The sequence below is a fragment of the Fictibacillus arsenicus genome (genome assembly GCF_001999465.1).
Taxonomy (GTDB): domain Bacteria; phylum Bacillota; class Bacilli; order Bacillales; family Fictibacillaceae; genus Fictibacillus; species Fictibacillus arsenicus.
In genome coordinates this window covers 573,248-628,415 of record NZ_MQMF01000002.1, presented here as the reverse complement: position 1 = coordinate 628,415, position 55,168 = coordinate 573,248, and the positions used below count along the sequence as shown (strand labels likewise).

Here is a 55,168-nt window from a genome sequence, read left to right as displayed (position 1 = left end):
TTAAAAGAGATGGTAAAAGACGCAGACGTGATCATCGAGAACTTCCGTCCGGGAACGATGGAGAAGTGGAACCTTTCCTATGAAGAATTATCTAAGATCAATCCAAAGCTCATCATGGTCCGAACTTCCGGATACGGACAGACGGGACCTTACAAACATCGCGCTGGATTCGGAAGTGTTGGTGAAGCAATGGGAGGACTCCGGAATGTAACGGGTTTTCCAGACCGTCCGCCATCACGTATCGGAGTCTCAATTGGAGATACGCTCGCAGCACTCTTTTCAACGGTCGGCTGTTTAGTCGCACTGCATGAAAGAGAGCGTTCAGGAGTAGGGCAGGTCGTAGATACGGCTCTCTATGAATCGGTCTTCTCGGTCATGGAAAGTCTCATTCCGGATTATATGTTTGCCGGGTATATCAGGGAACGTATGGGGAACATCCTGCCGGGTGTCGCACCATCCAACATCTATTTTACGAAGGACAAGACCTATATCGTAATCGGAGCCAACGCGGACGGTGTGTTCAGGCGGTTATGTGAAGCGATGGGGCAACCGTATCTTGCCGAAGACCCAAGATTCTCCACACATCACGCTAGAGGCGAGAACATGAAAGTGCTCGATATGCTGATCGAGGATTGGACGAAATCGCTCGACGCGAAAGATGCACTAGAGATTTTAGATGAAAAAGGTGTACCGTCCGGACTCATCTATACCGCAAAAGAAATCCTAGAAGATCCTCATTATCAAGAACGCGAGATGATTGTGAACGTGGAGCATCCTGAACTCGGTGAGTTTCCGATGCCAGGTATCGTACCGAAGCTGAGCCGCACACCAGGGAAAGTGAATCACGTTGGTCCTGAAGTGATGGGCAAGCATAACGACGAAGTGTATAGAAACTGGCTTGGATACAGTGAAGAGGAAGTAGAGAGGTTAAAAGAAACGAGCGTTATCTAAATCGGAGGTGAGAAGAACGTGGGGAAGACACTTTACGATAAAGTTTACGACAGGCATGTGGTCTACCAAGGAGAAGATCAGCCATCCATTCTGTATATCGATCTTCACCTCATTCATGAAGTAACGTCACCACAGGCATTTGAAGGGTTGCGGATGAACAATAGAGTTGTGAGTAGACCTGACCGAACAGTAGCGACGATGGACCATAGCATTCCGACAACAGACCGTTCACTGCCGTTTCGGGATGAAGTAGCGAAGAAACAGGTGAAGACATTAGAAGAAAACTGCAGGGAGTTTGGAATCCAGCTGTTTGATCTCGAGAGCGAAAATCAAGGAATCGTTCATGTGATCGCACCAGAACTTGGTATCACGCAGCCAGGTCAGACGATCGTATGCGGAGACAGCCATACGTCAACACATGGCGCGTTTGGAGCACTCGCTTTTGGAATCGGAACGAGTGAAGTGGAACACGTTTTAGCAACACAGACTCTAAAACAAGATAAGGCAAAGACACTCGCGATTAACATTATGGGTGAGTTGCCAAAAGGAACATCTGCTAAAGATTTGATTCTTTCTATCATCGGAAAGTACGGCCACGATTTTGCGACAGGGCACGTGATCGAGTACCGAGGTGAAGTCATCCAAAACTTAACGATGGAAGAGAGGATGACGGTCTGCAACATGTCGATCGAGATGGGTGGACGCGCCGGGTTGATCCAGCCGGATGAGGTTACTTTTAACTATTTAAAGGATAAACAGTACGCGCCTAAAGGAGAGCAGTGGGAAGAAGCTTTATCCGAATGGCGGTTGCTGTACACAGACGACGATGCAGTTTTTGACCAAATCGTTGAATTTGATGCGAGTGAAGTGGTGCCGCAAGTGACGTGGGGAACTAATCCTGGTCAAGGTGCCGGAATCACAGATGTCGTGCCATCACCAGAAGATTTGCCGATCAGCCAAAGAAAAGCCGCAGAAAAAGCTCTTCAGTATATGGGACTTCAATCAGGAACGCCTTTTGACTCAATTAAACTAGATAAAGTGTTCATCGGCTCGTGTACGAACAGCCGCATCGAAGACCTTCGTAAAGCGGCAAAAATCGTAAGCGGTTACAAAGTGACGGATTCCTTACATGCACTCGTTGTTCCAGGTTCTCAAACGGTAAAACGTCAGGCTGAGGAAGAAGGTCTGGATCAAGTTTTTATAAAAGCAGGTTTTGATTGGCGTGAATCCGGCTGCAGCATGTGCCTTGGGATGAACGAGGATATCGTGCTTGAAGGGGAGCGTTGTGCTTCTACTTCGAACCGAAACTTTGAAGGCAGGCAAGGAAAAGGAGCACGCACACACTTAGTGAGTCCAGAGATGGCAGCTGCTGCAGCGATCAAGGGTCATTTTGTGGATGTGAGAAACTGGGTGACAAAAGAACGCGAGGAGGTGGGCTCATGATCGAACCTTTTACTTCATTTACCGGAACCGCTGTACCGCTCGATGTGGATAACGTCGATACGGATGCGATCATTCCAAAGCAGTTTCTAAAACGAACCGAGCGAACAGGCTACGGGCAGTTTCTGTTCTTTGACTGGCGATTTGAGAACGGTAAAGAAAGACAAGATTTTATTCTGAATCAAGACCGTTACCAAGGAGCGTCTGTCCTGCTCGCAAGAAAGAACTTCGGTTGCGGCTCTTCCCGTGAACATGCACCATGGGCTCTATCTGACTATGGGTTTCGGGTGATCATCGCCCCATCATTCGCAGACATCTTTTATAACAACTGCTTTAAGAATGGGATCCTGCCCATTGTTCTATCAGAAGCTGATGTGGATATGCTGTTTCAGCGGACGAATGAAAAACGAGGATATCAGTTATCCGTTGATCTAGAGAGTCAAAGAGTGATAGATTCACATGGTTTTGAAGCGTATTTCGAGGTTACGCCTTACCGAAAGCGGCTGCTTCAAAAGGGTCTCGATGAGATCGGATCAACACTGGAATTTAAGGATAAGATTAAAAGTTTTGAAGAAAAGCATCGTATTTATTATCGAATTGATAGAAATGAAAAGGCTTCCATCTAAGGCTATACTGCATCATAGATTATCAGCTCCATAGAACTTATTTTCTTTTAAGGAGGATATGATATGAAAACCAAGTCAGTGAAAGAACCGATCCGTAAAAAGTGGATCTGGATTGTGTTATTTATTAACGTTGTGTTGATCGTGCCCTGGTATTTTCCGAAGGGAGCGGTTGAGCCGTTTGTCTTTGGATTCCCGCTCTGGGCATTTATCTCTACCTTTTTCACACTCATTATGGGAGCTTATCTAAGCTGGCTCTGTATCTCGCAATGGAACATCGTTGAGGAGGAAGAGGAAAACGCCAAGAGAAAGGAGGATGTGAAGCATGGATAATTTAACCTTCGCGGGCATGGATGGCATTATTATCTTAAGTGTATTTGCAATTGTTATGCTCGTAATCGGGTATTTCTCTGGTAAAGGAGATACGAATCTTCATCATAGTTTATCAGGCTATTATTTGGCTGGAAGAAATCTCGGCTTTATCGCGTTGTTTTTCACACTATACGCGACACAGTACAGCGGGAACACGATCGTAGGTTATGCACCGACTGGCTACCGGACAGGGTTCTCATGGCTGCAGTCGATCTCCTTTATGACAATCATCATCGGGATCTATCTGTTGTTCGCGCCAAGACTTTACGTGGTGTCGAAACGCAGAAACTTTGTAACTCCTACTGATTGGCTGGAGTTCCGGTTTAAATCAAAGGCGGTTACGTTGCTCAGTATCTTCTTGATGCTTTGGGGTCTAGGAAACTATCTTTTGGAGCAGCTGGTCGCAATCGGACAAGCTGTAGCGGGTATGACTGGCGGAACGATTCCTTATGAGATTGCGGTTGTTGTTTTTGTATTAGTCATGCTTGCCTACGAGTGGATGGGTGGTATGAAAGCCGTTGCGTTCACGGATGTTATGCAAGGTATTGTCCTAATGATTGGGATCTTCGTATTCTTGGCAGGTGCTCTGTACTTAGTTGGAGGGAACTTTGCTGAAGTGACACGGTTCATCGCAGACAATGAACCTGCAAAACTAGGTGTTCCTGAGATGGAAGTGTCAGTGAACTGGTTCAGTATGCTCGTCCTTGTCGGGTTAGGTGCTTCCATCTATCCGCATGCCGTTCAGCGTATCTATTCGGCACAAAGTGAGAAGACGTTGAAGAAGTCGTTTGCGCGCATGGCGTGGATGCCGCCGATCACAACAGGTCTTGTGTTTGTTGTCGGGATCATCGGAATCATGCTTTTCCCTGGATTGGATACAGCTGGATCTGAACAGCTAGTAGGTTTGATGGCGAATAAAATCGCTGCGATCAATGGGTTTTATTATTGGATGATGATTATCTTCTTCGGTGGAATCGTTGCGGCGATCATCTCTACGGCAGACTCTGTGTTACTGAGCTTTTCATCCATGTTATCAAACGATGTATATGGGAAGTTTGTTAATCCTGGAGCTACTGAACACAAGAAAGTCATGGTAGGGAAAATCGGGGGGATCATCGCGATTTTCTTCCTGTTGATGATTGCTTGGAATCCACCAGGCACTCTTTATCAAATCTTTGTCTTGAAGTTTGAACTCTTAGTGCAAGTATTCCCGGCGTTTGTTCTCGGTCTTTACTGGAAACGTCTTGCCGCAAAGCCTGTTTTCTGGGGAATGCTTATAGGTGCTATAGTAGCAGGGTTGTTGACGTTAACGGGACATAAGACGGTATTCGGCATCCATGGCGGCGTGATCGGGCTTACGATAAACTTTGTCGTTTGTATCATTGGTTCGATGCTAGTTACGGTCTCTGCTGAAAAATCATTGAAGAAGGATGAACTTGCAGTGCTGGAGCTTGAAGCATAATATAATAGATAAAAAAGAGTTGAAGTTGACATGGCAAATTTGAGTTTGAGCGTCAAGCGTAGTCGTCTAGAGCCGCATTGGCAGATGCTGATCTGGCTCTTGATTGTTCAAATATTGGTTGCCTTCGTAGGACGGGGACTTGTCCCGCTTGGTGTTTTGATTGGAGCAGATCTGTCGCTCTCTAAAGCTCAAATCGGCATGCTTCCGGCGGGGCTCTTTTTAGGACAGGCATTGGCTTCCATCCCAGCCGGTTTCTTAGTGGACCGGCTCGGATCCCGGAAACTACTTCTTGCTCTGTCCATGTGTTTAGGGGTCGGGTTCATGTTCTCGACCTTTTTTACACATTTCTGGTCGATGCTCCTATTCGTGGTCATCGGCGGGGTTGGATACGGAGCCATGCACCCGGTATCGAACAGAGGAATCATCTATTGGTTCACACAAACACAGCGCGGTACTGCGATGGGCATTAAACAGATGGGCGTCACGCTCGGATCTGCATTATCGGCCGTAATCCTGCTGCCGATCGCAGCATCTTATGGCTGGCGGACATCCGTAATTGGTGCAGCATTACTTTTGATTCTGATCGGGATTCTGTCCTTTTTTCAGTACCGCGATTCACCAACCGCACCACAAGGGAAAAGTGATCAGCGGCTGTCTGTTTTTTATAAAGCCATGTGGAAAATGATTCAGAACAAGCCTCTCTTGCTTGTAAGTTTAAGTGCACTCGGACTGAATGGCGCACAGATGTGCCTGAACACGTATCTCGTGCTCTTTGCTTATGAGAAGATGGGAATCTCGTTGTTTTTGTCGGGTTTGTTGCTCGTCATATCTGAAGCATGCGGTTCGTTTGGAAGAGTTGCTTGGGGTGTGATCAGTGACCGGGTGTTTAACGGGGAACGTGTGATTATTGTCATCGTGATCGTCATTATTTCTGCACTGTCGAGCAGTACCTTGGCATTGTTGCCTGAACATACGCCGTTTGGATTGCTTGTTCCGATCATCGCAGTCTTTGGGTTTGCGGTTTCCGGGTTTAACGGCATCTGGATGAATTTGGCGAGTGAACTCGTTCCGCCTGAACAAGCCGGGATTTCGAGTGGGTTAAGCATTACGATCGGGTCACTGGGAGTCATCGCAGCACCGCCTGTCTTCGGTTTTATGGTGGATCTGAACGGAAGCTACACATCAGGGTGGTTTTTTATCACAGGGTTGTTATGTATTGTTTTTGCGATTCTGCTAGTTTTGTTAAACGTTAATAAAAAGAGAAAAGCGAGGGTGAGTGAACGTGCAATTTGATCCGAAAGAACTGACAGAAAAGGATGTATACAAACTATTGATTGGATCAGTCGTGCCTAGACCGATCGCCTGGGTATCGACCATTTCAACAGAAGGAGTGGTCAACCTGGCACCGTTTAGCTTTTTTAACGTAGCCTCCCGAAACCCTCCTATGCTTTGTATATCGATTGGACCTGGAGTGGGAGAAAGAGAAGGGACGGAAAAAGATACACTCGTAAACATACGAAACCAAAAAGAATTCGTCATCAATGTGGTCCCGTCATCATTGGGAAATGAAATGCAGAAGACATCTGAGAACCTTCCGAGTGAAGTGGATGAATTTGAAGCAGCAGGACTCACAACGTTGGACAGCACGGTTGTAAAACCAAAGCGCGTTAAAGAAGCACCGATCCAGATGGAGTGTCAGCTGGAGCAGGTCATTCAGCTCGGCAGTGATCACTTGGTGATCGGAAGAATGGTTCGTTATCATATCAATGATGACTATTATCTTGGTAATTATAAAGTGGATCTAGAGAAACTGCAGCCTCTCGGAAGGTTAGCAGGGAATTATAGCGAGAGTACTGAATTCTTTTCATTGCCTAGATAAAAAGCAAGCTTAAAGGGGAAAAAACACTCTTTAAGCTTTTTTATGTTAAAATTATACAACACGAGAATCACCATGATTATTCCATTTTATAAAGGAGAGCGGGAAGATGGATGTATTCGTAAGTCAGTATGATTGGATTCAACGATCAAGAGAAACGTTATTTCGATATTGTGAAACGATGTCACCTGAGGATTATGTGAAAGAGCTTGATAGTTTTGGCGGAGATTCCATTCGCAGCCTTCATGTTCATGTAGTGAATTGTTACAGGGGATGGCTCGGGAATCGTGCACTTGGAAAACCACTTGCCGAAATAAAGCCCGAATCCGTCCCCATCGTGCGGGAGATGCGCGAGATTTTTATGGAAACGGATGCTCTCGTTCATGAGTTTCTGAATAAATTCAAAGGCAACTGGGATGAGTCCACCCTAGTAACGTTTAGAAGTGGGGCTAGCGCAGAGTTTACTGCCCTTTGGCTTTATACGCATACAACAACCCACGAATTCCATCATAAAGGGCAAATTGTAAAAATCGGCCGGATACTCGGTTATATCCCGCCAGAGACGGATCTGATAGAACCAGAAATCCAGGTTGTACAAAAGTAAAAAAGGCTCTTCGGAAAAAAATATAGCAATACAGCCATCTAATTCTATATGTATTAGATGGCTTATTTTTGTTGGTATATCAATGCTTGTTTTATACTTAATAGAAAACCACAATTTGCCTTTGCTTTTTAGAACCTATTATTAGATGAAAATACACTGACTTATTCAGTTTGATAGGTGAGTCAGGGTATTACACATCTTATTAAAAGATAAAAGGTAGTGATTTATTGATACCTCTACGAATTTTTTTACACTCTCTATGGATCGCAATACTGCTTCTTCTAACAATTATTGTCTTCCCTGACTTATTTAATCTTAGCGAAAAGGTCTCTAAATGGGTGTTTATTTTAATAGTATTTATAATTTTTACAATATATAAGGAAAAAGGGTTGATTAAGTTTTTTTTAACCATATTAGGTTTAGTCTTATTTTTCCTCATTATCATTTTATTTGTTTTATAAATTAATGGATACTTAGTAAAACGTAATCAAAGGGTACTAAATTTACAGGATTTTTTATTGATAAAAGGAGAATATACAATGACTATCATCAAAGATATTCAGCTATACGTCCCAAAGGATAAGGATCTCAACTGGAAGTTCATTCATGAAACGAGAGCAATTGTTTCTTTTTATAGTCGTCTTTTACCTAAATTACACGCTAAAGAAGATAAAGGCATTCAAATCTATTGTATTGAGAGTCTTGAACTGAAAAAGCAAATTGATACGTTTGAGCATAACATCTTTAATTATTTCTCTGTATACGTGGAGGCTGATATTGAAGCTTTCCTTTCTTTGACGTCTGAAAGTGAAAAGAAGAAGAGGACGCTAGAGATTGTCCATGAAGGTATGAAGAAAGCTGCTCAAGGGTTCAACTGTGAGCTGCATGTTTTAGAAAATATTTATAACAGAATTAAACAAGCAGATTATGAAAATACCTTTCTGCTGTTAAAGAAGAGCAGCCCGAACAAGAAGTATATTTGTAACATTAAGTGTCATCATGAGGTAAGTAGTATCGACGTATATGTGGAGATTAAAAAAAGAAACGGGACAGTGGTTAATAGTGAGAAACTCTTCTCGCTAGAAAACACGGACGAACAAGATCTTTTCAGTGATTATGGGATCCTCGAATGGAAATTAAATCACAAAGTAGAGTTTGCTGATAAGGACTACAAGATGGTTTACCGTTTAACATTTCTAGAAAAGGACAAACCTGAAAACTTAGTTTGGAAGATTGAGAGGAATTTGTTTTGAAGTCTGCTGCCGATAGTTTCCGGAGTTTTTTATGAAAAAGGAAGAAATCAGCAGCGTTGTTCGGAATATGTAAAAGATAGGAATAAAAGGATATAGTCTGAAAATCAGTATATCTCTATACTTAAGAATAAGGAGGAGAAGTAATGTCTGATAACTGGAACTTTTATTTGGATGTGGTAGATGATCACTTAGCATCAATCGTTGTAGATTTGGACGTAACAGAAGAAGTAAATATTAGAAAATATAAATGGTTGTTTTCTGTGAAGATTACGATCCAAAATCCAACAGAGATAGGTAACCCCGGCGAACAAGAAGATGAACGAATCTGTGAGTGGGAATATGACCTGATGGAACGGTTGAATAATGAAGATATTGTTCAGGTAGGAAGGGTAACAACCAACGGCACACGAGAATTTTTTTATTATGCTAAAAACGAGAAACATGTCAAAATCATTGATCAACATGCATTAGCTGTATTTGATAAAAAAGGATACGAAACAGAAATTTCTAGAATTGAAGAAGAGGAACCGTGGTCCTTTTATTCCGAATTCCTATATCCTGACGAGTATCAATTTCAGCAGATGTCCAATCGTGAATTAGTAGAACTGCTAGAAAACGAGAATGATGATTTAGAAGAGCCCCGTAAGATTGAACATTGGATAGAGTTTGAAACATTGGATGATTTAAAAGCATTTGAACAAGATATCCAAAATGAAGGCTTCACAACAGAAAATTTCGAACAGCAAAAGAATGAAGATGGGACATACAGCATTACGATCTCTCGCGAAGATGGTGTGGATTATCACTTGATTGATTCGGTAACCGATACAATCATTGCAGCGGCACAACAACATAACGGTCAATATGACGGTTGGGAATCGCCTGTTATTCAAAAAAATAATTAGTCACATTCTTTAGAAAACCACCCATGGTTAGAAACTTAGGGGTGAAATTCATATTTCAAGGTATGATGGAGGAGCAATAGGATGACAGATGTTATCGAAGGATACATATGCGGATGCTGTGGGAAATACCATGACGAACTTCCCTTAAACTATGGAAGTCCTGCACCTATATATTACGAAGAAGCTTCTAAAAGAGAACGTAAAAAGCGGTTTGAAATCAACGATGATCTATGTGTGATGGACGGTGAACATTTCTTTATAAGAGGTTGTATCGAGATACCAGTTAAAGGTTTGAACGAACCATTTGTTTGGGGAGTTTGGGTATCACTTAGTGAAGAGAATTTTGAACGCACTTTAGAGAATTGGGATAATCCTGATAGAGAAGAGTTAGAGCCTATGTTTGGATGGTTATCGACACATCTCCCGTTTTATCCGGACACTTTAAATATGAAAACCTATGTACATACCCGTTCCATAGATCTGCGTCCGTATATTGAACTTGAACCTACAGATCACCCACTTTCTGTTGAACAAAGAGAAGGAATAACAATTGATCGGGTAAAAGAAATAGCAGAGTATTTTTGTGAAATGTAACACTGATATGGTTCGCAACCAAAGCATTTCTTCAAGAAGGAGAAATGCTTTTTTTATGGAATAAATGATTTTAGAAATTTACATTCATGGTTAGGAGAGGTTTGCTTGAATCATCATATATTTTTAGATCTTCCTGTTTTAGAGAATAATCGAATAAAGCTGATGCCTATACAAATTGAACATGCTAAAGATTTATTTCATATTAATTCACCTGAAGTATGGGATTTTATGCTAAGAAAAGTTATAGAAGAGTCAGATATGGTTGAGAATGTAGCCAGTAAAGTAAAGCTGAGAGAACAAATGAAGGCATTGCCTTTTGTAGTCATTCTCAAGGATACCAATAAAGTTGTGGGCACCACTAGTCTATACGATATAGATTTTAATCATAATTCGTGTGAAATAGGTGCGACTTGGTATGCTCCTGAATTTCAACGGACATTTGTAAACTCTGATTGTAAGTATTTACTTCTGCAATATTGTTTTGAGGAATTAGGCTTTGTAAGGGTACAATTCAAAACAGATGAACGGAACATCCGCTCGCAAAAAGCTATAGAACGACTGGGTGCTGTAAGAGAGGGAGTTTTGAGGAACGAGAAAATTCTTGAAGATGGTTTTATAAGAAATACAGTTCTTTATTCCATTATTAAGGATGATTGGAGTACGATAAAACAAGGGTTTAAGGATAGAGAAGAATCATATATCCCTAGTTAATCCTGGAGTCAACAGCCGTATGGTTATTCACCCAAACCGTGAAATACGAGTTCCATCATGAAGTACAGTTTCTAAATAGGCAGACTGCAGTCCGTCAGATACTAATCTTATTGAACCTGAAGTTTCAGTAAAAACAGTACACTTAATAGCTAAAAAAGAGCAAAAAAATCTTTGCTCTTTTTAAGCTACTCACTTGCTTTAACCTGTAAAGGAGGGGGAACTAACCAACCTTTTTCTTTGTTCAACTTCAGCATCTTAGCACCAAATTGTGCTTTTGCTAAATGAAATTGTCCATACATAACCCCAATGTCCTCACGTATGCTTTGTCCGATCATGGAACTGCAAGCTACAAGTCCTGCTGCAACATCTTTTGATAAAGAAGCACTGATTTCAGGATCAAGGAATCGTGCGCCTGGCGGAATATCTTCTAATTTAGCTACCGGACGCTCTGGTGGAGCAGGTGGCAAACCGATTCCATTCGCCTTTAGTAATTCTTCAATTTGCTTATTCTCATTCTTAAGTCCCTCAATCGCTTCTTCAACCATCTTCTTTAGTTGGCTATCACCCGTGTGGTTAACATAAACTTGGTAACCAGCAATCATTCCGTGGTTTGTTAGCAGGTGTGTCCAAGCTCCATAAATCTCTCCATAATGCATTGGCTCATCCTTTGGATTTCCACTTAAGATTCCCATAACAACACTCCTTATATTTTGTTTGAGATTCATTTACTTTCTCCTTTTATAGAAAAAACGTAACAAAGGTAGTATGGGAGTTATTTTCTCTTTTATACTTAGTGAGAATTAGAAAAAAAACAACTGGGTGAATAATAAGAGTAGGGATGTACGTAGTTCACCGATTTACGGGGTGTTAAAGTACACCAATTAAAAAAAGAGACTGAATTAAAAATGCGGCAATCTTGCATTTTAATTCGTCTCTTTCTCTTATTTTTCGTCCTCAACCAGATGTTTCAGCATAGATAGCTTGTTTTCCCAGAACTTCTCATAATAAGAGAGCCACTGCTTCACTTCAGTCAGCGGTTCAGGATGCAGCTGGTAGATCTTTTCGCGACCTTCTTTGCGGCCAGAGATCAGTTCGGCTTCTGTTAAGATATTCAGATGCTTCGTTACCGCGGTCCGGCTCATATCAAAATGATCGGCAATCTCTGAGATCGGCCGTTCACTTTCTGCGAGCAGACGAAGTACTTCACGTCTCGTCGGATCAGCGATCGCTTTAAACACATCATGTTTTTCAGCAGGTGCTGTCACTTAGCTCTCAACTACCTTTTTAAGTCTTTCATGAACAATGCCAACCCAGCCGCCGTTCATGCGGTCACGTATAACAGAACTCTTTTCGCCGGCCTTGCCGACAATCGCATCTTCATCTTTCCAGCCGCTGTGAATAAGAGTGAACTCCGTCTGGTCACCTTGTTTTTTTAATAAGAAGGTAACCACCCAGCCATCCGTATCCCAGCTAAAAGAAAGCTTATGAGGTTCATCGATCACGAGCACTTTGCATGGTGACGGCCCAAAAGGGGACTGGATATGAAATTCGTGACCTTCTTCCGCTTTAAAATCGTTCGGCATGAACCAAGAAGACATGCCTTCTGCAGTTGAAACTGAATTCCATACTTTTTGAATCGGTGCATCAAAAACAACAGTTTGCTTAATATCTTGTAATGCTGCCATTAAGTTCAACTCCTCAAAAATATAACCAATTGGTTTCATGTTTAGGATATAACACCTTTAGGTTATATGTCAATATAAAGGGATATATTACCTTTTTAGAGAAGTAGACTTTATTGAACGTTTATAGGAGGAAGTTTATGAAGCATGTTGCAACAATCCTATTATTGATAACGATATTATCTTTGTTATCCTCTTGTCGAAGTACATTTAGAGATTGTTCACCGGTGGAAGCTAAATGGGCGGATACGTTGATGATTAATGATAACCACTATCAGCATGATTTCCCAGATCCTGATAATCATGAAGAGGTACAAGTGGAAAAAGGGAAGCTTCTTGGTGAAGTGAAATATAAGATGGCGGATAACGCGTGTGAGGGTTATGAGATGAAAAATAACGACGCGACGCTGCTTGAAGAAGGCACAAAGATATACGCCATCAAGGATATTCCACCGTCACTTGCTGTAGTCGCTTATAACAAAGATGTCTTATCGGCGAGCAGAGTTTTTGTTGTGGATCAAAATGAAAAAGCCGAAACAATTGGAGAGCTTTATCCGATACAAGGCTTAGTAAAAGGCATTCATATTGAAAGTACGTTAGACGGCAGGAGAATTCATACGTTTTCGCCTGCATCCAAAGAAGCATTCCTTAAAGAGTGGCTGCCTCTTCAGCTGCATGATCCCAAAAAGTTAAATGACACTTGGGATGAGAATAAAACGATTTTCTTGGAATTTGAGCTAATGAACGGCATCACCTTTAGGCAAAGGTATAATCTGGATTCCAAAGTTTTTCATGCGGGTGCTGTTGGGAATGAAGCAGTCGCTGACATTATTGAGAAGGAATTTGCTTCTATAGATTAAACACATGAAATGTCATAACCGAGTGCAACAAACTTAATAAATAGAAAAACCACCATTCCTCAACGCAGGACTGGTGGTGTGTTTTTGTTATCAATCAACTTTCCATAGCCTAAGGCAGATAAGGCTTGCTTTAGATTCCCATTGGTCTGGACATCGCGCATATTTATTCCGAACGAAGAAGCTGTTAACGCAATCTCTGGACGGATTCCGGTGACAATGACCCGTACACCGAGAAGGCGCAGCGAATCGATCAGTAAGAATATAATTTGGAGCACTTCAGGTGTTAAGGTGTGAACCCCTGACAAGTCGATTACTAGTGAGAATATTTTGTTTTCCACACAACGCTCCAGCGTTCTGATCTGGAGAATCTGTGCCCGTTCATGGTCAATTTCACCGATTAATGGAAGGACACCTATTCCATCAAATAGAGGAACGATCGGTGCCGATAACTCATGAAGTGCCTGATTTTTTTCATTGACGATCTTCTGATGACTTTTCACATACGTCTGACTGAACGTATGTGAGGCGAAGTCCAGATTGATGTCAATATTTTTGATAACACACATAACGTCTTTGACAGAAAATGATTCTGTAAAGGCAAGGTCTTCAATAACATTTAGAATTTCTTTTCTAATAAAGGGCAGAGGTTGCATGGCGACATCCAGTGATTGTCCATAATCTACAGCATACATGGCGGTCTGTTCAGCCCAGTTCATTAATACATTTTCAGCCTGATTACCTTTGAGAGTTAAGGTTGATCCAAGCAGTTCGATAAATTCTTGAATATAAGCCAAAGATTGTTTAGAGTCATAAGGCAATGTGGATTTTTGGGGATGTCTGTCAAAACGCTGAGCTAAAATTTTATTAGATAAAAGGGGTGCTTGTTCTACTAATGCCAGTCCGATTTTTACAAACGATTCTTTTTTAAGTTCCATTTTCAATAGCCTCCAATGAGAATAAGGATGGTTACGTATGACATAGAGATGTACTTGTTATGAAATGGAACAAGGAAGATTATTTTTATATTAAAAATTCCATAAAAGAAACAGTTGTCCTTCTTTTGGTTGTGCGATTTTCTATAAAAAGATAAAAGGAAGTTTCATAGTTTATCATTCTTCATTTATGGGGGCTTCTTCATGTAAAAATGTATTTATGTAATCATTGAACAACCTTAACAGAACCTAAACACTTCCTCCAAATAGAGTTGGTATGCTATCAGTGTTAAACCAGTACATATCATGGAGGGGTTTGGAATGAGTTCAAAACAAGTAAATCGACGTGATTTTATTAAGATTGGCGGAGCGAGTACGCTTGCGTTAACAATTGGTTCGCTTGGTGACACGACTTCACTTTTTAATAAAACAGCACATGCTGATCATCATGAAGAAAAGGTTCTTCGATTCCATTCAAATGGTAAGTTCAAGGTCGTTCAGTTCAATGATACTCAAGATGACGAACGCATTGACCGACGTACGCTAGAGCTTATGGGAAAAGTGCTGGATGCAGAGAAACCTGACTTTGTTGTATTGAATGGTGACAATATTACTGGAGGATGCGATACACCTCTTGAGATGAAGCAGGCAATGAACAATATTGCCCAACCTATGGAAAAGCGCGGAATCAAGTGGGCCGTAACGTTTGGCAACCATGATGAGGATTCTACGCAAAAAAGCGGTATTGATGAAAGTGAAATGCTGAAGTTTTACCGATCGTACAAACATAATATGAACGATAAAGGAGCAAATATTACAGGAACAGGCAACATGAACCTGCTCATTTGGGATGCTCAGGCAAAGAAAGCAGTGTTCAACTTATGGTTATTGGACGCAGGAAGATATGCACCTAAAACGATCGCAGGGCAAGACTTTGAAGGTTATCCCACATGGGACTGGCTGCGATTTGACCAAGTAAACTGGTATAATGAAACTTCCCAAAGAATTGAGAACAGGTTTGGCTATAAAGTGCCTTCCCTCATGTTCATACACATTCCTTTATGGGAACACCGTTATATGTGGTATGCGAGTGTTGACAGCCGGACGGAAGCAGATCATTCCCGTGCAGCGGAAAAACATCAAATCACGGGTGAAAGAAACGAAGATGAATGTCCGGGACCCTTCAACAGCGGTTTGTTTTCCGCTATGCAGTATAGAGGAGACGTAAAAGGAGTATTTTGCGGACATGACCATATCAATACGTATGCTGGAAACTATTACGGCATCATGCTTGGTTATAGCGGAAGCACAGGATTCGGTGCGTACGGACTTCCAGGAGCTGAGAAGAATAGACTTCGCGGGGCAAGAGTGTTCCATCTCGATTTGAGTAAAGAGAACGTTCTATCTGATACACATATGGTGTTCGCCAAGGATCATGGAATCGACCTGACAGCTAATGATCAGAGTGTAGATCCAGCACCGATTGAAGAAAAAGAAAAGGTAAAAATATAGTCGAAGTTTAATAGACGAAAAGCCCGGGATTTTTAATCTCAGGCTTTTTTTGTTGAAAATGAATGAATTTCTAAATATTTTGAAAATTTATGACGAAAAAGGTAGACTTACAGAAAATTCCATGGTAATATCTTACTATATAGTACAATTTAGAGGGTATTTTGTACTATAAAACTTAACTAGGAGGTTAAACGGGGTAGTTGATAGTTTGGTTGATGAATTAAAAAACAAAAAACTGAAACGCAGGAGGAAATTAATGAGATTAACAATGACGCATGAGAAGGTTAAGGATTACGAGATCAACGGTGACACAATGGCGATCGTTCCATTTATTAATGAGAAAGGTGCTGTTTGTTCGGAAGTGTATGAACGTGAAGCAGTAATCCTGGTCGAAAAGAAACCTTTTCGGATCATCAAAGATAACTGCTTATACTATGGCGGTTCTTATGATGGAAAGAAGGAAGCAGCACGCATCAATATGGGCAAGATGTGCTTTGCTCCCATCATGATCGACTCAAAACTTGACCTGTATTTTTTTCCAATCCAATCACCACGAAATGATACCTGCATATGGCTTGCACAGCCGCACATCCGAAGAATTGATAGAACTGGTCATAAGCGTGCCAGCGTTATTTTTTCAAACGGCATGGATTTACCCATCGCTAACACCCGCGCTTCCTTAGTAGGAAAACTCCATCGAGCAGCTCAATATAGAAGTGTTCTTGTTAATCGAACAAGTGAAAGAGAACGCGAAAGAGAACGAGAAAGAGATCGTGACCCGGTCCTTACATAGAACTTGAACTATTGAAAAACGCCTGATGCGATGTGTATCAGGCGTTTGTTTGTTTCCATTCTTCTTTTAAAATCGCGTAATAATACTCATCCCACCATTCGTCTCCATGGGGAATGCACTTCTTAAAATAACCTTCTCTTCTCATGCCTATCTTCTCCATTACGCGGTAGGATGGAGGATTCTCGGGCTGGCAGGTTGCGATAATCCGATGTAAGTTCAATTCTTCAAATCCATATTTCAATACTGCTTGGGCTGCTTCTGATGCATACCCTTTATTGTAGTATTTCGGATTAAACACCCAGCCGATCTCGTACGTATGATCACCAAAATATTTATGAAAAGAAATGTGTCCAATCAGAATGTTTTCATCGAGCAGTACCACCGGGAACTGCTCTGGCTCTGCATGCCTATTTTTATTTATAAATTCCTTTGTGTTTTCTTCGGAAAGAACTCCTTCAGGAATGTATTTCATGACATTGTGATCAGATGTATACTCATGAACAGCTTTCCAATCATTTTCTTCAAAGTTTCTGATTAATAGCCTTTCTGACTTTAGATACACTGGCTTTCCTCCCACTCTTCTCGAAGCAGTCCCATCCTAATAGAATCATAGTATTCTCCGTTATAATAACGGCACTTTCGGAGTCTCGCTTCCATCGTCATTCCAAATTTTTCTCCGACCTTTATCATTCTTTCGTTTCCAGACCACGTCGTATAACCAACTCGAACAAGTGGCATAGTTGTAAATAAATGTGCGATCCAAAGCTTGAGGGCTCTAGTTCCGTAGCCTCCGCTCCAGAACGCAGGATCATAAATCCCTATGCCCATCTCAAGCCAGTTAGAAGGTTTGTGTTCCCAATAGTAACTGACCGTTCCGATCACTTCTTCATTTACCGAGATCACCCAGCGGCTTTCTGACCCGATGAACTTGTCTTTTTGTTTCATGAACTCTTCAAAAGGAAGAGCCTTATGCTCGTAGTAAGGAGCATCCCACTTTTTCCACTCAGGTGATTCTTCTTTATAAATCAGTTCCCATAGTTTCGGTAAGTCCTCATCCGTTATGGGTCTAATCGTTAATTCTTTATCGCTATAAGACATATCTTCCTCCAGATTCTTTTTTCAAAGAAGCCGCTTTGACGATGTTTTTCCAATAATCCCAAGCAATAAGATATTCCTTAAGATCTTCTGGATGATGCCGGACACAGGTTGCCATTCTGAAATATAGACCAATTAAAACTGCCTCGTACAAAAATCTATCATTCTTGTTTTCATAATCTTTTAATAGACTCACCGCTGATTGGATCGTTTCATTTGTTAAATCATCTGGTGAAGAACAAAATGCATAGATAAGATCGTACAGCGGTTCACCGTAAACAGGAGTCGGATCGATCACGCTAGTCAGTTTCTCTTCGGTAAAAATAAAGTTATGTACACCGCAATCCCCGTGCAGCAAGAATGGTTGTGTGAACTCACGATTTCTGTTTGGGCTTTTTACTAGATCCAGAACGAAGTCATGATCTTCTTTTTCAAGATAAGTGTTCAAAATGGTTGATGACTCGTTCGCTCTACTCAATAAGAAGTTTTCCCACGAATCGGTGAGTTCATCTGCCCAGCCCCAGCTGGCAGGTTCTTCAACAGATCTATATTGATTAATTAATTGCTGGACCAATGTCTGCAGCATCTCTTTTTTATTTTTACGAGGATAGTCAACAGCACCTGCAACGAATGAATAAACAATGTAACGGTAGTCAGGTTCTGTATATAAAAGGTCGGGCAGGAAATCCACATCCTTATAAAAAGCTAGATAATGAGACTCTGCCTTTAACACGTGTGGTTCATTAAACTTCACAACGTATTTGTTATTTTGACTGTCACGGAGCAGATAGAGTTTGCTCGTTGTGCCGCCGCTTAACTGCTTCGTTTCTACGATTGTTTTTGAGATACCAAAATTCGTTATTTCGTCGATAATCGTCTTGATGTCCATACAAACACCTCCACTATCAATTTAACATAATTCTCCAATGTGTATATAAGCGAAAAAGGAGATACAACAAAGTTAACGAAATAATAAACTTCTGGAAAAAGTAATTGAAGGAGTGACGAGATGATTGTGTCTCATTCAGATATAAGGATTGTTATTGGTGCGGGAGAATTTATGAATAACCCCGGCTGGATACATACACAAGAAAGTGAGCTGGATTTACTGAATCCTGATACGTGGAAGGATAGATTTCAACCAAATTCCATAACGGCTCTATTGGCTGAACATGTTTGGGAGCACCTTTCGTTTGAAGAGGGGATAGCCGCTGCAAAACTTTGTTATGACTATTTGAAGCCGTCCGGTTATTTTCGTTGTGCCGTGCCAGATGGTTTTTTCAGAAATGATGAATACCAAAGGATTGTACAAATCGGCGGACCAGGACCGAAAGACCACCCAGCCGCAAGTCATAAAATTGTCTACAACTATCAAACACTATCAAATATGTTTGAAGCTGCTGGGTTTGAAGTGAGATTGCTTGAGTATTGTGATGAGGAAGGTAAATTCCATCATACAGATTGGAATGAACAGGATGGAGTGATTTTTCGTTCTAAGAAAATCGATTCGCGAAATCAAGAAAAACTCTCTTTTCCATCGCTTATTATAGATGCAATTAAAAAAGTATAAACGGAGGTAGTTGGATGATTTATGACAAATCTAAACAAAGAGGGAAGACTGCAAGGAAGAAACGGTTTGCCTTTAAATGATTTCGGGGTCCAGCAGGCGGAAGAGTTAAAAAACGAGATGAACAAGATCAAATTCGATCATGTTTTCTCTTCACCACAAGAAAGAGCAGTTCAAACGGCGGAGATCGCAACTGAAATAGCTCCTGTCGTTGATTCAAGATTAGACGTATTCGATTTAGGAGAAGCGGACGGATTGAGAAAAGAAGAAGTGGTGTTGGATGGAGCGATTCCCGATCGAAATGTTTATCAGGGAGTTGAGGATAAACAGAATTTTGTTAAAAGGGTGTTTTATGCAGGAGTTGGAACTAAAATATGGAGACAGTGAAACAAACATCCTCATTTCTGGTCACAGATGCACCACTGGGGCAATCCGAGCCTATTTTCATGGAATCCCAGCAGATCAGAACATCTTAAGGTACTCATCAGATAACGGAAAATACCAAACCTATTCATTTGAGAAGAAGTCATTAGTTAAATAAAAAAAGAGAAATAGGCGTCTATTTCTCTTTACAGGTTACCCTCTAAACCTTGTTCATAAGCGATAACGACAACTTTTTTGTTCGCTTGCTGGCTGAGCTTTTCTTCAAGGGACTGAATTTCGTCGACCAGATTTTCTGATAGATTTGCTGCTTTAAAGTCTTTTGTGTTCATATATATCATCTCTCCTTTGTAAAAATAGTCTTGCCACGAATGAAAGCGTGTATTCAATTTCATCTGAAAGTTAAACCATAAAAAATCAGGAGAATGATCAAGTTTCTCCTGATTTTTTCTATTAGAGGACAACATTCTTAAGCTGTCACTTGTCGAAAATTCTATAAAATTTTTTATGTGTGCATATATTGAAGATTACCGCGCATTTATTTTAGATTACCGTGTATAAATGAGCGATTACCGTGCATAAAATGTGATTTCTCCCAGAAAAGTCACTAATCCATCATAAATCTACTATTAGGATTTAGTTAATTCCTTCCGAAAGTGCACGTCGGCAGCGTCCGGGGTAGGAACGCCTTCCCAACGAAAAATTTCTTTGTAGCCGTGTTGCTCGTAAAAGCCGGGTGCTTGAAAAGTGAATGAGGTTGTAAACACGTGGGTGCAGCCTCGCGCTAGCGCTTCAGCCTCAAATTCCTTCAACAGTCTGGAACCGAGACCATCTCCGCGTGTATCTTCACGCACCCAAGTCATTCCGATTCCTGCTGCAACACCCCAGCTCCATCCGCTCATGCCTGCTGCAAGTTCACCTGAATCGTCTATTATCTTTATGGTTAATTCCCTTGCCACATCGACCCCTGTCGTTGCTGCAGCATTTACCTTATCCAATTCATCGGAAAGTCGCTTGTCTAGTTCAGGATCTCCGTCTCCTATCGACGCGATATACAATTCGTGTTTTACATCTTTCACAACAATCCCCCCCAATTACATTAAAATGATTAGCTCTAATGTTATAAATATCCTATTAAAAAAGTATAATTGATAGTTATTATGAAAGATATAGAACAGAAAATGAGTAATGAGTAGGGATTGAATGCGCAGAATATTTTATAGCGAAATTCCAACAAAAGGATGATTGTCAGTTTCTTCATAATTGTGATAGTATTGAATGCGAATGTTTGTTCTGTTTAAAATATGTTAATCCTAGTACTGTGATTTTATAATTAACCTCATTTCAATGGTTGCGCGAGTTTGTGCACATCATCTGAATGAAAGGAGAAAAAGTGAAAAATCAAAATCAATCAACTGAAACAGGGGGAACGTTCGGCAGCAAAGCCAACTTTTTGTTAGTTATGATTATGATTCTCGGTGTATTCGTTGCCATTTTGAACGAAACACTGCTGAACGTTGCTCTGACAAAAATCATGGCCGATTTTGGAATCGAACCAAGTACGGCGCAATGGCTCTCGACAGGCTACCTTCTTGTTATTGGCGTTCTTATTCCGGTTACTGCTTATCTCATTCAGCGGTTTACAACAAGAAGCTTGTTTCTCGGAGCCATGTCTTTGTTTACACTCGGAACATTTATAGCAGCCATTTCACCAGGGATCGAATTTCTTATTCTCGGAAGGCTGCTTCAGGCGTCGGGGACGGGATTGCTGTTTCCTTTACTCACGAATGTCGTGTTTTCTGTTGTTCCTTTTGAAAAAAGGGGATCAGCTATGGGGACGATCGGTATTGTGATTACCTTTGCTCCTGCGATCGGACCTACCCTTTCAGGAATCATTGTCGAGCATTTCAGCTGGCGGGTACTCTTTTACGGCGTGCTGCCAATTGCACTCTTAGTTATAGTATTTGCATATGCAAAGCTTAAAAACGTTACAGAGACGACGAATCCAAAAGTGGATCTGATCTCGCTGCTGCTCTCAACGTTAGGGTTTGGGGGTATTGTCTATGGTTTCAGCAGTTCAGGTGAAGGACATGGAGGCTGGTCGAGCAATGACGTTTTGATTCCGATTGCAATCGGTGTTGTTTCATTAGTGTTGTTTACTTGGAGACAGTTGACCATCTCAGAACCACTGCTTAATCTTCGGACATTTAAGTACAGCATATTTAGGATGTCCACACTGATCATGATGATTGTTATGATGGCAATGTTTTCAGCCATGATGCTGCTGCCGATCTTTCTTCAGAACGCGTTGGGGTACAGTCCGTTGAAAGCAGGATTGATCATGCTGCCGGGCGGGATCGTCATGGGGATCATGTCTCCGATAACAGGCCGTTTATTTGATAAATTCGGTGCCAAGTGGCTAGCTCTGATCGGATTAGGTCTGATTGCCAACACGCTGTGGCAGTTTGCTCTTATCGACTTAACCACTCCATACATCACAATCATGATTTTCAATACACTGTTGATGTTAGGGATATCAATGGTCATGATGCCGATCATGACCAACGCTCTAAACGAACTGCCGCCACCTTTATATCCACATGGTACGGCAATTATCAGCACACTTCAGCAGGTAGCAGGTGCGGTTGGAACGGCATTGCTTGTTTCAATCATGACGAACAGGTCTGCTCGTTTTCTGGAGAGTGAGGGAATGAAGGAAGATGGAGTTACCATGCAGATTCTAGCCATGATTGCTGGAATGAAAAGCGCGTTCTTACTCGCGTTTGGGCTGGTTGCGATCGCCTGGATCGTTTCCTTATTTATTAAACGAGCAGTTCCGCAAGCTCATAGCATGCCAGTCAAGGAAAATGCAGTAAACTAAAAAAACAAGCCGGTCGTCTCACTACTGAGATAATCGGCTTTTTTTAATCATATCCGCGTATTGCAGATCTCCTAATCCGTATTCTTTGAAACTCATGAGAAGTTCAGCAACCAGTTCGTTTTCTGTAAGATGCTGATTTTGTTGAATGAATTTTATTATTTCGCTGTCTTCTTTTAGATAATGCAAATAGAGCTCAACTCCCTTTTTCAAAGGCGGGGGATTAATAGAATCAGGCATCGATCTGTGCATCAAAACGAGTTTGTAAAGCTCATAGTATCCTTGAGCTCTTAAGGAATAATGTTCGATAGGTTCAAACTGATCATCTACGATATGAAGCGTTATCGGATTTTGATGATTTGCTTGATCCAGCCAGGCTAGAATCGTTAAGTAATTGATCTGACAAAACATATCAACGTCAAACCAAAGTTCGATTCTTTCAAACTCATGATCTACTAATGGCTCAAGAGGTTGTAGCGTGACCTCTGAATACATATCACGTGTTACGTGATGAACCTTTGAACGAATCTCTGCAAATTCGTTTGAAAAAATGTCTGCTGACGTGTTTCCATAGCACATCGCCTCGTTAAAGGGGATTTTCAGTTCATATTCAAGGAATCGTGTTTCTGTAAAATGTCTGTACATTTCTTGTCCGTTTAAAATATGTAGTTTATGAGTTCGGATCATGCTAATCGCCTCCTGAAAGTCATTAAGAGTACACCCTAATCTTCCTCATTTGCCTGAAAATAATCCAGTGTTAAAGAGTAAACAAAAAACACTGCGTTTAACAGTGCTTTTTTCGATTCTTTAAGTTTTCATATTTCGGACTTTATCTCATTTGAATCCGAAAAGTCTTCATGTTGCTCATCATTACCGTAATGCTCATTAATTTCTTGGGCTAAGTCAGTTAATTCTTCATCGGAGAATAAGGGGTTTTTCTCTTTTGACATAGTAAACTCCTTGTACTAAAGGTCATTTTTAAATATTAGGGCAATTATCATCACTATGTACAATTTCTCTTATACTTATTCTACATAAAAATGTTATTTACTTTTTTAAAAAGCAGGAGTATTATTATCACAGTTTCAAATTTCTAAATCGCTGAGACCAATAGGTGCGGGGGAACCATTTACGGATTACATGTAATCCAGGGGTGAATCCTTCTTAGGTAGGGCTACTCAATGGCCCGAATCCGACAGCTAACTCCGTAAGCGTTTATGAGAAGGAAGGTGGAACTTGTGGATCCTGAAAATGAAGGTCTGCAAGTCATTTTTCGTGATGGCTTGCGGACTTTTTTTGTTTTTAAAAAAGTGTTCATAAGGAAAAGATGAAGAAGAAAAAGATTACTTCCGGACGGAGAGAAGATAGATGTTAACAAACATAAAAAGACTGCTTATCGGCCGGCCATTAAAATCAGCAGAATTAGGTGAGCAAAAAATCAACAAAACGAAGGCGTTAGCGATTCTTTCATCGGATGCCCTTTCATCAGTGGCCTATGGTCCAGAACAAATATTAATTGTCCTAATAACGGTGGGAGCAGCTGCATTTTGGTATTCGATTCCGATCGCGGTAGGTGTATTATTTCTTTTGACTGCATTGATCCTGTCATATCGCCAAATCATTTATGCTTATCCACATGGGGGCGGTGCCTATGTCGTTTCCAAGACTAACTTAGGCGTCAATCCAGGCTTGGTAGCAGGGGGATCGCTGCTCGTTGACTATATTTTAACGGTAGCGGTAAGTGTATCGGCAGGAACTGATGCGATAACATCCGCTTTTCCAACTTTACACGATTATAATGTTGAGATTGCGATCGTTTTCGTTATCTTCCTTACTGTCTTAAATTTAAGGGGAGTTACCGAATCAGCATCTGTTTTGGCTTATCCTGTATACCTGTTTGTTCTAGCGCTATTCATATTGATTGGAGTAGGTATCTATAACATCCTTACGGGTGACGTTCCACAAGATCTCCATGCTCCAATCGGAACACCGGTAGCAGGAATTTCGTTGTTTATTCTTTTAAGAGCATTCGCTTCAGGAAGTTCAGCTTTAACTGGGGTTGAAGCGATCTCGAATGCAATTCCTAACTTTAAAGATCCTGCTCCAGTGAATGCCGCACGCACGTTAATGATGATGGGAGCACTCTTAGCCATTCTTTTCTCAGGTATTGTAACGTTAGCGTATTTTTACGGCATTGTCCCAAAAGCTGAGGTTACGGTTGTTTCTCAAATCGCAGAAGAAACATTCGGACGGAATTTTATGTACTTCTTTATTCAGGGTACAACGGCTTTGATTTTAATATTGGCAGCCAATACCGGCTATTCTGCGTTTCCGCTGCTAGCTGTGAACCTGGCAAAAGATAAGTTTATTCCTCGGATGTTTTTAGTAAGAGGGGACAGACTTGGATATTCAAACGGAATAATCATTCTTGGGTTAGCTTCCATTTTGCTTATTGTAGCTTTTCATGCTGAAACCGAGCATCTCATCCCATTATATGCTGTAGGGGTATTCGTACCGTTCACCTTATCGCAAACGGGTATGATGGTAAAATGGCTTCGTGAAAAACCAGAAGGATGGGTGCCGAAGTTTATTGTTAACACAACTGGTGCACTTATCAGTTTCGTTGTAACTCTCATGTTCTTCATGACTAAGTTTTCACAGGTATGGTCCATCCTAGTGTTCCTTCCGATCATCGTGCTCATTTTCCACAGAATTAAGAAGCATTACGAGGCAGTAGGAGATCAGCTAAGACTCACTACCTGTGAACCAGGAATCGAGATCAAAGGAAATGTCATGATCGTACCGGTTGCCGGGATGACGCATGTGGTGGATAACTCGCTGAAATATGCAAAATCTCTAAATCCTGACCAAATTATTGCGGTGAATGTAGCCTTTGAAAGGGAAGGACAGAAGAAGTTTGAACAGAAATGGGAACAGTGGCAACCAGATGTCAGACTCGTCACCTTGCATTCTCACTACAGAAGTATATTAGGACCACTGACCAAATTTGTAGATACAGTTGCTCATAAAGCAAAAGAAAATGATTATCAAGTAACAGTTGTTATACCGCAATTTATACCGAAAAAAGGCTGGCACAATATCCTGCACAACCAATCGAGTCTATTGATTCGCTCGTACTTGTTATATAAAAGAGATATTGTAATTGCCACCGTCCCGTTTCATTTGAAGAAATAAGTTTCCCTTTTTTAAAAGCTCGAAGCATGGGATTCATTGACTTGTTTGGAAAGGGAGCACGATTGAGCGGAAATCAACTATTTCCAATAACATCGAGGTTTGCCAAAAGGAGAAAAAACCGTGTCAGCATGCATTGCCGACACGGTTTTTTTAGTATTAACTTACTTCTTTTTGGTATTCTTGAGCTTTTATAGGATTGAATTGGCCTTCCCATTTAGACATTACAACAGCAGCGAGAGAGTTACCCACTACGTTAACTGCTGTACGCGCCATATCGAGGATTCGGTCAATTCCTGCGATGAATGCTAAGCCTTCAAGGGGTATTCCTACAGACCCTAGTGTTGCTAATAGAACGACGAACGATACACCAGGAACGCCTGCGATGCCTTTAGACGTTACCATCAGAACGAGCAATAAGGAAATTTGTTCAGCGATTGAAAGTTCAATTCCATACATTTGAGCAATAAATAGTGCCGCAATGGCTTGATAAAGAGTAGACCCATCCAGATTGAACGAATAACCTGTAGGAATTACGAAAGAAGTGATGGCTTTTGGACAGCCGAACTTCTCCATTTTCTCCATCAGTTTTGGTAGTACCGTTTCTGAACTTGCAGTTGAATAAGCCAAGATAAGTTCATCTTTTAAGATTTTAATTATCGTAATAATGTTTACTTTAACCATAGCAGCCACTGCGCCTAATACGACGATGACAAAAAAGAACATCGCGCCGTATACAACTAGGACAAGCTTACTTAATGGTACTAATGATTCAACACCGAATTTGGATACTGTCACACCGATCAGTGCAAACACACCGAATGGAGCGAGCTTCATGATCTGGTTTGTGATATAAAACATGGCATCAGCTGTTCCTTGGAAGAACGCCAATACAGGTTTACCACGTTCACCGATCGCTGCAATTCCTAATCCAAATAATACGGAAAAGAAGATGATCGCCAGCATATCTCCTTGAGCTAAAGATTCAAAAAGATTGGTTGGCACGATATTTAAGAACGTATCCGCAAATCCGTGACTTTCAACAGATTCTGTTGTTTCAACGTAACTCGAGATATCCCCTTTTGATAACGATTTCATGTCCACGCCTGCTCCAGGCTGGAAGAGGTTAGCGATAAATAGACCGATCACGATTGCTAAAGTTGTAATGATCTCGAAATACAGAATGGTTTTTCCGCCAAGACGTCCTAATTGCTTAATGTTCCCAACACTTGCTACACCAACTATCAAGCTGGAAACAACGATAGGTACAACAATCATTTTAATTAAGCGGATAAAAATATCTCCAATAGGCTGCAGGTAGCCTTGAACGGTTTCGTTTCCAAAAAACAATGCACCGATCAGAATACCGAATGCAAGACCAATCAAAATTTGCCAAGCTAAACTAATTCTTACCTTCTTCAATTTGATTCACCTTCTTCATGTTGTTTGTTCTGGTTGTCCATATGAAGAATATTTTAGTCAGAATATTGAATGAATGTCAAACTCAAAAATTGCCAATTGTATGTGTTCTGATAGTTAAATCTAATTGTGAAAGCTTTTTTGCTTTACTTCATGAACGTGCATTTTTATGGTAAAATGAACAAAGAGAAAGGGGGGAGTAAGAATTGCGTAAATTTTTATTGTTGGCTTTGCTGTATGTGTTTATCGGCACATCATTATTTCCGAACTATAATATGAAAAACTTATCATCACCGCCTCAGAATGACGTGTTTGAATTATCCTCTGCCGCGTCATACGATGCTTCAACGATTATTGGAGAATATCCAACAAAAAGTAAGAAATTAAAAAAGGGACTAGTAGACATACAGTTAAATAGCAGCATACTAATGCTTAAACAGCCCGAATTTAATTTTGAGCCTTCTCGTGACCACATTCACAAGGAAGCAGTATTTCTTACCCCTTATCAATTCCAATCGAATTACCTCTGATGATCATACAATCCCATTTATTCTTAAAAATCCTTAAACAACAAGGGTTTATTTCGTAAAGAAAAAAATCCATGATTCATTGTTCGGAAAAAACAAACCTTCGAACGTGTATTTGTCATGCCTAAACATGAAAAAAGGAGATTGTTATGATCGTAAAAGAAATCGAATTACCCGGAATCGGCAGAAAGTTTGAAGTGGAAATTGCAAATGGAGATAAAGTGGTGGTGATCGTTCATGATGATGGTCGACGAGAAATCTACCATTTTGATAAAAATGATTATGAAGAGAGTTTGTCTTCTGTAACCTTGAGTGATACGGAAGCAAGACAGTTTGCAGCGATTATCGGCGGTATCATCTATCGGCCGAAAGCAATTGAAAACATTGAGATGGCCTTTGATGAACTGATGATCGAATGGTATAGAATTGAACCCACATCATTTGCAGTCAATAAAACAATCGGTGAGTTAGACATTCGCCAGCAATATGAAGTATCTGTTATTGCCATTGTGAAAGGAAATCAGAAGGTGCTGAACCCTGGACCTGAAACGATGATTCATGAAGGAGATATGCTAGTTATCTCAGGAGAAAGACATGGTGTGAAAAGAATCATAAAAGAGATGTTCTCTGCTGAGGTGAAGGGTGAATGACAAACCACCTCGTACTTGAAGTAGGGACTGCCTTAGTTATCATTTCAATTGCGGCCTTGCTCGCAAACAAATTAAACTTTTCCATCATTCCGTTCCTTATCATTTTCGGGATGATTGTTGGACCGCATGCCCCTGTGATCGGTGTATTGGACCTAACTTTTATCAACAGTAATGAAATCATAACCTTCTTTGGCAGAGTGGGTGTATTATTTCTTCTGTTCTATCTCGGCTTAGAATTTTCAGTAGGGAAATTAGTGCGGTCTGGAAAAAACATTGCTGTAGGTGGCAGTATTTATATTCTGATTAACTTTACATTAGGGTTGCTCTATGCCTTAATCATGGGCTTTCCCTTATTAGAAGTTCTTATCATCGCTGGAATCATAACGATCTCATCTAGTGCCATTGTTGCAAAGGTCATCGTTGATCTGAGACGAACAGCGAATCCTGAAACGGAACTGATTCTAGGAATAATCATGTTCGAAGATATTTTTTTAGCGGTTTACCTATCGATCATTTCAGGTTTGGTATTTGGTGATGCGACTTCTGTGTTTGGAGTAGTTAAGTCCATTTTAATCGCGTTTGGATATATGGCTTTGTTCTTTGTTATTGCCAGAACATGTACAAAACATTTGAACAAGATTCTTAATATCACGTCCAATGAGATTTTTATCATTGTGATCTTTGCTTGTTTGTTTTTTATCGCTGGATTCTCAGAGACCATTCATGTTGCGGAGGCGATCGGCGCCCTTCTATTAGGACTAGTGTTTTCTGAGACAGAGCACAGTGAACGGATTGAAAAAATGGTCATTCCGTTTAGGGATTTCTTCGGCGCAATCTTTTTCTTTAGCTTTGGTTTAAGTATTGATCCATTTACTTTAGGCGGCGCAGTATGGCTTGCTTTGGGAGCTGTAGTAATCACGATCATCGGGAATTTTGCAGCTGGAATGATCGCGGGGAGGAGAGCGGGGCTATCTCATAAAGCTTCATCAAACATCGGATTAACGATTGTTTCAAGAGGAGAGTTTTCCATAATCGTTGCCAACATCGGTATGGCCGGAGGATTAGCTTCGATTTTAAAACCGTTCTCTGCACTTTATGTATTGATCTTAGCCATCCTTGGCCCTTTGCTTACAAAAGAATCAAAGAGAATCTATACGTTCTTAAATGGGATTTTTAACTGGAAGACAGAAAATCCACAGATAAAAAAGAAAGCGAATTGAAGAAGGAGACTGTATAGATGAAAGAGGTAATTTGGTTTAGTGTTCTTGTTGTAGTTTTAGTATTGATCTGTACACATTTTTATAATCTTTCAATACCAGATCATGAGTACCCAAGTTTTCTTGAATTTTTGAAGCATGTATAATAAGGGTTGCTTTAGTACCGGTTAGCCTTCCTGGTTATACAATCAATAAAAGACCAAATCGCATGGTTGATTTGGTCTTTTTTTGTCACATAACAATAATAAATCCAGAGTGCTTCTAGAATTAAACAAATCAATCAAATAATAATTGATTTCAATTTCTATTTATAATAAATTGGAAGAATCATATATTCAGAAGGTCTTATCATAATTAGAAAAGGTGATACTAAATGGAAAACTTTTATCTGTTTGTCCTAATGTGTATTTTTTTAATTATTTTACCCGGTCCCGATACTGCGATTGCTACTAAAAATACGCTCACCCTTGGGAGAAGCGGGGGACTGAAAACAGCTTTAGGTACTTGTTGTGCACTTCTCATCCATACTTCAGCTGCTGTATTAGGGCTTTCAGCAATCATTGTTAAATCAGCGTTATTATTTTCTGTCTTCAAATACGTTGGTGCTGTTTACTTAATATATTTGGGTGTTAAAACATTATGGTCTCTGAAAAAAAGAGAAGAAGCAGCAAGTGTTGAGGTGAAAACAGATAAACAATTTGAAAACACATCTTGTTTTAAACAAGGTTTCCTTACCAATATCCTCAATCCCAAAGTTGCTGTATTTTTCTTAACCTTTTTGCCTCAATTCGTTGACCAAGGGAGCAATACCTTTGTCCCGTTTTTAATAATGGGTATCACTTATACTGTATTGACTTCTGTTTGGTTTTTACTTTATGTCTATTTAATTAACCAGATCAGTGCATTTATGAAAAGACCTAAAGCACAAACTATGATTGAAGGAATCACAGGTACAATATTGATAGGATTTGGAATCAAACTAGCATTAGAAAAGTCCCATACTTAAGTTGTATGTAAAAGACTGACCCTTGATCAATCGATCAAGGGTCTTTGTATACGTCTATTTTAATGTTTAATAAGCTCTCGGTTGATAAAAATAATTCGGTTTGACGATATCGTTCTTATAAGGCTTATGAAAGATATGTGTCGTGGCAGGTGACATCGGCGGAATGAGCCATGCCCAATTTCCGGTGACCGGTCTGCCGATCTCGCTCTCTTTTTCTTCAAACTTCTTAAACTGCTGTGCCGCAGTATGATGGTCCACGATGCTGACCCCGTCTTCGCGGAATGAATACAGCACCGCGATGTTAAGCTCAACCAGAGCTTTATCCTTCCATAATGAGATCGAACTTTTCGTATCGAGATCCATGAGTGATGCGATCTGCGGTAACATGTTGTACCGGCCTTCATCAGCAAGATTCCGCGCGCCGATCTCCGTACCCATGTACCATCCGTTAAAAGGAGCGGCCGTATAGCGGATCCCGCCAATCTCAAGAGCCATATCTGAAATGAAAGGCACACCATGCCATTTAAGCTGCAGGTCTTCAAACCATTCGTATTCAGGGTGGCGGATATCTACTTCAAGAGCAGTGTCTTCTGGAAGTTCAAACAGTTTAGGTTCATGATCGTTGATCTGAATAACAATCGGCAAAATATCAAACTTTCCGTACTTTGGCTTCCATCCGAGCTCTATGCACTTTTCTGTAAAAGAGATGGAAGCGGGGTCACCTATTATACCATCCGGTGTGGTGTAGCCGGCATAGCGAATGAGCTGATGGTTCCAGATGCGGATCCCGTGATTTTCTGTTTGCGGTGCAAAGACAGTGATCGAAGGACGGATTCTCCCGCCATTTGTCGCATACGACATGTGCTCTAAAATCGCCTCGAAAATCTCTTCTTCCGTCTTTAATTCTCTTTTATCAAAGGTGTGCATCTGATCCCAGAAAAGCCGACCGATGCAGCGGTTACTGTTGCGCCAAGCTACTTTTGCGCCATAATCAATTTCAAATGAAGTGTGCTCGTAGCTTCCTGTTGATTCAATCTGTTTTGTGATTGCGTCTATTCGTTCATTGATTTCATCCTGTGTTTTATTTAACTCCTTGTAGCAGGAAATGATAAAGTCTTTTGCTTCTTGTAAAAGAGTGGTATTCAAAATAAAGCCCCCAGCTAAAAATAAGTTATTATTATAATAGCCGAGTTTTACCATGTTTATCGTTTTAAACTGTTACAAAAAAAGCACATGGAGGAAAAGGTATGCAGGCTCCGTTCCAGGTTTTGGTTCTGCCTGGTAATCGAACAGCGCTTTGGGAATTAGATAAAAGACTGACAAGAATGAGAGAAAAAGGAGACATCGAACATGAACAACCAATTTCCTGTTATTGAGACCGAGCGATTGATTTTAAGAGAAGTAACCAAAGCTGATGCAGAAGACATGCTCCGCTATTTGTCTGATTCAGAGGTTGTAAAACACATGGGGTTAGAGCCCTTTCAATCTATTGAAGATGCGTACGATGAAATCGCCTGGTATGAATCTATCGTTATAAATGGCACAGGGATCAGATGGGGGATCACGCTAATAGATGATAATAGAGTGATAGGAAGCTGTGGATTTCTGAATAGAGTTTCTAAGCACTACCGCTCGGAAGTGGGCTTTGAGTTAAGTAAAGAGTATTGGGGAAAAGGAGTAGCAGGTGAAGCTTTGAAAGCGGTCGTAGAGTACGGATTTCAGCATCTGGAACTGGAGCGCATCGAGGCTTTAATTGAACCTGCTAATGTGCCATCGCAAAGATTGGTAGAGAAGACGGGCTTTCAAAGAGAAGGTTTGTTAAGACATTACGAATATACATGCGGTAAATTTGACGACTTATATATGTATTCACTTTTAAAAGCAGATCTCCAAGATTAAGCAGAGGACTTCATGAATACATTGATTCTAGCAGGAAGCATCATCTTAATCTTAGTCTCTTTATCTATGTTTTTGTATCAGTTTATGAAAGCAGAGTCTAACAAAAGGCCAATCATGATTGTAGCCTTTTTCACAGAACCGTTAGATATGTGGTCCAGCCTGTTTTATTTAGGATTGTTAGGGTTCATCAATGCACTTGTTTTTGTGTAAAAAACGAACATTATTTAAGTATTTTTAAAGATTATTCAGTTTTAGGTTGAGTAACTCCAGTTCGTTTGTTATATTAACAAAGTATTAGTATTGAAAAGCGAATTACTCGTATATGCTCGGTAATATGGTCTGAGTGTTTCTACCTGGTTCCCAATGAAAGAACTGGACTACGAGTTGAAGTGCTGGATTGGCTTTGTATTTATTTGTGCGTCGAATCCTATTCTTTTACTTTAACTCCAGTGGTCTAGAGGTAGATACATTCTATTACTCTAGGCTTTTTTGTTTGAGCAGATTTATGAGTGATTCATGACAACGGAGGAGAGACAACTATGATGAAACGGATGGGGAAGAAGTACACATTACTGGCTATTGCAGCTGTACTATTTGTAACGGCACTGGCAGGTCTTAACTTTTCAGAAAATGCTTCAGGTAAAGAAAAACCGAGACAGCCGATTATTATCCAAGGTCCGATGCCGATTGAAGCAGAGAACTTTGCAAAGCGTTTAGACAATGTGAAAGTCGAAAAATCTGGAAACTTTGTATTTTATAAAGGAAAACTGGACAACTATCCGGTAATCGTAGCGAAAACAGGAAAAGGTATGGAGAATACGGCAGCAGCTACAGCTATTGCTATTGAAAAATATAATCCAGCAGCGATCATCAATCAAGGAACATCTGGCGGCCACGATCCGAGTCTGAATGTTTTTGATATCGTCCTAGGAAAAAGAACAGTAAATCTTGGTTCATTAAAAACGCCTCATCTAGAAGAGAACGAGGGGATCGAACCAACTTCTTGGATTCCGATGGACTTGATGGCTTCAGAAGGAAGTGCTGGAGAAGATCCAAACGCTGAGAAAGCTCGTTATTTTGAAGGTGACGAAGAGTTGCTTGCGGCGGCACATGCTGTAAAAGATAAATACACAAAAGGTAAAGTGGTAGAAGGGACGATCGGTTCTGCAGACGTTTGGAATAATGAAGTGGACCGCATCAACTGGTTCCATGAGAACTTCGGAACATCTGTTGAAGAGATGGAAGGGGCATCAGCTGCACAAATCTCTAAAGCGTATGATGTAGCTTTCCTGGGTATCCGCGTTCTATCAAACAACAAAACGAACGGTGGAAAGTACGATCCGACTACAGCAGCGGCAAACCAAGATTATGTGTACGAAGTGGTAAAAGAATATATTGCAATGAAGCAAGGTAAATAGAGTTGATAAATCCCGCGGTTGATTCTGCGGGGTTTTGTTTTAGCTACAGACGAGTTGCACAGGAACCGTCTTTTGTCGAAAAGCCCATAAATCATTTTGAAGGACCATAAAAATTTTGACGGCCCATAAATCAACTTCAAGGATCATAAAAATGATTATAGGCTCATAAATCTATTTTCCCTTCATATAAAGACGCTTGGAGCAGAGGTTTGCTCCAAGCGTCTTTATTCATTTAACAGATCTTTTTACATTTTCTTTCTATGAAATCGTAATTTATTCGTGATCCATCATTTCGTATCAATGCCAAAGGACTTTTGGCTCATAATCTGAAATTGGCTTGTTCAAATAATAAAAAAGGGTAAAGATAATGAGGTATGTCAATATCACCAATGAGAGGGGCTATCATTTTGGAACAGAATTTATATGAAAAAGTTGGCGGCGAAGAAGCGATCGCCAAGGTAGTGGATTACTTTTATAACGAGCTTGTTTTAAAAGATGAAACAGTGAATCAATTCTTTGAAGGCGTTGATATGGAAAAACAAAAAAGTCATCAGACGAAATTCATTAGCTTCGCATTAGGCGGTCCAAAAAACTACTCAGGAAAGTCAATGGCAAAAGCTCATGAAGGAATGAACCTTCAGCCAGAGCATTTTAATGCGATCGCTACACATCTGCACGATGCACTTGCCCATTTCGGTGTGCCAGAATCAGATATCGATACAGCCTTAACAAGTGTTGCATCACTCAGAGATGATATTTTGTATAAATAAAATTGAATCGTTTTATGTTTCTATGGAGCATTTCTTTTTAATAAGGAAAGCTCTTTATTTTTTTGCCTAAAACCATTACATATATATCTATCAATAATAATATAATAAAAAACAATAATCATTTATTGTAAAGCGATAAATAATGTATTATTATATTGAATAATAAATAGGTGAGGTGCTTGGTTATGAAACGAGAAACATTCTTTTTAAAATTCGTTCTTTTTCTTATGGGACTTCCTGTTCTTGCTTTGTGTATCTTTATTTTGCCAGAGATAGCTGCGTTTTTTGCTGAATTGAATCCAACGTTAGATTTTTTGCAATATCCTTTTTTAATCGGGTTGTATGCATCTGCAATCATATTTTTCGCTGCACTTTTCCAGACTTATAAACTTTTAAGCTACATTGACAAGGATGAAGCTTTCTCGGAATTATCAGTAAGATCCATACAGAATATCAAAAACTGCGCCATCATCATCAGCGGGTTATTCGTGCTATTTATGCCACTCATATATCTTATGGCAGAGGTAGACGATGCGCCGGGAATGATATTGATCGGAATGGTCATTATTTTTGGAAGCATGGTGATCGCAGTCTTTGCTGCAGTACTTCAAAAGCTATTAAAAAATGCGATCGATATCAAATCAGAAAATGATTTAACGGTCTGAGGTGAAAACATGGCGATTATAATCAATATCGATGTGATGCTAGCTAAAAGGAAAATGAGCGTAACGGAACTATCAGAAAAGGTTGGAATCACGATGGCTAACCTCTCGATTTTGAAAAACGGAAAAGCGAAAGCGATTCGATTATCCACTTTGGAGGCAATCTGTAAGGCTTTAGAATGTCAGCCTGGGGATCTTTTAGAATACAAAAGTGATGAGGACAGCCGAAAAGGTTATTCTTAAACTAAATCTGTGGAGGCATGAATCATGAGAGCATTAAAGCAGCTCGTTCGTTTTGGTTGGGAGCAGGCCCTATCCTGTTTGTTTCCTGTTGTTATCTTTGCCTCGTTGGCTATTACACAGATCTTGCCGCTTCCGTTCTTACCCCGATATGACTGGCTGCTCATCATCTGCCTCCTGATGCAGTGGTTGATGGTTCGCTCAGGACTAGAAACAAGGGATGAACTGAAGGTTATCACGTTGTTCCACCTTATTGGTCTTGCTCTTGAACTTTTTAAAGTGCACATGGGCTCGTGGTCTTATCCAGGAGAAGGGTATTCCAAAATAGCTGGAGTGCCTCTGTACAGCGGGTTTATGTATGCGAGTGTAGCGAGTTATCTATGCCAGGCGTGGAGAAGACTTGATGTTGAACTGGTGAAGTGGCCTCCATTTTGGGCAGTTGTATCTCTTGCAGCTGCGATTTATTTAAATTTTTTCACTCACCATTTTTGGATAGATGTTCGCTGGTGGTTATCTGGACTTGTGATCATCGTCTTCTGGAAATCATGGGTTAAATACAAAGTGAATGGAACTCGATACAGTATGCCGCTCGCACTTTCTTTCGTGCTGATCGGATTTTTTATATGGATCGCCGAAAATATCGCGACGTTCTTTGGAGCTTGGGAATATCCGAACCAAACCCAAGCATGGAGCCTCGTTCATCTAGGAAAGGTGAGCTCATGGCTCTTGTTAGTGATCGTCAGCTTTCTAATTGTAGCAACTTTGAAGCGGGTTAAGGGCAATACAAAGAAGTTAGGTACTAGTAAACTTTATACTGATAAGAACTACATTTAAGAAAGTCAGATCCGAAGTAGGATCTGACTTTTTTATTGATGTAAAAAATATATGGGTTAAAGAAAAAGGGTTTCTCTTAAACAATGAGGAATTATGAAGGAAGAAATTAACAGTTTAGGAGGAGGTTGAATGCAAAGGGGGAATGGTGAATGAAAAGAATGCTAATAATCCTGCTTATTCTTTTATTATCTGCCTGTAATGATAATCCGCCAGTAGAAGAGTTGAAAGAAAAATATCCGAAAATAAAGGAAGTAGCAGAACAATTTCCTCAAAGCGTTCAAGAAAAACTAGCGGCTCCTACTGTATTTCCCTTTGAACCGAAAAATGTTTCATTAACTTATGCTGGAGATATGCCAGGCGACCCTACTAGGGATATTCTTCATACTGAATTTATTTATGGAGATGGAGTTGGAGTTAATCTTCACGTTACCACTTATCATAATAAAAACTCGACATGGGCGACTGATGAGAAAGCTATGAAAACCGTGGAATTAAAGGACGGTACTAAAGCTTTAATAGATGGTGATGGCGAAAATGTTAAACAAATTCGATGGAAAAAAGACGGAATCTATTACTCCATAATGCTCATCAAAGCACCAAAAATTAAGAAGGAATACACGATTGAAGATGTTGTGAAAACGGCTAATTCGATGGAATATTAAAAAAGCCTGGTTGCCCAGGCTTTTTTGCTTTCTATTTAAGAATGAAAATCCCAACGAGCGAGTAAACGATGACCGTCGAAAACAGGATTGTCATGTGGATCAGCGAGTAGATGAAGAGCAGTTTTGCCCATTTCTCTGAATCCTTATTTTTCTTATAGCCGTAGATGCTGAGTACGAGCCAACCAACATTGAGTAAAAGAGCAACAAGTGTCAGACCTAAGCTCAACGGCAAGAAGAGAAAACTTGTTAAGCTCAACAGTACTAAGTAAATGTTGGTTTGCGTATACGTTCTCTTAACCCCTTTTACAACCGGTAGCATCGGAATTCTGGCGGCTTTGTATTCATCATGCCGGCGTATCGCAATTGCGTAGAAGTGCGGCATCTGCCAGATTACTTGAATGATGAATAATGCTGCAATAGCTGGATGTGTAAGGGTCCCGGTCATCGCGGCCCAACCGATCAGTGGAGGCATCGCTCCAGAGATTGAGCCGACCTCTGTGTTATAGATCGTTCTGCGTTTCGTCAGCATTGTATAAGGTACAACGTAAAAGAAGAGACCAAGAAAACCTAAAACTGCAGCGAGCGGAGTAGTAAAGGCAAGAGCAACCATGCCGAGAACAGCCATAACGGTTCCGAGCAATAATGCCGAACGAACGTTGATCTCACCCGTAACAGTCGGTCTTACCTTTGTTCTTTCCATAATCGCATCGATATCGCGGTCATAAATGTTATTAAAAGTCCCCGCTGCACCAATCACTAGGATCGTACCGATTAAGGCGAATAATATATCTAACAGTTTTTCACCAGGATCGATATCGTACGTATATAAAGCCAGCGTTAATCCCGCGAACATCGGTACAAGGTTGGATTTAATAATCCCTGTTTTGACCGTTTGTCCCAGGACCGCTGACATCTTTTGTTTTTCCAAAGTTCTTTCCATTCTACAAGACACCATCTTCATATATTTATCTCTATAGGTTAACCAATTAATTGTAACCTTAAATACATCTCTATTAAAGCACTAAATCTTTTCCCAGTTCAAATGATAGAACAACACCAAGCACATTACAAAAGAGTTTTGTGAACTTTTTGTGAGGGTTATGTGATGGTTATGTGATAGGATAGTTTGCATTCCATATGGGGAAAAGAGGGAGTTATAAGTTTTTTGTCGAAAAAGAATATAGGATTACGTATATCGTCTGCTTTAAAAACCTAAAGCTTGTTTAACCAAGCAAGATTAAGAAGCAACGGATAAAGGAAAGTAGAAATAACTTTGTTTGCAAGGAGAGAATGAATTGAGAAAATACTTAGGTTTAGCTTCAATTCTCATTTTGATTGTTACCTTTTTAGTTCTCCAATTCTTTTTTATAGGGAAGGTTAGCGGACAAAGCGGAACAAATCTTTTAATGGCAGGGGTATTACTCTCACTCATTTGTGCATTGTTAAGTTCAAAAGGAATATGGAAAAAGATTGCCTTTAGTGGGCTTGCCATTCTTTTAATTATTTTCATTTTAGGGATTGTTTCGTTTTTTGGTATTTAATTTTTTTAGGAGTTGAAGTAAACATTATGTGGACTTTAAAGAGATTTGATAAAGCGGAAAATTAAATTATTTTAGTTAAAAGTGTAAAAATGGGGGATGCATCATGAAGCTGGTTTTATTATTCGGTCCTCAGGCAGTTGGTAAGATGACCGTAGGGCATGAGCTGGAGAAGGTTACGGAACTGAAGCTCTTTCATAATCATATGACGATCGATCTGGTGACAAAGTTCTTTGATTATGGGACGAAAGAAGGGAAAAGGCTCGTCCACTTGTTTCGCACAGAAATCTTTAAAGAGTTTGCACAAAGTAATTAATACGGAATGATTTTTACATATGTATGGGCGTTTAATTTTGAGTCAGATTGGAAGTTCGTCGAGGATGTTTGTGAAATTTTTGAGGCTGAAGGTGCAGAAATTTATTTTGTAGAACTGGAGACTGACTTGGAGGAAAGGCTGAAACGGAACAAGACACCACACCGGTTAGAACACAAACCAACGAAACGAAACATCGAATGGTCGGAAAATGATTTGAAAACTTCTATGGACAAATACAGGATGAACTCATTTGAAGGCGAGATTAAAAAAGAGAATTACCTGCGTATTAATAACAAAGGTTTGAGTCCAGAAGAAGTGGCTAGTCAAATAAAAGAATATTTTAATCTATGATGATAAAAGCCGATTCCAGTCTTTAGAATCGGCTTTTAAATTTACGTCCAGTTTAAGGGTGCTTTGTCCAACTGAGGAGGAATTCCCAATTCTTTTGATGCAGCTAGAATAAATTCTTTTCTGAAGAAAAAACTTCTGTGGTAAACGATTTTCTCGTTTTCTACATTTTGATACTGTATGTCATGCACAACAGGGCCTTGATTTGAATCAGCTAACACGACAATCACGTGTTTCCCCCATAATATAAATTCCTTTGCGTGGTGACGAGGTAAACCATACATGAGAGAGCCTTCTCGCATTTCGTCTTTTGTCGTCTCTAAGAATCCTAAAGATGCTTCATAATGGACATGGTCACCGAATAACGCCAATATCCCTTCTAAATCTCCTTGGTTAAAAGCTTTTAAATAAGCAGATATAATTTCGTCTTTCTGTTCCTTTGTATCATCTGTTTGTTTAGATGGTGATGGGGCTTTGTTTTTCTTCAGCTTTTCCTTCATACGGCGGATTGTGGCATAAACTGCACCAGGAGTCGTCTTGATGATACTCGCCACTTCTTCTGCTGTAAAATAGAAGACTTCCATAAGAAGGAATACAGCAGTCTGTCTAGGTGTAAAAAGGTGATAAAGTTTTTCAAGTGCTTCTTCTAAGTCATGTGTATCGGTGATAGTTTCTTGTGGTTCTTCCGCTTCATCTAATGACCCTACATTTCGTTTTTCTCTTCTGCAATGGTCGATCCAGGTATTGGTCGCCATTCTGTACAAGTAAGATTTTAGGTTTGTAGGATGCCATCTCGTAAAGAGTCCGCCCATGGCTTTAAGTATCGTCTCTTGAAATAAATCCTCCCCATCCCAAGGCGAACCCGTTAAATACCGGCAGTACTTCCAAAGATCACTGCCCATTTCATCAATCAGGGATTGAAATTGTTGCTGAAGCTCACGTGACTGTTCGTACAAAGTGGTTGTTTTTGATTGTGACAAAATAAAACCTCCTATAAAAATTTCCAATCTAAATTTCCGATCTATATGTATAACGAATAAAGTGAAAAGAATTAAACGCTTTTATGAAAATTTATTTATTTGTCTCTCAGATCCGTGTCTTCTCTTATAAATTCGGTTACTTCTCCATTTGATTTAATTTTCACTCCCGTTAAATACCCTAGATAAGCAGCACCGGTATCAATATTCCACGCGTTGCTTGTCATATCAAATTTGGGCCTGTCGGTTGGAGTATGACCTATAATTTGAAGTTTGCCGATGTTTTTTAATGGACTTCTATTCCACAGAACGCCAAACTCATCATTCTCGTCGAAAGGATTTTCAGTTTGTAATGAGATGCCTGCATGACTGATAAAGATGTGCTCATTTTCCCAATACAGCGTGAGTTCACTGAACCATCGAACGTCACTCATGCAATCTCTGTTTATTTTGTTGTATTGCCTAATCGTTTCATCTCCACATTGTCTTAACCAATTTTTATTTGGCTGATTTGTAAAGTGATCAATCATTTCGAATTCATGGTTTCCTTTAAAAAAATAAAACTTGGTCAGGAAAGTCAGTACTTAATTGCATAGCGAGCTGTACCATCTGTGGTGAATTTCTCCCTCTGTCAATTAAATCCCCGAGCTGAATCAGCATTTCATTTTCTTTGTTCCAATATTTGTTTATCATATTCTTAAAGGTGTGGTAACAGCCATGAACATCACCGATAACAAAAAAATCCAAGTTGCATACCCCTTTTTATTTATAATCGAAGTAGATGTATTCTCTTTTATAAATCGATTTCCTCTAAATACATAATTGCTTACTATTAAAATTCTTTATGAGGTGCAGAACATGTATTTTATTCAAATGGCCGGTTTTCCTGGTGCAGGTAAGTCCACACTTGCTAGAGAAATAGGTAAACGTATAGGTGCGGTTGTGATTGATCATGATGTTGTAAAATCTGCGTTGTTGCATTCTGTAGATGAAGACATTCTGGACCCTAAACTGGCTGGAAAGATTTCATACAATATCGGTTGGTCTTTACTTGAATCTCAGTTATCCCTTGGAAATAGTGTAATATTTGACAGTCCTTGCTTTTATAATGAAATGATAGAAAAAGGTACAAAATTAGCAGGGGAATTTGAAGCTAGCTACAAGTATGTTGAATGTATTTTAAATGATTTTGATCAAACCAACGAAAGGCTGAGGAACCGTAATCGAATGATCAGCCAAATTAAAGAAACAAATATTGAGATGTTCAGTTATGGCTTGCACAACAGTAAAAAACCTTCGAAACACAGTGTTTAGAGGTAAATACAATTTTACCAATAAAGGACTATATTGACGAAGTGATTCATTACATATTGGAGAGAGACTATGAGACTACAAGATAAATTTGTTCAAATTCTAAAAAATATTCATAAAGATAAAGCGGATGAATGGCTCAACAATTTCGATAAAATGATTTCCCTTTACGAACAGAAGTGGGGGCTTACTATTCATGATCCGTTCGACTTGTCTTTTAACTTTGTCGCTCCAGCAACTCGGAACAATGGGGAAGAAGCCGTGCTAAAAGCAGTTCTTTCTGATAAAGAATTTCGTGCAGAACTAGAAGTTCTTCAATTGATGAAAGGGAAAGGCATGGTTGAGCTATTGGAATATGATCTGGACCAGGGAGTTATGATACTTGAACGATTAAGACCCGGGCACACCCTCGCGGACATAAAGGATGATGAAGAAGCCGCTTATATAGCATCTCAAATTATGAAGAACCTATGGGTAGCGGCTCCTAAGAATTCGAACATGGAAACAGTGGTTGATAGGGAAAATAGCTTAAAGAGGATTGCACGACAACACCCAAATGGATTTGGTCTAATTGCAAAAGAGAAGATTGAAGAAGCGCTGAAGCTTTTTGAACAGCTAAATCGTGAAAAGAATCAGCCTTATCTTCTGCATGGGGATCTTCATCATTATAATATTTTGAAAAATGGTGATTCATGGACAGCGATTGATCCTAAAGGGTTGATCGGAGACCGAGAGTACGATGTGATTCAGTATTTGCTGAACAAACTGCCAGAGACGAAAGTAAAAGAAACCATTGAGAAACGTATAAATATTTTCGTGAAAGAACTGGACCTGGACAAAGAAAGAGTGTTGTTAAGAGGGTTCTCTCATGCTGTTTTATCCACATGCTGGACAATCGAAGACGGGAATTTTAACGAAAAATTCTTACGTACCATCGAAGTATTTCAGGAATTGTGTAAGGAAAGCAGGTAAACCATATGAAAAAGTTTAATGCACCTTGGTTTGAAGAAACGTACGTGTTAAAAGTGAAGAATTGGATCAATGAAGTACTTCAAGAAGAAGATAATCTTTCATTATTAGGAGATATTTCAGAAGTGAAAAAGACAGACTTCTCCTTAGTTCTTCTCGTTCCGGTCAACACTGGCAATCTATATTTCAAAGCTACTCGATCTTCTACTCATCATGAAGCAGCGGTAAGCCGCTACTTTCATACAATGTATCCAGGAAAGAGCACGGGAATTGTGAGAATACAAGAAACAGAGGGATGGCTGTTGATGAAGGAGCTCGGGGGAGTTCCGATCAGGCAATTAAAAGATAAAGAAATTTGGAAAGCAGCGATAACGGAATATGCTCGGCTGCAAGTTTCCGAGATTTCAAATATTGATGGATTGAGCGGCATGAATGTCCCGAACAGAACACTTTCAACTTTGAAAAAAGATATTATCCAGCACTTAGAAGGTATGTGTGATACGGGGTTGAGTGCAGAAGAAAAAGATGCGGTGATGAAACTGCACCCAGAACTTTTAGCCATGTGCGATGAACTGGAGCAGCTTGTTCCCGTACATTCCATCGATCACGGCGATCTTCACTCGGCGAATATTCAGTACGTAAATGGAAAGATAGTGTTTCTTGACTGGGGCGATTCTTCGATAACGCACCCTTTCTTCAGCACACGCGTGTTCTGGAATTCACTCTATGAGCTGGTAGATAATGACCCGGAGTGGCTGAAGGTGATTGATGAATTCCGGCCATTCTATTTGAAGCCGTGGACTGCTTTTGCACCTATGGAACAGTTGGAAAGAGCGCTTAAGATTTCGGATCAGCTTGGGTGTGTGCATAGGGCGGTCAGCTGGTATTCCTATTTAAATCCATCTGTTGCCGATCAATCTGAATACAAGAAACCATCACAATGGCTGCAAGCATTATTAGAAGAAAGAGAGTTTGCTAAAACGAGATAAACGATAATGTAAAATATAGGTAATTGCATGTATAATGTAGTAAATAACATCTAGGCTTACAACACCGAATCTTTAGATAAAAGAAAGGGTGGTTGAAATGTTTTTCTTCATTATTGCAGGTCTGGCACTTATTATGGCGTCAGCAATTTATTTTGTTTGTAGGTCGCAGGAGGATTTTTATCTGGATCAAAAGCATGTGGAAAAAGGTTCTTCTCTAAGACGTTTTGTTAGATTTGGAACGGTTTATGTTGCCGTATCAAAGTCAAATAAATGAGGTATAATATCCCCTTTTGTTGTAAATGAATGAAGATAAGACAACTAAAGGAGGACGTATCTATGGAAGTAAATATGAGCTCAGAAGAAGTCTTATTGGAGATTCAAGATTTAAAGGCAAGAGGGACAAACTTGAATAAAAAACAAGTTAAGAAAACAAATCCTCAACTCATGAGAAATGCGCTTCATTATTTTCCAAGTTGGGATAAAGCCATCGAAAGAAGTATTACAGGGTAATTATATGAAAGTAAAAAAGCCGCTGAAACATGGGGCTTTTTTTATTTTTAATTTTTTCAGCGCACTCATCCATTTTATTTTCGAAAAATAGTTATTTTTACCTATTATTTTCAATGCGTTAATTTCATCTGCCTGTACCTTTAGACTTATAGATATAGGTAATTTAAACTGAAAATTAGTAATTATCAGAATATTAATTGTAAATAATAGAAATATCACTATAATAAAAGTATTAGTTCAAAGGAGGTAGTAATTGGATGAAAAAGAAGATTTTAGCTGGTGCGTTAGCTCTAACACTTGGAGCGAGTATGACCTTTAGCAGTGGTGGTAATGTGAATGCTGAAAATGGTCAGGAAAAGAAATACATAGTTATTTTTAAGGAACAAGCAAAATTACCTTCAGGGTTTGGGAATGAAATCTCAAAAGCTGGTGGACAAATTGAATCAAGATTGGACAAGCTAGGTGCCGTTGAAGTTGTTTCTAGTAATCCAAACTTCCTTTCAGAAATCAAAAAGTCTAGTACTGTACTAGAAGCAGGCGTACAAAATATTGTACAGCCAGAACAAGCCGCAATTGAAGAAGTCGCATTAGTAAGTTCGTATGGTGCTGATGCAGATCTTTATAATAGTTTACAGTGGGATATTAAACAGGTTACTCAAGATGGAGAGTCGTGGACATTGCCAGGCGGGACGGGTAAATCTGTAGATGGAAAAGATATTGTGGTTGGAGTTATTGATACAGGTATTGACTATACCCACCCTGACTTAAAGGATAACTATGCTTATGGTAAATCTTTTGTTCCAGGTTATCCTGATGCGATGGATGAAAATTCACACGGAACACACGTTGCAGGGTCTATTGCTGCTAAAGGTCGCACAATGGGTATCGGTCCTGACTTAAAAGTAGCTGCTTACCGTGTATTTGGACCAACAGGCGGAGCGGAAACATCTCATATTGCTGAAGCGTTAATGACTGCTGCAGATGACAATGTTGATGTAGTAAACATGTCGCTAGGCGGCTATGATTGGTTCCAAAATCCAGATTATGCGACAAAAGATGTTGTAGCTGATGTTCGATTGTTTAATAGAGCGATCCAATATGCGATTCAAAAAGGTGTAACAGTAGTTGGATCTGCTGGTAACAACGCGGTTGATATCAGTTCGCCTGGTAAACTATCAGGAGATGATACTGGCGCAACACATCGAAGCCCAAGCAGTCAGTCTATGATCAGGGTTTCAGCAGGCGGAGCGCTAAAGAACTTAGCATTCTACTCGAACTATGGTGTAGGAAAAATTGATGTAATAGCTCCAGGTGGGGATCTTGGACCGAACTACGACCCTGCAACTGGTGCTGGGAGAGATAATACTTACTTATGTTTAGCGCCGGTTCTTGGAGGAAAATACGGCTATAAAGGTGGAACTTCCATGGCTGCTCCAAAAACAGCAGCACTAGCAGGGGTGATCATTGCTCAGCACGGGAAAGACAAGCTGAGCCCAGCACAAGTTAAGAGCATCATTCAATCTTCTACAGAAGATGTATTTAAATCAGGTTATGATGGAGAATCAGGTTTTGGATTAATTAATGCAGTAGATGCGTTAAATTAATTCAAACTGAAAGAAGCGGAGGCAGCATATTGCCCCGCTTTTTTGTTTGGTAGAATGTAAGTATGTAAATCATTTTACTAAAGAATAGGAAGAACAGAAGAGGAGAGTTATGATGGATACTCAAGTAATCACAAAAATGAAGATCGTTAAGCCTGCTGCTGATGTTTTTGAAGCGATTGTAGATCCTGAGAAAATAGGAGGCTTTTGGTTTTCCTCCAGTTCTGAAAGATGGGGTCAAGGCAAAACAGTTGTATTAAGATATGACGAATACAATGCAGAAGGGGCAATTAAAGTTTTAGAACTAGAGGAAAATAAGAAAATCGTTTTTTCCTGGGGAGCAGAACAAAGTGAAGGATCTCTTGTAACCATTACGCTGACTGAATTGGATGATGAAAGTACAAAAATTGAAGTGGTTGAATCAGGTTTAAAAGAAGATGATCCTGACGTTGTTCAGAAAATGATGGGTCAAAAAGAAGGCTGGGTTTATACGCTGACGTGTTTAAAGGCATATTTAGAAAATGATATAAATACGTTACGTGCATCGTTGATCCATTAAGAAGTTTGAAAAAAAGAGTAACTGCTTACACGAAAGTGGTTACTCTTTTTTTATGTTCTTATGTGCTTATCTATATCTTTCAATAATAAAGTCAATAAAATATCTGCTCGCAATCGGCAGAACTCTCTTATCCTTATAAGCCAGACTAATAGTACGGGCAAAGGATGGGTATATTCTTTTAGTTACAATATGATAAGGACAGCGGTGCAAGACAAGTGTTGGCAGGATCGATATTCCCAGCCCCTGTTCGATCATTGACATAATCGTATAATCATCATGTACCCGGTATTGAATATTAGGTTCAAAATTGTTTTGTTGAAAAATCGTTAACGGCTCACTAATTTCTCCTTCATCTAAAAGGATATAAGGCTCGTTCAATAACTCTTTTAAAGAAACTTCTTGCTGCTCTGTCAAACGATGATCTCTTGGCAATACAGCTAGCATTTCGTCGTCTTGCAAAGGGATCATATTCAGGTTTTTTACAGCTTTCGGGTTCACGAAACCAAGGTCAACACTGCCTTCTTTAATCCAATTGGCGATCTCTGTGTAATCACCTTGGTGCAGTTCGAAATGAACAGCGGGGTACTCTATCTTAAAATCTTTCATCAATCCTGGCAGCCAGTGACAAGAAACACTTGAGAATACACCGATTCGGATCAGTCCGCTCTCCAGCCCCTCCATCTCTTTCATCTTTTCTTTTAATTCTCTGTGCGAATTACAGATTTTCTTAATGTATGGCAAAAACTCTTCACCGTCAGGAGTCAGTGTAATACCCGTTCGAGATCGTAAAATGAGAATCGTAGAAAGTTCTTCTTCCAATGAGTGCAACATCTGGCTGATCGCTGATTGGGTGTAGCCAAGTTCTTCTGCGGCTTTCGTGAAACTGCCTGTTTCGATCGCTTTTATAAAAGCGTAATATGCATTCATTCCCTTTTCTCCTTTGCATAAGGAATCCTAATAGTTCTATTATAAATATTCGTTTTATTAATGCAAAGGGAGGTGATACGATAAATCCAATCATAAATACATGAAGGGTTAGGGGCTGCTGCATGACACCTAAACAAGCGAACTGGATATTAGTTTCTGTTTCTATGGGCTGGGGAATGTCTTATATTTTTATGAAACTAGTGGTAGATACAATCCCTGCCTTAACCATTGTGGCATTACGATTCGGAATCGCTTTTATCATGATGATGCTGATCTTTCGGAAAAAGGTATTTCAAACAGAAGCTAGAACGTTGAAGTACAGTTCAGTTCTAGGACTTTTGCTTTGGGGAATCTTCATTACGCTCATGTATGGCATCAAACATACGACGGCTTCAACGGCTGGTTTTTTGATTAGTACAACGGTGATTTTAGTGCCAATACTTCAGGCGTTCATTACAAGAAAGCTTCCAAGCAGAAAAATCAGTCTGGGTGTTGTTTTTGTTTCAATCGGATTAGCTCTCTTAACTATCGGAGAAGATTTTACGTTAGCACTTGGTTCGGTGCTTTGTTTGATCGCTGCATTTTTGTATGCTGTCCATATCATTGTGACCAATTACTTTGTACGAAAAGTAGATACCTTGCAGCTAGGAATCTATCAGCTTGGATTTGCCGCTTTTTTTTCGGCTGTCGGAACGTTTATTTTAGAAGTGCCTGTATTACCACAAACGATGATTCACTGGATTGCCATACTGGGGCTGACGTTCATCTGTTCGGCATATGGATTTGTTATGCAGTCCATCGCTCAAAAATACACAACGCCAGAGAGCACTGGATTTCTTTTTTCACTTGAACCGATCTTTGCCGCTATTTTTGCATTCATCTTTCTTCAGGAAAACATGGGGTTGCGAGGATACTCGGGTGCGCTAATCATTTTATTAGGAGTATTTACGGCCACCGTTACATTAAGAAAACAGACTGATTTAAGAATGAGGAAAGTAAAGAGCAGTGTAGTGAAATAGCTTGAAGCTATTTCTAACGGGAAGATCACACCGGTTATCGAGCGGACCTTTCCATTAGAACAGGCAAGAGAAGCTCAAACGCATTTTAAAAATGCAGGAAAACTTGGGAAGATTATCTTACTTCCTAAAGAATCGGTGGAATAGCATTGTGATTATCAGAAAGGTGTAAACGTCTAGCATTTATGAAATCTAGGCGTTTTTTTGTTTAAATATATCTATTAATTGTTGGTGTTACGAAACAATACATGTATACTGATATGAAAAGAAAAAAGGCAGGCGTGTTCTCAATATGAAAGTAGCATACTTAGGTCCTCAAGGAAGTTTCTCGGAAGAAGCTGCCTTTCGATGTTTCACAAGTGATGATGTTGAGTGGTATAAAAGTGATTCTATCGTTGATGTATTGGAAGCCGTTTGGGAAGGCAAGGCGGATAAAGGGATTGTTCCCATCGAAAATTCAATAGAAGGAACGATCAACATAACAGCAGACGGTCTATTAACCTACGATCTGTATGTGGAAGCGGAATTGATTTTTCCTGTTTCCCTGCATCTTCTTACATTAAAGGGAGCGTCGTTAGAAGATGTGAATGAAGTATGGTCCATCGTTCCAGCGCTTGCACAGTGCCGCGATTTTATCAGAGAAGCGAAAGTGAAGAGCAAGCAGTTCGATAGTACGTCTGCAGCCGCTCAAGCGGTTAAGAACCAAGAAAGAAAAGATGTAGCAGCAATTGCTTCCCAATATGCAGCTGAAGTGTTTGATTTGCAGATTACAAAAAGCAGAATTCAAGATTGCAGCAATAACCATACGCGTTTTGTCGTAATCAGCAAGGAGCCTGTAAAACAAAGAGAAGATCGAACAAAGACAATGATGTTGATCTCGCCGACGTCAGATTATTCCGGCGTGCTATCATCCATCCTGAACGTATTTACTGCACTTTCGATTAATCTGTCCTGGATTGAATCTCGTCCGACGAAAAAACAGTTAGGGACTTATCACTTTTTTATTGAAACACAAAACGGTTTGCATGAAGAAAAGATGACAAAAGCGATTGCGATCTTAGAAGCTTATGGACATGATGTACGAGTCTTGGGCAGTTACAATACAACGAAATTATAATAGAAAATCGGCACACTCTTTAAGTTTAAGAGAGTGCCGATTATTTTTATGCTTGTAACTCAAATTGTTTGGAATACAGTTGAGCATACACTCCACCGCGTTTTAGCAGCAGATCATGCGTACCTTGCTCTGCAATTCCATTTTCCGTCAGCACGATAATCCGTTCAGCATTCCGGATAGTGGACAACCGATGGGCGATGACAATGGTTGTTCGTCCTTTGGCTAATGATTCTAGAGATTCTTTAATGATGCTTTCACTTTCGTTATCAAGGGCACTCGTTGCCTCATCTAAAATAAGAACGGGTGGATTTTTTAAGAAAACCCGTGCGATGCTTAACCGCTGCTTTTGACCGCCAGAGAGTTTAACCCCTCGCTGTCCGATCTCAGAATGGTAGCCGTTTAGAAAACTCATGATAAAGTCATGGGCATTTGCATGTTTGGCAGCTGCAACAACTTCTTCATCAGTCGCCTCTGGATTTCCATAGCGAATATTTTCCATAACGGTTCCTGCAAACAGGTAAACATCTTGCTGTACGATCCCGATAGTTTTTCTTAATGAATGCAATTCGATATCACGCAAGTCTACCCCGTCAAGAAAGACATTTCCACTTGTCACATCATAAAAGCGGGGAATGAGTGAGCACAAAGTCGTTTTTCCTGCTCCAGATGGACCCACCAAGGCTACGTATTCGCCTTGCTTCACATGCATTGACAGCCCTTTCAGCACAAATTCCGTATGGTCTTCATAACGGAAAGATACTTGATGGAACTCCACATCACCATCAACGTTAGACACAATTACAGCATTAGGTTTGTTTTCAATTGCTGGTTTCATGTTCATAATTTCGATAAAGCGCTGAAAACCTGTAATACCTTCTTGAAACTGTGTCGTCATATGGGTCAGTTTTTGAATAGGTTCGATCATAAAGTTGATATACAGCAAGAATGTGATTAAGTCTGCTAAATCTAACTTTTGGCTGACAATACTGGCGCTTCCAAAGACGATAACAGCGATTGTAATAAGCTGAATAAATGTTTCTACTCCGTTATAAAAAAACGCTTCACCTTTATACGTATTCTTTCGGCTATCAAGAAAACGATTATTTTCCCGGTTGAACTTTTCAATTTCGAGATGTTCGTTAGCAAACGATTGTACGGCACGAATTCCCGATAGACTATCTTCAACTTGTGCATTTACATCGGCGATTCGTTCTTTGTTATCTTTAAATGATCTGTTCAGCTTCTTATTAAAGTACAGTGCAAAGACTGCTAAGAATGGTAAAAAACAGAATACAGCAATCGTTAATGGCGCGTTAATAAAGAACAAAATAACAAACGCTCCAATAAATCGAGTCAAATATTTTACATAGTCTTCAGGCCCGTGATGATAAAGCTCAGCAAGCATGAGGAGATCGGTCGTTACTCTGGACATAAGCTGGCCAGTCCGTTCTTTATCGTAAAAGCTAAAGGGAAGTTTTTGCATGTGTGCGAATAGTTCACTGCGCAGATCTCTTTCCATGAGAGCTCCGACTTCATGACCTTTAGAGTCCAGAAAGTAGTTTGCTATATTCTGAATCACTGCTAAAACAAGCATCAGACCGCCAATCCAATACACTTCACTTAGTGCATCAGATAAATTTCCTTCGAGTACATCTTTTGTGATGTAGCGGACAAATAAAGGAAAAGCAAGAGTCACAGAAGATACAAGCAAGGCACAGGTTAATACGAAAAGAAATATCTTTAGATACGGTTTGTAATACGAGAAAAATTTTTTAATTGGAAAACGCATGATTTACCCCTTTGTGTGTTATTTAAATAAACACATATAAGGGAGTACACCGTTTAAAAGAATCAAAAAGATTAGCGGCAAATTTCTTCGTTAACCGGTTTCACCCTTATATGATTGCACAGTTTGATTCATCATGTTTTTTCTCATGTTAATAGCCTCCTTATTTGTTGATACATACATTGTAGGTCATTTTATAAGAGAAAGACCATCATTTTTTTGGAATAATCTGAATAATTAATTTCCGCATCGTTATTCGTAACTTAAATTGAGGTTCAAGAATTAAATTATAAGAACATCCACCGTGAAACGAATTTGTTAGAGCGAAGATCAGGAAGTTTGAGCGTAACGTAGCTTTTTTGAGCGTAGATCTGCAATGCTGAGCGATACTCGGGGATTATGAGCGTAGCCCGGTATTCTTGAGCGAACGTGTAACAAATAAAAGAACACGTACCGTGAAAGCTATTTTTCAGGAAGTTTATCAAGTTTGGCTGATCGAATGAGATAAAAAGTACAGGTCAGGCGCGTTTATACCTGATGAAAAAGGAAATAGCGCAGTCGTGTTCCAGTTAATTACCCAGGTGAACACAGAGCAAAAAATTTATCTAAATAAGGTATCTTATAATTATGTGGAGGCTTTTGACCGGTTTCTTGTAAGATTACATCTCCGTCCTTGATGCTATCTTCTAATACAAACTTTTTCTCCTCTTTAGAATTATCCTGGCACCCTGTTAACCAAATAAACTGATAATATAAAAATAGACTAAGTCTCTTCAAATCATGTTCCCCCTTTTGAATAACTAGATTGAAATAGAAAAAAGTTCCATTTCATAGCCTCATCGTATTAAAGAGAATGATTGTTGGTGAAATCAGAAAAAATGGTCAAAGCACCATACCACGATCTAGAATGGAGATAAAAATGCTTAACAAAATTAAAGCCTGGGCTCGAAATTTAAAAAAATACGTATTTGTACTGTACTTCGCTTATAAGGATTCAAGAGTACCTTGGCACGCAAAGGTATTTACAGCATGTGTTGTAGCGTATGCATTCAGTCCGATTGATTTGATTCCTGACTTCATCCCTGTGTTGGGATATCTTGATGATATTATTATTGTTCCCTTAGGTATCAAGCTTGCTTTAAAGATGATACCTAGTGCGGTGATCAAGGATTGTGAAGAAAAAGCAGAAGAATTGATGGTAAAGGGGAAACCGAAGAATTGGCTAGTAGGCAGTTTAATCATTATCTTTTGGGTGATTCTTTTAATCTGGGGCAGTATGGCTATATTTCAATACATCAAATAACGAAAGCGTCTCTCCTCAGAGAACGCTTTTTTCTTTGTTAACGGTATAGGGTTTATGTCGTTAATTGAAAGTTTCGGTACATATTTTGATGCTTTGGTGATCCTAAACATTATCTCTTCTTTTTCGGTTATTCATTATCTATTGCGTTTGGATTTTTGTCGTTAATTCTGATTCTTAAAAACAGGAATTATGATAAGACATAAAAGCTTTGAAAATCTAGTAAGTATATAAACCTGCCAAAAGGCGATAATTATGGATGAACTATTTCCAAGGAGATGTCGCAAATGATTTTTATCTATAATGATTATGGCGGTACACATACTACAGCATTGGCAGCTGCTTATCATCTGAAGAAACTACCGGCTTATGCTGAACTTACGAAAGAACAGATATTAAATGTACAATACTTTAACAAACTAAAAACGTCTGATATGGGGAAGATTATTTTTCACGGACTGGATGAGGACGGACATTCTGTTTATACAGTCGGACGAGGAAACTCTAAAATATTTGTTCCAGGGTTAAAAGAAATGTTTGAAATTCTGCAGAAGAAAAATGGAACAGAAGAGAAATTAATTTTTTCAAACACTTCACCGACAGTTCCCTTAACGATGACGTTTGGAGGATTTTTCTCAAGAAGACTTGGTATTGATTTTATTGGAGTACCTTTACTTGTTAAGGGTGCTAAACAAGCTTCTGCCCAAATCGCTTATCTGGTTGAACATACGAAGGAAATGGCGAATAACTCAACAGAGCAGGTTCTAATCATAGATAACAATGAAGAGTTTTTAGTCACAAGTGCCAATTGATCCAATTAACATACAGGAACACTTTTTTAAGGGGGCTATTAAATAACCCTCCTTCTGGCATGAAAAAAAGCTTGGAGTGTGCCCAAGCTATCTTTGTTCGTTCGTATCCTTCACACTGGCAATCTCAATCTTTTCAACAAACATGTTGAATACGCTGCGTTTTTGTTCGAGCTTTTTCAGCTGTTCTTTCAGCTCGTTATATTTTTCTTCAAACGGTTGTTGGTACGTCTTCTTAATGTTTTTGATCATTTCCTCGTTGATGGTGGATTGAATGACTTGTTTCGTGATCCCGAATTTATAAGAATAAAGCTGAAGTTCAGTCTTCACATTCTCGTACTCTTCATCGATTTCTTTCTTTTGTTTTTCAATCTCTTCTTTCCATTCAAGCAGAGCATCTTTTACATACGGCTCCATCTTTTGCCTCCTTACAGCAGTTCATTCATAAGTCTAACTTTTTATGTACTCAATACACTATTTATAATGAGAAGCTCTTTTATGGGGGTGTTTTCATACATTGACTAAATTTTTCCATAACCCTATGATTGAGGTATGAACACTTAGAGAGGGCTAATTTTACTATGAAACTAGAAACAGAAAGACTCACGATCGTACCTGTTGATCACCAGCTTATTGAAAAGCTTTCACCCGAAGATTACAAGATTCATGGCTTTATAAAAAGTTATCTTGAGAAGTTACAAAAGGATAAAAGTCTGCTTGGCTGGGGCGTTTGGTTTGTGATTGAAAAAGAGAGTGGGAAGATTGTTGGAGATATCGGATTCAAAGGAAAACCGGTGGATCATACGGTTGAAATCGGTTATGGCATCATTCCTTCAGCTCAAGGGAAAGGCTATGCGAAAGAAGCGGTTAATGAAATCATAAAGTGGGCGTTATCTACGAATCTCGTATTCAAAGTTGTCGCAGAATGTTTAGAAGACAATATCGCTTCAGTAAAAGTTTTAGAAAAACTAGGGTTTGATAGAACAAGTACAGATGAAAAGATGCTGAAGTGGAAGTTGAGAGATCAATAGAGGGGGTTCAGCACTTGCAAAAAAAATTCTTCCAAAGAAAAATGATGGCTTCGATTGTAACAGCAATCACTTTGGCAATGATTCTAGCTAGCATATCCATATATGATGATGTTGGCGGAACATCTGATTATGGAGAAGCTTTTTTAGCAGCCGCAATGCTTTATGGCACGTATGGAGGAGTCATCATACTCGTTTATGGATCATTGGTGTCGGCCATAATTGAGTTCGTTATGAACAGATGGTTCAAAATTAACACCCTAATTTACATTTTGCTACACGGTGTTTTTGGTCTGATCATGTTTGAAGCTCCAATTCTTGCTGTGTTCGGTGTTGCGGCAGCACTTCTTTATTCACTCATCGACAGGTGGATTCTTCATCGTATAAAAAAAGATAAACCAACCTTGATGCTCATGCTCACTCCGATTGCTCTATTTATGATGACATGGTCTATCCTCAGCTTCATAACTCCAGACCGGCCGCCATTTACAGCAGAGGATGCTGTTGAGTTTGTAACGTCAGGAAAAGGAACGATCATTAATAAGTTTCCGAAAGAAGAAGGCATTATAACGGTTGGAATTGCTACTAGAGAAACAAGTGTTGAAAAAATTGGGAATGAAGTGTACATCGTAACTTTTACTGAAACGTGGAAGTATGAAGATGCAGGCGGGCCATGGTCGATCTCCTATATAGTTGAGCGCGGATCGTCAACGCTTTATGATCAAAGTCATGATGGATTGTAGATGAAGGGAGAGCGTTCAAGATGCCAGGTATTGGTTGGGCCTATCTAATTATCGTCCTAGGTGGTATTATTATCGGTTCATTTATAAAAATGTATTTAAATCGAAAGTGGAAACTTTTCTATACAGCCTTTGGACAAGAAAACTATTTTAAAGTCGTTTCCGAGTTAAAAGCTAAAGGCGTTAATTATAAAGTTGAAATTCCATCTCGGATTAATTTCTATCGTTCATTTAACGACAATACACAGTACGATATTTATGTAAAAAAAGATGAAGTTCATCGAGCTTCAATAAAGTAAACGGACGGTGACATTTTTTATGATGATGAATTATAAAGAGT

The 55,168-nt window shown here is 39.7% G+C and carries 70 protein-coding genes, 1 pseudogene and 2 riboswitches (2 of these 73 cut by a window edge); of the genes and pseudogenes, 50 read left to right on the top strand and 21 right to left on the bottom strand.

The features are described from left to right. The 12 genes from UN64_RS10390 to UN64_RS10335 form a co-directional block, all read left to right on the top strand. Positions 1-951, top strand: the 3' portion of a protein-coding gene (locus UN64_RS10390) for a CaiB/BaiF CoA transferase family protein (protein WP_077362381.1). 249 nt of this gene lie to the left of the window's left edge; the window shows 951 of its 1,200 coding nt (coding positions 250-1,200); the start codon falls outside the window, past its left edge; the stop codon is at positions 949-951. A gap of 18 nt (positions 952-969) precedes the next feature. Beyond that, on the top strand, positions 970-2,394 hold the full coding sequence (gene leuC / locus UN64_RS10385; RefSeq protein WP_077362379.1) for a 3-isopropylmalate dehydratase large subunit: 1,425 nt from the start codon (positions 970-972) through the stop codon (positions 2,392-2,394). After that, positions 2,394-3,017, top strand: coding sequence for a 3-isopropylmalate dehydratase small subunit (leuD, locus tag UN64_RS10380; RefSeq protein ID WP_077363718.1), 624 nt, complete (start codon positions 2,394-2,396; stop codon positions 3,015-3,017). Before leuC ends, leuD begins: the two co-directional genes overlap by 1 nt. Positions 3,018-3,080: 63 nt before the next feature. After that, the gene (locus UN64_RS10375; RefSeq protein WP_077362377.1) at positions 3,081-3,347 is read left to right on the top strand and encodes a hypothetical protein; all 267 of its coding nucleotides are present in this window, start codon (positions 3,081-3,083) and stop codon (positions 3,345-3,347) included. Beyond that, positions 3,340-4,848, top strand: a complete 1,509-nt coding sequence (locus tag UN64_RS10370) for a sodium:solute symporter family protein (protein ID WP_077362375.1) — start codon at positions 3,340-3,342, stop codon at positions 4,846-4,848. The genes UN64_RS10375 and UN64_RS10370 overlap by 8 nt, the downstream gene beginning before the upstream one ends. Before the next feature lie 30 nt (positions 4,849-4,878). Continuing rightward, positions 4,879-6,141, top strand: coding sequence for an MFS transporter (locus UN64_RS10365; protein WP_077362373.1), 1,263 nt, complete (start codon positions 4,879-4,881; stop codon positions 6,139-6,141). Continuing rightward, complete coding sequence (locus UN64_RS10360; RefSeq protein WP_077362371.1) at positions 6,131-6,727, top strand: flavin reductase family protein; 597 nt, start codon at positions 6,131-6,133, stop codon at positions 6,725-6,727. Before UN64_RS10365 ends, UN64_RS10360 begins: the two co-directional genes overlap by 11 nt. 106 nt (positions 6,728-6,833) lie before the next feature. Next, positions 6,834-7,328, top strand: a complete 495-nt coding sequence (locus UN64_RS10355) for a DinB family protein (protein ID WP_077362369.1) — start codon at positions 6,834-6,836, stop codon at positions 7,326-7,328. A gap of 539 nt (positions 7,329-7,867) precedes the next feature. Next, positions 7,868-8,581, top strand: a complete 714-nt coding sequence (locus tag UN64_RS10350; RefSeq protein ID WP_077362367.1) for a hypothetical protein — start codon at positions 7,868-7,870, stop codon at positions 8,579-8,581. Positions 8,582-8,724: 143 nt separating this feature from the next. Beyond that, positions 8,725-9,486 (top strand): DUF695 domain-containing protein, encoded by a 762-nt coding sequence (locus UN64_RS10345; RefSeq protein WP_077362365.1) that lies wholly within the window; start codon positions 8,725-8,727, stop codon positions 9,484-9,486. 81 nt (positions 9,487-9,567) lie between these two features. Next, a complete protein-coding gene (locus tag UN64_RS10340; protein WP_077362362.1) occupies positions 9,568-10,080 on the top strand; it encodes a DUF2199 domain-containing protein in 513 nt (170 codons plus the stop codon). 105 nt (positions 10,081-10,185) lie between these two features. Continuing rightward, the gene (locus UN64_RS10335; RefSeq protein ID WP_245802003.1) at positions 10,186-10,791 is read left to right on the top strand and encodes a GNAT family N-acetyltransferase; all 606 of its coding nucleotides are present in this window, start codon (positions 10,186-10,188) and stop codon (positions 10,789-10,791) included. Positions 10,792-10,976: 185 nt separating this feature from the next. Here the strand turns inward: UN64_RS10335 and UN64_RS10330 are convergent, their stop codons facing one another. The 3 genes from UN64_RS10330 to UN64_RS10320 all read right to left on the bottom strand — a co-directional run bounded on the left by UN64_RS10330 (position 10,977) and on the right by UN64_RS10320 (position 12,476). Continuing rightward, positions 10,977-11,483, bottom strand: coding sequence for a DUF3231 family protein (locus UN64_RS10330; protein ID WP_077362360.1), 507 nt, complete (start codon positions 11,481-11,483; stop codon positions 10,977-10,979). Between the two features lie 249 nt (positions 11,484-11,732). After that, complete coding sequence (locus UN64_RS10325; RefSeq protein ID WP_077362358.1) at positions 11,733-12,056, bottom strand: ArsR/SmtB family transcription factor; 324 nt, start codon at positions 12,054-12,056, stop codon at positions 11,733-11,735. After that, entirely contained in the window at positions 12,057-12,476 is a 420-nt protein-coding gene (locus UN64_RS10320) for an SRPBCC family protein (RefSeq protein WP_077362356.1), read from the bottom strand. Between the two features lie 137 nt (positions 12,477-12,613). Between UN64_RS10320 and UN64_RS10315 the strand changes: the two genes are divergently transcribed. Then, the gene (locus UN64_RS10315) at positions 12,614-13,333 is read left to right on the top strand and encodes a hypothetical protein (protein ID WP_077362354.1); all 720 of its coding nucleotides are present in this window, start codon (positions 12,614-12,616) and stop codon (positions 13,331-13,333) included. A 59-nt stretch (positions 13,334-13,392) separates the two neighbouring features. Here the strand turns inward: UN64_RS10315 and UN64_RS10310 are convergent, their stop codons facing one another. After that, a complete protein-coding gene (locus UN64_RS10310) occupies positions 13,393-14,268 on the bottom strand; it encodes an STAS domain-containing protein (protein ID WP_077362352.1) in 876 nt (291 codons plus the stop codon). Positions 14,269-14,586: 318 nt separating this feature from the next. Between UN64_RS10310 and UN64_RS10305 the strand changes: the two genes are divergently transcribed. Together UN64_RS10305 and UN64_RS10300 are read left to right on the top strand one after the other, a co-directional pair. Further along, a complete protein-coding gene (locus UN64_RS10305) occupies positions 14,587-15,777 on the top strand; it encodes a metallophosphoesterase family protein (protein ID WP_077362350.1) in 1,191 nt (396 codons plus the stop codon). A 256-nt stretch (positions 15,778-16,033) separates the two neighbouring features. After that, a complete protein-coding gene (locus UN64_RS10300) occupies positions 16,034-16,570 on the top strand; it encodes a competence protein ComK (RefSeq protein ID WP_077362348.1) in 537 nt (178 codons plus the stop codon). A 37-nt stretch (positions 16,571-16,607) separates the two neighbouring features. Here UN64_RS10300 and UN64_RS10295 read toward each other — a convergent pair whose 3' ends face one another. From UN64_RS10295 to UN64_RS10285, 3 genes are read right to left on the bottom strand one after another with little or no spacing between them, the layout of a single operon-like run. Then, positions 16,608-17,132, bottom strand: a complete 525-nt coding sequence (locus UN64_RS10295) for a GNAT family N-acetyltransferase (protein WP_077362346.1) — start codon at positions 17,130-17,132, stop codon at positions 16,608-16,610. Next, the gene (locus UN64_RS10290) at positions 17,123-17,668 is read right to left on the bottom strand and encodes a GNAT family N-acetyltransferase (RefSeq protein ID WP_077362344.1); all 546 of its coding nucleotides are present in this window, start codon (positions 17,666-17,668) and stop codon (positions 17,123-17,125) included. Before UN64_RS10290 ends, UN64_RS10295 begins: the two co-directional genes overlap by 10 nt. Beyond that, positions 17,658-18,554, bottom strand: coding sequence for an aminoglycoside phosphotransferase family protein (locus UN64_RS10285; RefSeq protein WP_077362342.1), 897 nt, complete (start codon positions 18,552-18,554; stop codon positions 17,658-17,660). Before UN64_RS10285 ends, UN64_RS10290 begins: the two co-directional genes overlap by 11 nt. A gap of 120 nt (positions 18,555-18,674) precedes the next feature. Between UN64_RS10285 and UN64_RS10280 the strand changes: the two genes are divergently transcribed. Both UN64_RS10280 and UN64_RS10275 read left to right on the top strand, forming a co-directional pair. Further along, positions 18,675-19,235: a class I SAM-dependent methyltransferase gene (locus UN64_RS10280; protein WP_077362340.1), complete on the top strand. Its 561-nt coding sequence runs from the start codon at positions 18,675-18,677 to the stop codon at positions 19,233-19,235. Between the two features lie 21 nt (positions 19,236-19,256). Beyond that, a complete protein-coding gene (locus UN64_RS10275) occupies positions 19,257-19,619 on the top strand; it encodes a histidine phosphatase family protein (protein WP_306460360.1) in 363 nt (120 codons plus the stop codon). Between the two features lie 182 nt (positions 19,620-19,801). Here the strand turns inward: UN64_RS10275 and UN64_RS20900 are convergent, their stop codons facing one another. After that, positions 19,802-19,945, bottom strand: a complete 144-nt coding sequence (locus UN64_RS20900) for a hypothetical protein (RefSeq protein WP_171978862.1) — start codon at positions 19,943-19,945, stop codon at positions 19,802-19,804. 297 nt (positions 19,946-20,242) lie between these two features. Then, positions 20,243-20,692, bottom strand: coding sequence for a GNAT family N-acetyltransferase (locus tag UN64_RS10265; RefSeq protein ID WP_216352795.1), 450 nt, complete (start codon positions 20,690-20,692; stop codon positions 20,243-20,245). Between the two features lie 299 nt (positions 20,693-20,991). Between UN64_RS10265 and UN64_RS10260 the strand changes: the two genes are divergently transcribed. Further along, complete coding sequence (locus UN64_RS10260; RefSeq protein WP_425590105.1) at positions 20,992-22,494, top strand: DHA2 family efflux MFS transporter permease subunit; 1,503 nt, start codon at positions 20,992-20,994, stop codon at positions 22,492-22,494. 21 nt (positions 22,495-22,515) lie between these two features. Here UN64_RS10260 and UN64_RS10255 read toward each other — a convergent pair whose 3' ends face one another. Together UN64_RS10255 and UN64_RS21385 are read right to left on the bottom strand one after the other, a co-directional pair. Next, positions 22,516-23,178, bottom strand: coding sequence for a hypothetical protein (locus UN64_RS10255; RefSeq protein WP_077362336.1), 663 nt, complete (start codon positions 23,176-23,178; stop codon positions 22,516-22,518). 128 nt (positions 23,179-23,306) lie between these two features. After that, positions 23,307-23,441, bottom strand: a complete 135-nt coding sequence (locus tag UN64_RS21385; protein WP_281249414.1) for a hypothetical protein — start codon at positions 23,439-23,441, stop codon at positions 23,307-23,309. A gap of 139 nt (positions 23,442-23,580) precedes the next feature. Then, positions 23,581-23,720, top strand: a riboswitch (cyclic di-AMP (ydaO/yuaA leader). Between the two features lie 139 nt (positions 23,721-23,859). Here UN64_RS21385 and UN64_RS10250 point away from each other — a divergent pair. Continuing rightward, positions 23,860-25,686 (top strand): APC family permease, encoded by a 1,827-nt coding sequence (locus UN64_RS10250; protein ID WP_077362334.1) that lies wholly within the window; start codon positions 23,860-23,862, stop codon positions 25,684-25,686. Between the two features lie 156 nt (positions 25,687-25,842). On the opposite strand, the gene gltP is transcribed toward UN64_RS10250, so the two are convergent. Further along, the gene (gltP, locus tag UN64_RS10245; RefSeq protein ID WP_077362332.1) at positions 25,843-27,105 is read right to left on the bottom strand and encodes a glutamate/aspartate:proton symporter GltP; all 1,263 of its coding nucleotides are present in this window, start codon (positions 27,103-27,105) and stop codon (positions 25,843-25,845) included. Between the two features lie 203 nt (positions 27,106-27,308). Here gltP and UN64_RS10240 point away from each other — a divergent pair, with 203 nt between their 5' ends. From UN64_RS10240 to UN64_RS10225, 5 genes are all read left to right on the top strand, one after another. Continuing rightward, complete coding sequence (locus tag UN64_RS10240; RefSeq protein ID WP_077362330.1) at positions 27,309-27,632, top strand: hypothetical protein; 324 nt, start codon at positions 27,309-27,311, stop codon at positions 27,630-27,632. Between the two features lie 146 nt (positions 27,633-27,778). Next, positions 27,779-28,279, top strand: a complete 501-nt coding sequence (locus UN64_RS10235) for a cation:proton antiporter regulatory subunit (protein ID WP_077362328.1) — start codon at positions 27,779-27,781, stop codon at positions 28,277-28,279. After that, on the top strand, positions 28,276-29,499 hold the full coding sequence (locus tag UN64_RS10230) for a cation:proton antiporter (RefSeq protein WP_077362326.1): 1,224 nt from the start codon (positions 28,276-28,278) through the stop codon (positions 29,497-29,499). The genes UN64_RS10235 and UN64_RS10230 overlap by 4 nt, the downstream gene beginning before the upstream one ends. A 17-nt stretch (positions 29,500-29,516) precedes the next feature. After that, positions 29,517-29,642: a hypothetical protein gene (locus tag UN64_RS21380; protein WP_278043770.1), complete on the top strand. Its 126-nt coding sequence runs from the start codon at positions 29,517-29,519 to the stop codon at positions 29,640-29,642. Positions 29,643-29,869: 227 nt separating this feature from the next. Continuing rightward, positions 29,870-30,502, top strand: a complete 633-nt coding sequence (locus UN64_RS10225; protein WP_077362324.1) for a LysE family translocator — start codon at positions 29,870-29,872, stop codon at positions 30,500-30,502. A 66-nt stretch (positions 30,503-30,568) separates the two neighbouring features. Here the strand turns inward: UN64_RS10225 and UN64_RS10220 are convergent, their stop codons facing one another. Continuing rightward, positions 30,569-31,648 (bottom strand): nitric oxide synthase oxygenase, encoded by a 1,080-nt coding sequence (locus UN64_RS10220; RefSeq protein WP_245802001.1) that lies wholly within the window; start codon positions 31,646-31,648, stop codon positions 30,569-30,571. 204 nt (positions 31,649-31,852) lie between these two features. Between UN64_RS10220 and UN64_RS10215 the strand changes: the two genes are divergently transcribed. The 8 genes from UN64_RS10215 to UN64_RS21285 all read left to right on the top strand — a co-directional run bounded on the left by UN64_RS10215 (position 31,853) and on the right by UN64_RS21285 (position 36,987). Further along, positions 31,853-32,401: a GNAT family N-acetyltransferase gene (locus UN64_RS10215; protein WP_077362320.1), complete on the top strand. Its 549-nt coding sequence runs from the start codon at positions 31,853-31,855 to the stop codon at positions 32,399-32,401. A 12-nt stretch (positions 32,402-32,413) separates the two neighbouring features. Beyond that, positions 32,414-32,611 (top strand): hypothetical protein, encoded by a 198-nt coding sequence (locus UN64_RS10210; protein ID WP_077362318.1) that lies wholly within the window; start codon positions 32,414-32,416, stop codon positions 32,609-32,611. An 86-nt stretch (positions 32,612-32,697) separates the two neighbouring features. Further along, a riboswitch (purine riboswitch) is annotated at positions 32,698-32,801 on the top strand. A gap of 139 nt (positions 32,802-32,940) precedes the next feature. Next, positions 32,941-33,819, top strand: a complete 879-nt coding sequence (locus UN64_RS10205; RefSeq protein ID WP_139343076.1) for a 5'-methylthioadenosine/S-adenosylhomocysteine nucleosidase — start codon at positions 32,941-32,943, stop codon at positions 33,817-33,819. 389 nt (positions 33,820-34,208) lie between these two features. Further along, positions 34,209-34,589, top strand: a complete 381-nt coding sequence (locus UN64_RS10200) for a group I truncated hemoglobin (RefSeq protein ID WP_171978915.1) — start codon at positions 34,209-34,211, stop codon at positions 34,587-34,589. A gap of 185 nt (positions 34,590-34,774) precedes the next feature. Further along, positions 34,775-35,254, top strand: a complete 480-nt coding sequence (locus UN64_RS10195; RefSeq protein WP_077362316.1) for a DUF2975 domain-containing protein — start codon at positions 34,775-34,777, stop codon at positions 35,252-35,254. Positions 35,255-35,263: 9 nt separating this feature from the next. Next, positions 35,264-35,494 carry a helix-turn-helix domain-containing protein gene (locus tag UN64_RS10190; RefSeq protein WP_077362314.1) on the top strand — a complete coding sequence of 77 codons (231 nt, stop codon included), beginning with the start codon at positions 35,264-35,266 and terminating at the stop codon, positions 35,492-35,494. Positions 35,495-35,518: 24 nt separating this feature from the next. Then, positions 35,519-36,325 (top strand): DUF817 domain-containing protein, encoded by an 807-nt coding sequence (locus UN64_RS10185; RefSeq protein WP_077362312.1) that lies wholly within the window; start codon positions 35,519-35,521, stop codon positions 36,323-36,325. A gap of 149 nt (positions 36,326-36,474) precedes the next feature. Next, positions 36,475-36,987, top strand: a complete 513-nt coding sequence (locus tag UN64_RS21285) for a hypothetical protein (protein ID WP_245802000.1) — start codon at positions 36,475-36,477, stop codon at positions 36,985-36,987. A gap of 31 nt (positions 36,988-37,018) precedes the next feature. Here UN64_RS21285 and cyoE read toward each other — a convergent pair whose 3' ends face one another. Further along, on the bottom strand, positions 37,019-37,927 hold the full coding sequence (cyoE, locus tag UN64_RS10175) for a heme o synthase (protein WP_077362310.1): 909 nt from the start codon (positions 37,925-37,927) through the stop codon (positions 37,019-37,021). Positions 37,928-38,282: 355 nt separating this feature from the next. Between cyoE and UN64_RS10170 the strand changes: the two genes are divergently transcribed. After that, a complete protein-coding gene (locus UN64_RS10170; RefSeq protein WP_077362308.1) occupies positions 38,283-38,528 on the top strand; it encodes a hypothetical protein in 246 nt (81 codons plus the stop codon). 103 nt (positions 38,529-38,631) lie between these two features. Further along, positions 38,632-39,192 (top strand): annotated as a pseudogene (locus tag UN64_RS10165) (AAA family ATPase). A gap of 41 nt (positions 39,193-39,233) precedes the next feature. Here UN64_RS10165 and UN64_RS10160 read toward each other — a convergent pair. The 3 genes from UN64_RS10160 to UN64_RS10150 all read right to left on the bottom strand — a co-directional run bounded on the left by UN64_RS10160 (position 39,234) and on the right by UN64_RS10150 (position 40,913). Further along, the gene (locus tag UN64_RS10160; protein ID WP_077362306.1) at positions 39,234-40,169 is read right to left on the bottom strand and encodes a sigma-70 family RNA polymerase sigma factor; all 936 of its coding nucleotides are present in this window, start codon (positions 40,167-40,169) and stop codon (positions 39,234-39,236) included. Positions 40,170-40,264: 95 nt separating this feature from the next. Further along, positions 40,265-40,600, bottom strand: a complete 336-nt coding sequence (locus UN64_RS10155; protein WP_139343075.1) for a metallophosphoesterase family protein — start codon at positions 40,598-40,600, stop codon at positions 40,265-40,267. Between the two features lie 115 nt (positions 40,601-40,715). Next, positions 40,716-40,913 carry a metallophosphoesterase gene (locus UN64_RS10150; protein WP_077362302.1) on the bottom strand — a complete coding sequence of 66 codons (198 nt, stop codon included), beginning with the start codon at positions 40,911-40,913 and terminating at the stop codon, positions 40,716-40,718. 111 nt (positions 40,914-41,024) lie between these two features. Between UN64_RS10150 and UN64_RS10145 the strand changes: the two genes are divergently transcribed. The 7 genes from UN64_RS10145 (at position 41,025) to UN64_RS10125 (ending at position 46,105) form a co-directional block, all read left to right on the top strand. Beyond that, positions 41,025-41,480 carry a P-loop nucleotide/nucleoside kinase family protein gene (locus UN64_RS10145; protein WP_306460359.1) on the top strand — a complete coding sequence of 152 codons (456 nt, stop codon included), beginning with the start codon at positions 41,025-41,027 and terminating at the stop codon, positions 41,478-41,480. 69 nt (positions 41,481-41,549) lie between these two features. Beyond that, positions 41,550-42,449, top strand: coding sequence for an aminoglycoside phosphotransferase family protein (locus UN64_RS10140; protein WP_077362300.1), 900 nt, complete (start codon positions 41,550-41,552; stop codon positions 42,447-42,449). Between the two features lie 5 nt (positions 42,450-42,454). Beyond that, positions 42,455-43,435, top strand: a complete 981-nt coding sequence (locus tag UN64_RS10135) for a phosphotransferase (protein ID WP_077362298.1) — start codon at positions 42,455-42,457, stop codon at positions 43,433-43,435. 97 nt (positions 43,436-43,532) lie between these two features. Further along, complete coding sequence (locus UN64_RS20895; RefSeq protein ID WP_171978861.1) at positions 43,533-43,709, top strand: hypothetical protein; 177 nt, start codon at positions 43,533-43,535, stop codon at positions 43,707-43,709. A 62-nt stretch (positions 43,710-43,771) separates the two neighbouring features. Beyond that, positions 43,772-43,945, top strand: a complete 174-nt coding sequence (locus tag UN64_RS20890; protein ID WP_171978860.1) for a hypothetical protein — start codon at positions 43,772-43,774, stop codon at positions 43,943-43,945. Between the two features lie 257 nt (positions 43,946-44,202). Beyond that, positions 44,203-45,549 carry a S8 family peptidase gene (locus UN64_RS10130; RefSeq protein ID WP_077362296.1) on the top strand — a complete coding sequence of 449 codons (1,347 nt, stop codon included), beginning with the start codon at positions 44,203-44,205 and terminating at the stop codon, positions 45,547-45,549. Between the two features lie 109 nt (positions 45,550-45,658). After that, complete coding sequence (locus UN64_RS10125) at positions 45,659-46,105, top strand: SRPBCC family protein (protein WP_171978859.1); 447 nt, start codon at positions 45,659-45,661, stop codon at positions 46,103-46,105. 66 nt (positions 46,106-46,171) lie between these two features. Here the strand turns inward: UN64_RS10125 and UN64_RS10120 are convergent, their stop codons facing one another. Beyond that, a complete protein-coding gene (locus UN64_RS10120) occupies positions 46,172-47,032 on the bottom strand; it encodes a LysR family transcriptional regulator (protein WP_077362292.1) in 861 nt (286 codons plus the stop codon). Positions 47,033-47,154: 122 nt separating this feature from the next. Between UN64_RS10120 and UN64_RS10115 the strand changes: the two genes are divergently transcribed. The 3 genes from UN64_RS10115 (at position 47,155) to pheA (ending at position 49,165) form a co-directional block, all read left to right on the top strand. Next, positions 47,155-48,051, top strand: a complete 897-nt coding sequence (locus tag UN64_RS10115) for a DMT family transporter (protein WP_425590103.1) — start codon at positions 47,155-47,157, stop codon at positions 48,049-48,051. Between the two features lie 9 nt (positions 48,052-48,060). Beyond that, positions 48,061-48,195: a zinc-binding dehydrogenase gene (locus UN64_RS21280; RefSeq protein WP_425590113.1), complete on the top strand. Its 135-nt coding sequence runs from the start codon at positions 48,061-48,063 to the stop codon at positions 48,193-48,195. A gap of 145 nt (positions 48,196-48,340) precedes the next feature. After that, positions 48,341-49,165: a prephenate dehydratase gene (gene pheA, locus UN64_RS10110; protein ID WP_077362290.1), complete on the top strand. Its 825-nt coding sequence runs from the start codon at positions 48,341-48,343 to the stop codon at positions 49,163-49,165. A gap of 46 nt (positions 49,166-49,211) precedes the next feature. On the opposite strand, the gene UN64_RS10105 is transcribed toward pheA, so the two are convergent. Both UN64_RS10105 and UN64_RS10100 read right to left on the bottom strand, forming a co-directional pair. Further along, a complete protein-coding gene (locus UN64_RS10105) occupies positions 49,212-50,954 on the bottom strand; it encodes an ABC transporter ATP-binding protein (RefSeq protein ID WP_077362288.1) in 1,743 nt (580 codons plus the stop codon). A gap of 570 nt (positions 50,955-51,524) precedes the next feature. Continuing rightward, entirely contained in the window at positions 51,525-51,728 is a 204-nt protein-coding gene (locus UN64_RS10100; protein WP_077362286.1) for a hypothetical protein, read from the bottom strand. A gap of 142 nt (positions 51,729-51,870) precedes the next feature. On the opposite strand from UN64_RS10100, the gene UN64_RS10095 reads away from it, so the two are divergent. Together UN64_RS10095 and UN64_RS10090 are read left to right on the top strand one after the other, a co-directional pair. Then, the gene (locus tag UN64_RS10095; protein ID WP_077362284.1) at positions 51,871-52,254 is read left to right on the top strand and encodes a YkvA family protein; all 384 of its coding nucleotides are present in this window, start codon (positions 51,871-51,873) and stop codon (positions 52,252-52,254) included. A gap of 284 nt (positions 52,255-52,538) precedes the next feature. Beyond that, the gene (locus UN64_RS10090) at positions 52,539-53,063 is read left to right on the top strand and encodes a DUF3189 family protein (protein WP_077362282.1); all 525 of its coding nucleotides are present in this window, start codon (positions 52,539-52,541) and stop codon (positions 53,061-53,063) included. 87 nt (positions 53,064-53,150) lie between these two features. Here the strand turns inward: UN64_RS10090 and UN64_RS10085 are convergent, their stop codons facing one another. After that, complete coding sequence (locus tag UN64_RS10085; RefSeq protein ID WP_066288040.1) at positions 53,151-53,477, bottom strand: hypothetical protein; 327 nt, start codon at positions 53,475-53,477, stop codon at positions 53,151-53,153. Between the two features lie 164 nt (positions 53,478-53,641). Here UN64_RS10085 and UN64_RS10080 point away from each other — a divergent pair, with 164 nt between their 5' ends. The 4 genes in view from UN64_RS10080 to UN64_RS10065 are tightly spaced (at most 25 nt apart) and all read left to right on the top strand, a layout consistent with a single transcriptional unit that may run on beyond the window. Beyond that, positions 53,642-54,091, top strand: a complete 450-nt coding sequence (locus UN64_RS10080) for a GNAT family N-acetyltransferase (protein ID WP_077362280.1) — start codon at positions 53,642-53,644, stop codon at positions 54,089-54,091. A 14-nt stretch (positions 54,092-54,105) separates the two neighbouring features. After that, positions 54,106-54,831, top strand: coding sequence for a hypothetical protein (locus tag UN64_RS10075; protein ID WP_077362278.1), 726 nt, complete (start codon positions 54,106-54,108; stop codon positions 54,829-54,831). A gap of 20 nt (positions 54,832-54,851) precedes the next feature. Then, positions 54,852-55,127, top strand: coding sequence for a hypothetical protein (locus UN64_RS10070; RefSeq protein ID WP_077362276.1), 276 nt, complete (start codon positions 54,852-54,854; stop codon positions 55,125-55,127). A gap of 25 nt (positions 55,128-55,152) precedes the next feature. Further along, positions 55,153-55,168, top strand: the start of a protein-coding gene (locus UN64_RS10065) for a pyridoxamine 5'-phosphate oxidase family protein (RefSeq protein ID WP_171978914.1). 611 nt of this gene lie beyond the right edge of the window; the window shows 16 of its 627 coding nt (coding positions 1-16); the start codon lies at positions 55,153-55,155; its stop codon lies beyond the right edge, outside the window.

Excerpts from the sequence above, each read along its gene's own strand:
- pheA (WP_077362290.1), top strand. The coding sequence starts at position 48,341 with ATGAAAGTAGCATACTTAGGTCCTCAAGGAAGTTTCTCGGAAGAAGCT.
- UN64_RS10195 (WP_077362316.1), top strand. The coding sequence starts at position 34,775 with ATGAAACGAGAAACATTCTTTTTAAAATTCGTTCTTTTTCTTATGGGA.
- UN64_RS10340 (WP_077362362.1), top strand. The coding sequence starts at position 9,568 with ATGACAGATGTTATCGAAGGATACATATGCGGATGCTGTGGGAAATAC.
- UN64_RS10200 (WP_171978915.1), top strand. The coding sequence starts at position 34,209 with ATGAGAGGGGCTATCATTTTGGAACAGAATTTATATGAAAAAGTTGGC.
- UN64_RS10300 (WP_077362348.1), top strand. The coding sequence starts at position 16,034 with ATGAGATTAACAATGACGCATGAGAAGGTTAAGGATTACGAGATCAAC.
- UN64_RS10370 (WP_077362375.1), top strand. The coding sequence starts at position 3,340 with ATGGATAATTTAACCTTCGCGGGCATGGATGGCATTATTATCTTAAGT.
- UN64_RS10155 (WP_139343075.1), bottom strand. The coding sequence starts at position 40,600 with ATGAGTGACGTTCGATGGTTCAGTGAACTCACGCTGTATTGGGAAAAT.
- UN64_RS10355 (WP_077362369.1), top strand. The coding sequence starts at position 6,834 with ATGGATGTATTCGTAAGTCAGTATGATTGGATTCAACGATCAAGAGAA.
- UN64_RS10070 (WP_077362276.1), top strand. The coding sequence starts at position 54,852 with ATGCCAGGTATTGGTTGGGCCTATCTAATTATCGTCCTAGGTGGTATT.
- UN64_RS10090 (WP_077362282.1), top strand. The coding sequence starts at position 52,539 with ATGATTTTTATCTATAATGATTATGGCGGTACACATACTACAGCATTG.
- UN64_RS10135 (WP_077362298.1), top strand. The coding sequence starts at position 42,455 with ATGAAAAAGTTTAATGCACCTTGGTTTGAAGAAACGTACGTGTTAAAA.
- UN64_RS10345 (WP_077362365.1), top strand. The coding sequence starts at position 8,725 with ATGTCTGATAACTGGAACTTTTATTTGGATGTGGTAGATGATCACTTA.
- UN64_RS20900 (WP_171978862.1), bottom strand. The coding sequence starts at position 19,945 with ATGAACACAAAAGACTTTAAAGCAGCAAATCTATCAGAAAATCTGGTC.
- UN64_RS10275 (WP_306460360.1), top strand. The coding sequence starts at position 19,257 with ATGACAAATCTAAACAAAGAGGGAAGACTGCAAGGAAGAAACGGTTTG.
- UN64_RS10140 (WP_077362300.1), top strand. The coding sequence starts at position 41,550 with ATGAGACTACAAGATAAATTTGTTCAAATTCTAAAAAATATTCATAAA.
- UN64_RS10145 (WP_306460359.1), top strand. The coding sequence starts at position 41,025 with ATGTATTTTATTCAAATGGCCGGTTTTCCTGGTGCAGGTAAGTCCACA.
- UN64_RS10260 (WP_425590105.1), top strand. The coding sequence starts at position 20,992 with ATGAAAGGAGAAAAAGTGAAAAATCAAAATCAATCAACTGAAACAGGG.
- UN64_RS10125 (WP_171978859.1), top strand. The coding sequence starts at position 45,659 with ATGATGGATACTCAAGTAATCACAAAAATGAAGATCGTTAAGCCTGCT.
- UN64_RS10210 (WP_077362318.1), top strand. The coding sequence starts at position 32,414 with ATGAATACATTGATTCTAGCAGGAAGCATCATCTTAATCTTAGTCTCT.
- UN64_RS10310 (WP_077362352.1), bottom strand. The coding sequence starts at position 14,268 with ATGGAACTTAAAAAAGAATCGTTTGTAAAAATCGGACTGGCATTAGTA.
- UN64_RS10305 (WP_077362350.1), top strand. The coding sequence starts at position 14,587 with ATGAGTTCAAAACAAGTAAATCGACGTGATTTTATTAAGATTGGCGGA.
- UN64_RS10365 (WP_077362373.1), top strand. The coding sequence starts at position 4,879 with ATGGCAAATTTGAGTTTGAGCGTCAAGCGTAGTCGTCTAGAGCCGCAT.
- UN64_RS10215 (WP_077362320.1), top strand. The coding sequence starts at position 31,853 with ATGAACAACCAATTTCCTGTTATTGAGACCGAGCGATTGATTTTAAGA.
- UN64_RS10255 (WP_077362336.1), bottom strand. The coding sequence starts at position 23,178 with ATGATCCGAACTCATAAACTACATATTTTAAACGGACAAGAAATGTAC.
- cyoE (WP_077362310.1), bottom strand. The coding sequence starts at position 37,927 with ATGGAAAGAACTTTGGAAAAACAAAAGATGTCAGCGGTCCTGGGACAA.
- UN64_RS10315 (WP_077362354.1), top strand. The coding sequence starts at position 12,614 with ATGAAGCATGTTGCAACAATCCTATTATTGATAACGATATTATCTTTG.
- UN64_RS10230 (WP_077362326.1), top strand. The coding sequence starts at position 28,276 with ATGACAAACCACCTCGTACTTGAAGTAGGGACTGCCTTAGTTATCATT.
- UN64_RS10290 (WP_077362344.1), bottom strand. The coding sequence starts at position 17,668 with ATGTCTTATAGCGATAAAGAATTAACGATTAGACCCATAACGGATGAG.
- UN64_RS21380 (WP_278043770.1), top strand. The coding sequence starts at position 29,517 with ATGAAAGAGGTAATTTGGTTTAGTGTTCTTGTTGTAGTTTTAGTATTG.
- UN64_RS10190 (WP_077362314.1), top strand. The coding sequence starts at position 35,264 with ATGGCGATTATAATCAATATCGATGTGATGCTAGCTAAAAGGAAAATG.
- UN64_RS10085 (WP_066288040.1), bottom strand. The coding sequence starts at position 53,477 with ATGGAGCCGTATGTAAAAGATGCTCTGCTTGAATGGAAAGAAGAGATT.
- UN64_RS21385 (WP_281249414.1), bottom strand. The coding sequence starts at position 23,441 with ATGTCAAAAGAGAAAAACCCCTTATTCTCCGATGAAGAATTAACTGAC.
- UN64_RS10080 (WP_077362280.1), top strand. The coding sequence starts at position 53,642 with ATGAAACTAGAAACAGAAAGACTCACGATCGTACCTGTTGATCACCAG.
- UN64_RS10350 (WP_077362367.1), top strand. The coding sequence starts at position 7,868 with ATGACTATCATCAAAGATATTCAGCTATACGTCCCAAAGGATAAGGAT.
- UN64_RS10105 (WP_077362288.1), bottom strand. The coding sequence starts at position 50,954 with ATGCGTTTTCCAATTAAAAAATTTTTCTCGTATTACAAACCGTATCTA.
- UN64_RS10320 (WP_077362356.1), bottom strand. The coding sequence starts at position 12,476 with ATGGCAGCATTACAAGATATTAAGCAAACTGTTGTTTTTGATGCACCG.
- UN64_RS20895 (WP_171978861.1), top strand. The coding sequence starts at position 43,533 with ATGTTTTTCTTCATTATTGCAGGTCTGGCACTTATTATGGCGTCAGCA.
- UN64_RS10095 (WP_077362284.1), top strand. The coding sequence starts at position 51,871 with ATGCTTAACAAAATTAAAGCCTGGGCTCGAAATTTAAAAAAATACGTA.
- UN64_RS10375 (WP_077362377.1), top strand. The coding sequence starts at position 3,081 with ATGAAAACCAAGTCAGTGAAAGAACCGATCCGTAAAAAGTGGATCTGG.
- UN64_RS10250 (WP_077362334.1), top strand. The coding sequence starts at position 23,860 with ATGTTAACAAACATAAAAAGACTGCTTATCGGCCGGCCATTAAAATCA.
- UN64_RS20890 (WP_171978860.1), top strand. The coding sequence starts at position 43,772 with ATGGAAGTAAATATGAGCTCAGAAGAAGTCTTATTGGAGATTCAAGAT.
- UN64_RS10205 (WP_139343076.1), top strand. The coding sequence starts at position 32,941 with ATGATGAAACGGATGGGGAAGAAGTACACATTACTGGCTATTGCAGCT.
- UN64_RS10330 (WP_077362360.1), bottom strand. The coding sequence starts at position 11,483 with ATGGGAATCTTAAGTGGAAATCCAAAGGATGAGCCAATGCATTATGGA.
- UN64_RS10115 (WP_425590103.1), top strand. The coding sequence starts at position 47,155 with ATGACACCTAAACAAGCGAACTGGATATTAGTTTCTGTTTCTATGGGC.
- UN64_RS21285 (WP_245802000.1), top strand. The coding sequence starts at position 36,475 with ATGAAAAGAATGCTAATAATCCTGCTTATTCTTTTATTATCTGCCTGT.
- UN64_RS10225 (WP_077362324.1), top strand. The coding sequence starts at position 29,870 with ATGGAAAACTTTTATCTGTTTGTCCTAATGTGTATTTTTTTAATTATT.
- UN64_RS10285 (WP_077362342.1), bottom strand. The coding sequence starts at position 18,554 with ATGGACATCAAGACGATTATCGACGAAATAACGAATTTTGGTATCTCA.
- UN64_RS10130 (WP_077362296.1), top strand. The coding sequence starts at position 44,203 with ATGAAAAAGAAGATTTTAGCTGGTGCGTTAGCTCTAACACTTGGAGCG.
- UN64_RS10185 (WP_077362312.1), top strand. The coding sequence starts at position 35,519 with ATGAGAGCATTAAAGCAGCTCGTTCGTTTTGGTTGGGAGCAGGCCCTA.
- UN64_RS10235 (WP_077362328.1), top strand. The coding sequence starts at position 27,779 with ATGATCGTAAAAGAAATCGAATTACCCGGAATCGGCAGAAAGTTTGAA.
- UN64_RS10120 (WP_077362292.1), bottom strand. The coding sequence starts at position 47,032 with ATGAATGCATATTACGCTTTTATAAAAGCGATCGAAACAGGCAGTTTC.
- UN64_RS10280 (WP_077362340.1), top strand. The coding sequence starts at position 18,675 with ATGATTGTGTCTCATTCAGATATAAGGATTGTTATTGGTGCGGGAGAA.